Source organism: Pseudoalteromonas ostreae (assembly GCF_018069805.1).
Taxonomy (GTDB): Bacteria; Pseudomonadota; Gammaproteobacteria; order Enterobacterales; family Alteromonadaceae; genus Pseudoalteromonas; species Pseudoalteromonas ostreae.
Window position 1 is genome coordinate 1 of record NZ_JAGPYN010000004.1, and the last position, 57671, is coordinate 57671.

A 57671-nucleotide genomic window follows, 5' to 3' on the forward strand; every position below is an offset into this window, starting at 1 on the left:
CACATTACCCCGTAAGGGGCTTTGGGATTAAAATAGAAAATAGAGTTTTTATTTAATTCGCCTTATACAAATCATGAAGACCTATTTTATCCGGGTCGTTTAAAACTTTCTCTTGCTGTTTTTTATGAGTCAAAATCAGCTTACCTTTGTTTTCCCCATCTTCGATAGCTCTAGCACCATCAATTACAGAAAGGAGGCCAAATAGAGCTTCATCTACTGCATCTGCAATAATACTCTCTACATTTATTCTAGAATCAGAAGATAAACTATTAAACCAGTCAGAACGATGCCTCTCATTTTCTGAAACTCGCCTCCCAGGAGGATCTTCTAAGTTTTCGATAGTATCTTCAATTGCGCTTTCTCTAACTACTTTTTTTATAATTGAGATAAACTGTTCACTATTCATATTACTTACCTTTTATAAATGCACTAGGGTAACTTTCTTTATTCAAACGAATCAAATTTTGTAATGCACTATTGGGTGCATTTGTATGTTGTCGTAAATCTTTAATATCCTTAGCCAGTAACCCTCTTGCATTTCCTTCATAGCCGCCTTTTATAGTAGGTATACGTCTATGCTCCCGGGCAGGAACAGCGATTGACGGTGCAGTTTTAGGGTCATACCCATCAATAACTTGACTTGCTGGGTGCTTTTGAGCGGCATGATGTATATCCAGTTTGTCGCCAACAGCTGATCGTTTACTTAAATCATTAAAAGCACCAACCTCATACTTTGAGACAGCTTCAGCACCTTGCCTTGAAGCACTAATTGCCATTCCGGCACCACCCGGTACAATTGGAAGAGCAAGCGCTACACCATCAGCAGCAACCCCTAGTGCGTCAATGCCTGCGGCTCCGAAATTACCATTCCATAAGTTATTTCCTAATGAATATAAACCAACACTTAAACTTGCAGCATCCCACGCAGACTCAACGTACTGGCCAGTAGGATCAACATATTTATAAGGATTATTATTAGCGTAAGCATAGCGATTAAAGCTGTGAACATCACGGAATCCTATCGGATCATTCGAATAAAACCGCCCAATAACTGGATCATAATATCGTGCCTGCATATAACTCAACCCTAAGTCAGTGTCGAATTTATGTCCTGTGTACCCTACATCATCTTTGGGAGCTTCTATTGTTTCACCAAATGGGCGACTGTGTTGACGACTTTTATCTACACTTTGCGGTGTAACGTTACCGTACTTGGCAATCAGTTTTTTACCTAAGTAAATATAGTTAGTACCGTTGCCTGTTATGGTGCTTCCTTTTTCTCTATATAGCAGCATACCATCTTGGCTATACATTGAATAACTGGTGCCACTGGCATCAGTTTGTTTTACTCGGCGGTTATGGCCATCGTAGAGATAACTATTGCCTTTTGCAGTGGTAAGTTGGTTGGCCGCATTAAAATCTAAACTGTATACACCATTATATTCTATATTTCCGCGGCCATCATACCGAATAGAGCCATAACGACCACTTACGCCTGTTACTTTAGATAAACGGTTTTTAGCGTAGTCATACGTATAGTTAAGTGTTTTCCCCTTATTTTTATAATAAGTGATATTGCCAAAACCGTCATAACGTAAGCTACTTGAACCAATTCCTGAGCCTCCTGTGGTACTGGTTAAACGGTCTAGGCCATCATACTGTAAATCCGTTAAACTATATGCGCTGTTTTGCCCATCATTAATTGAAGTTACATTTGCATTATTATCGTAATCATAAGTCAATGACATAACTGTACTAGGTAGGTTACTGCCACTTGGGCCTGTATCTTTTAGCTGCTTAGGTAGTAAGCTATCGCTATGTATTGTTGTTTCATGTTTTACGCCGTTACCATATGTAAATGAGTTCAACAAACCATTTGCATAATATGTAGCACTTTTGGCAAAGCTTAATGCAACGATTGTACCGTTATAAGTTTGGGCTTCTGTTGGTTCACCGAAACTATTAGGTTTGAAATTTACGACCGTGCCATCAGGGTAGCTAATCATGCTACGTTGCTGTAGGTCATTATAGGTATACTTCAACGTTAATGGTAATTGAGTGTCAATGTATAGCTGCTCTTCTTCCAACAGGTTCTGGTTATTATACTCGTAGCGATGAATTACATTACCCGCAGTTAGCGTTTTAACATTACCATTATTGTCTCGCTCATAAGTCACATCGCCTGAATTATCTGGATAGTTAATTGTTTGAAGTTCGCCTAAATTATCGTAGCTAAAAGAGGTGCTCAAAGCTGGTTGAGTTGCGCTACATTTGGTGTTTGTGACACCTGCTTTGCTCCAAACTAGCTTACCTAAAGCATTATGCTTATAAAGTGTATTACCCACATCTGGACGGGTTGTTAAACATAATTGCTTGTAGTCATCGTAATAGCGATTTTCTGTGATTGTTTTAAATGCCCCAGCTTTAGTTAACCCTTGTTGCGCAATCGAGTGAGTTAAGCCAAATACATCAATCTCAATTGTTGTAGTTACACTCTCGGGAGATTTAATGTCAATTGCACGTTCATAACTTGGTGAACCAAATGCTTGATATTTTGTGGTGGTAGTATTATGTTCAGCGTCAGTAAGCTGTATTTTATTACCTGCTAGATATTTATAATTAACAGTCCCCAGCCCACTTGTTGATATTGTTGTAAGTCGATTGATAAAATCAAACGTTTTATTGATTCCTTTTGTTTGACTGTTACAACTGCTTAAACTGTCACTCCAATAAGATGAACAAATTTGTTGATTATTTTTATCATAGCCATAGCTTTGGTAATACGTATTAGCACCATCTGATTTAGATAAACTGGTTAAACGTAGAAGGCCATCATAAGTTTCAGTCTGTGTGAATCTCACATCACCTGCGCAAGTTTCACCGTCATCGCTGAGTTCACACGACTGTACAGTGCGAGTTAGAGTGCCATTAGCGTTAGTAGCCCAAGTATAAAGTGTATCTGCCCAGCTTTTCGTGTCTCCTGTATCGTTTTCTAAATCAATCGATTTAATATTACCCTGAGCATCGTATAGATAATGAGTAGTAACATCGTTATAGTCTGTACTACTTTTTATCCAGCCGTTATTATCTACAGCCTGACTCATGCTTATTGTAGTACCTTTATAACGAGATGGAACTGTAATTAATTGAGGTTGCCCACGGTTATAATCTTTATACTCGATGAAGCGGTTTCCAACGCCTGCAGTTTTTAGAGAGTTAAATTCTACTCTCTCTAATTCTCCGTGATCGGTATATTTCGTAAAGCGTTTTTTCCAAACACCAAAGCTCTTCTGCTCATAAGGAAGGCCTAAGTTATTGTATAGACCAGCTGATGTATAAGCGTTGTGGTAACTAATCTCAGAAACTACTTGATATTTTTCATCTACATCTGTCTCTGACACAGAAGTGATTTTAGGTAATCCTATTAGCCAGTTAGATAAATTGTTATAATAACTTAATTTTGTAAACTTAGTTTTCCCTGCAAATACTTCTTTTATTTTTTTGGGCTTTCCATAAATATCATGCTCTAAATAATCTGTTGTGTAAGTATTTCCATCTTGAATGATCTCCTTTTTAACCAATTTTACTTTTGTTGTTAAAGAATCAGGTATATCTTTCGGATAATCCAGAAATGTGAATTCACCGATCTCTGCTAATTTCTCATAAGTATAATTAATTTTTTTCGAGTCAGTATTACGTTTAAATTCTTGACTAATTAACTGCCCATGTTGAAATGATTTATCATTTTTATAAATATGAGACTCTGAATCCAAGCCCTTTGTAACGGTAACTTTAACAGTATTATTTGAATGATTCTGATAATTAAATACCCAATTATCAACTGTTTTTACGGCATTTTTAGTTAGACGGGTATGAAGGCGAATATTTGTGTCGTAAGGATCATTTTTAAGCTTATTAAACACTTTATACGCATAATCAATTGTCCCTCCCGAAGGAAGTTTTACTTGAGTTAATAAGTTAGGGCCTTCAAATTGAGGAACAATACCTGGGTCTTCATCTCTATATGATTTTTCACCTTCATATTTATATTTCCAAGTAGTGCCATCAGGATTAATAACTTCCTCTAGATAATGTTCTAGCTTTCCAACATGGTCATCCAATTTATACTTATAATTCCACTCCCGACCATTGATACTAATAGTATCAATTGAACCTCCAAAACCAGCACTATCTTTATAATCAAAATTAACTATTTGTTCCCCAGCAGCATCATTACGAGTAATTTTAGTTAGTTTTGTCGAGTATACTGGTAGTTTATATTTCGTTCTTAAGTAACCATTTCTGTCCCTAATTTCATAAAAACCATTACCAGTTTCATAACTGTAAGTTATTTTATTGTTATGTAGGTCTTCAATTTTCGATGCAAATAACGTGTTATTTCCAGGTTCATTCCATTGATATAAAAGCCCTGTATAATTATAAAATGCACGCATTACATCCATTGTGTAAGTAATCCCTTGAGGTGACTTTACAATAAAACCTTCGCCATTAGAGGTACATGAAACTACCCAGTCAGAAGTTGTTACCCACTTTGTATTAGCTGGATATCGAGAACTAGTATCTGTATTTTTTAGTAAATTTTGAGCTGGTTGTCCTGGAATTTTCAATTGCATTCCAGCCCAATATTTTTTGGCTATTGGCATACCAGTATTTTTTTGCGAGGCCCGTCCATCTCCTGGATAAGGATCATTACAAATACCCGTGCGAGTAGTTCTAGTAACGTCAATGATATTATCAAACTCTTCTGGCTGCCAACCCGAAGTAATTCCCCACGGAGTGGTAGGAATAACAATGCGTGGAATTTCAAAATGCCAATTAACCATAGAACCTACAGTAGCTTGGTAACCTAAAACACGTTCATTTAAGTTGTGACTTCGAGAAATAATAATATCCATACCACGACTTCCTGGTATAACTGCATCAACCGTTTCATAACTTAACTTACCACTGAGATAATTAATTATTTCACCAGTTGACTGTTGCTGCACCGTTTTGGAGTAAATATCTTTTGAGCCTTGATAATCTTTCTCTGAAGCTATTGAGTATTGATTTATAAAAAGCAATGTAAACAAGATTAAATTACTTTTTCTAATGCAGTTCATAATGAGTTCCTTTACGATTTGCTGTAACTGAGTAGAGCCATTTTCCATTAAATTATTCTCCTTTTGTCTCAACAACTGGACTACCAAGCAAATCCGTGTGTATAAATATTATTTGTTTTTTCAAAGCCACGCTATTACTCCAAAGCCCACTGTTATTACAAGAGGTATAGCTACACGCCATAATCCTAATGCTCGAAATACCAACTGGTAGAGGCGAAAATGTGACTGAATTAGAATCAACTTCCCTTAGCAAAACCCAATTACCGTTACTATCTAATCCTTCAACACGATATTTACTTGCATGCTGAATATCATTCCAAGTTATGGTGACACCATTTGAAAGTTTCACTAGAGTCACATTACTCGGTTGGTTATATTTTTCACTAGGAATAAACGGAATTATGATAAAATTACCGCCATTACTAATCGGTATCCATGTAGTTCCTGCTTTTAATGTTCCTGTAAAAAGTAACATTAGCATTAATATTTTTTTCATAGTCCCTCACGGATAAATTTTGGGTGTTTCATAGTTAATCCTTAAAACATTATTCGCGTTATTTTTCTGTAAACATTTGGAGTGGCACCCCAAGCATCACAATTATCAACTTCACTGTATGCTATTGATGCTGGTACACCCGCCATTTTTGCAGCTAATAAAGTGCTATACATTCTATTACGAGACTCTTCTGTGTATGAGGCTGGTATTATAAAGTGTTCTTTATTACTACAGGCAGCTACAGGGGCTCCATTGTTACCTTTTAATTTCACTAAAATTTGGTTTTGGTTATACAAAGTCAGCGTTTCAATTTCGCCAGTTGAATTAAGCCATGCAGCTTTAACTGTACTTGGAAGTAAAAAAAGAAAACTTACTAGTAATAATTTACTTAAAATATTCATTATAAAAATCTCTTTATGATAATTTATTTAGGGCTATCAGTTTTAATACTGAAGGAGGTAATTGGTAAAAAATTTTTGTTACCGCACCAATTGCTTAGTGGATCACCAGGAAAAAATTGCGCTGTTTTACTACCTGTTGCCATTGAAAACATCGCCATAGATAAAAAATGATCCTGCTTCTTTTCACCCACGACCGATTTTAGTACTACATACCAATTTCCTGCATCTGTATGAATTGCAAAATCATCACCACAATAAAATATTTGGTCAACAGTTTGCCCTACTGTTGCTACAGCCTGAGTACTAAAAAAAGTGAGTGTCATCAAAATCGCAATTATGTTTTTTATCATTTATTCATCTACCTTATTATTAGTTAACTGACCTCCGGCAAAGCCGGAGGCTTATTTGATTACGCCCTCAAAGGGCTAAAGAAAACGCCCAAGGCGTACTACACTTGAAACTTTAATTGATCTCGGTGTTCATCATCCTTTTCTTGGTTTCGAATATAATCTATAACCATATTTTCATCTAAACCAACTGTCGATACAAAATAACCTCGAGCCCAAAAGTTTTCCCCATTGAAATTTCGTTGTCGCCCTCGGAAGTTTTTTGCTATCGAAATTGCGCTTTTTCCTTTCAAATAACCGACAACATTAGAAACTGCAAATTTTGGAGGTATACTCAAACACATATGAACGTGATCTTTCATTAAATGCCCTTCTTCAATTATTACCCCTTTCCTTTTAGCTAATTCATGAAACGTCTCACCTAAGTGCTTCCTAATCGCTCCGTAAATCAACTTTTGTCTCTTTTTGGGAATAAATACAATATGGTATTTACAATCCCAACGAGTATGAGGCAAACTCTTATAGTCTCGCATAGGTTATTTCCTCTTTACTTTTGGTCGAGCAAAGAAGATACCCCTACCGTTGTCACGGTCAAACCTATGCGAGTCACCCCAGCTGAGCTGGGGGTTTATCAATGTTTAATTAATCACCTAGCTTAAAATGATAGAGGCCATGGTTTTTATATAGATTGACCCAATCACCTTTACTACAACTTTTATCTGTGTCGATATCAAACCAAAAGGTTACGTTTTACTGTGTAGTTTGTGCTAAAGCAAGCTGCTATATAACGCTTTACAAAATTGAGATTAGAAGTGGCAAGATAATTCTAAATTTCATTCGATAATTTCCTTTTTAATTAATACTTTAATCATTTACCCATATACTGGTAATTCTTTTACTACTTTGATTTTGCCCTGAACAACCCGTAACATAAAAAGAAACACTTTTATTAGCAGCATACGCAAGCATTAACGTACTGGTAATAATTTCGTACCCTAGTTCAGATGGTGTTATAGCAACCCAACTAGAACTTGCACATTGTTCAGGGAAGTTATTACCATTAAGCATTGTTATATCAACTTCAGCCATAACCCAACTTCCATTCACATAAAGTTATTTTACTTGATGACGTTTCCCCTGCAGCTACAGTAAATGTAGCGAATATTAAAGTGATACAAATTAAAATTTTCATAAGTATCCTTTTAGTTTATATTTTTGATAAGTAATCATTGAGAGTAGAGATGATTAGCTCGTCAGTTACATGGTTTTTTGTTTTAAGGTTTTCTAAAGGTAGAGAGATGTTATTTTCAGTTTTTGTATTTTCAAATACGTGAATTTCACCGTTAATAAAAGTAATACTGCCATCAATTATGACTACTGTTGGGTCTTTTTCTCCAGAAACTGATTGAAACTTGAGTTTATTAATTTTCAATAATTGAATTTTTTTGTTTTGTAATTGAAGGGTATTATGCTGAATGATTAATGATGCAAACCGACTTTCAAGGTTTTGATAATTAATAGTTGATTGAATTTTTTTCCCAATACCAATATCGATAGCTACCCCAATAGCTAAACCTGAAGGTCCCATTGCAGACATAAGTGCGATTCCTGCACCAGCTCCTTTACCGGAAAAAGTAACTTCTTGCGATATATTTACCTCAATTGGTGTTGTGTTAAGGGTTTGACACCCTAAAAGCATTAGAAGAGATAAAATTATTATTTTTTTTAAAAAACTCACCTTTATTCGATCCGTGAACTATATTGGAAATCATGCCTATTGAAGGATGAGTCTAACAAAGCGACGGAATTATAAAGAAAGAAATACGATTTGTAAATATTCCAATTTACAATACAGCATTAAGCACTAGTTCATAGTCCGCTTTTTCGAACATCCTTTTATATTTAACACTTTCCCCAGCATAAAAATAATAAATTAAAGTATTAGAATAAAGGAGTCAGGTAGTTAGCCCACTCCTTTTTATTATCTGCTTCACAGATCCCGCTTTCGCCAGAGCAAATACACTGCGGGTAGCACTATCAAGGTTAACACAATCGCACTAAACATACCGCCGACCATCGGCGCGGCAATGCGGCTCATTACTTCACTGCCGGTGCCTGTGCCGTAAAGCACGGGGAGCAAACCGATAATAATAGTGGCGACTGTCATCATCACTGGGCGTACTCGCAGGCCTGCACCTTCGATTATGGCTTGTTTAAGCTCTGCAAAACTAAGCGTTGTACCTGCTAGCTTGGCTTGAGCACACTTTTCTTGGTAGGCTTGATTTAAGTACACCAGCATAATGACGCCAATTTCCACCGCGACCCCAGCAAGGGCAATAAAGCCCACTCCCACGGCAACTGAGAGGTTAAAGCCTTCTAAGTACATGAGCCAGATGCCGCCGATCATCGCCAGCGGTAAGGTTGCTATTATAATTGCCACTTCTACAAAGCTTCGAAAGTTGAGGTACAACAACACAATAATAATCGCTAACGTGAGTGGCAACACATAGGCGAGCTTGGCTTTCGCACGTTCCATGTATTCATATTGCCCTGTCCAGGTTATTGAATAACCTGCTGGTAGCACTAGTTTTTCGTCAAGCACTTTGCGCGCATTGTCGACATAACTACCAATATCAATGCCATCAATATCAATAAAGCTCCAGCCGTTTAAGCGGGCATTTTCGCTTTTTATGCCCGGCGGACCATCTTCAATAAATACGTCAGCCACATCGGCAAGAGCAATGCGTTGCCCTGCTGGGGTGACTATTGGCAATAGCATCAGTTCTTCGGGCGAATCCCGATAGTCTTGCGGATAACGTAAGTTTACCGGGTAACGCTCTTGACCTTCGACCGTTTCGGTTACATTCATGCCGCCAATTGCGGTGGCAACCACTTGCTGCACATCGGCAATATTTAAGCTGTAACGGGCGGCTTTTTCACGGTTGATATCGACCTTTATATAACGCCCACCCGCTACTCGCTCAGAGTAAACGGAAGCCGTGCCGGGTACATCTTTAAGTAACACTTCAATCTGCTGGCCAATTTTTTGAATCTCGCTCAAATTTGGTCCCGCAACTTTAATGCCCACAGGGGTTTTAATCCCAGTTGCCAGCATATCAATACGAGTTTTGATCGGCATCACCCATGCATTAGTCAGGCCTGGAAACTTCACTAAGCCGTCGAGTTGTTTTTTCAATTTGTCTAAGGTCATGCCTTCGCGCCACTGATCTTTTGGCTTGAGCTGAATAAAGGTTTCAATCATGGTCAGTGGCGCAGGATCGGTTGCTGTTTCTGCCCGGCCGACTTTACCAAATACGGTTAACACCTCTGGCACTGTGGCGATGAGTTTATCGGTTTGTTGTAAAATCTCTCGTGCTTTCCCAATCGATAAACCAGGATAAGTCGTCGGCATATACATTAAATCGCCTTCATCCAGCGGTGGAATAAACTCACTGCCAATTTTATTGACCGGATAAAAGCCTATCACCGCCACCACCACAGCCAGTGCTAAAGTCATTTTAGGGAACCGCAAAACCGTGTTCAGCAGCGGCTTGTAAGCATTCACTAGCAAGCGGTTTACTGGGTTGTTTTGCTCAGAAATAACTTTGCCGCGTATAAAGTAACCCATTAATACAGGTACTAAAGTGATAGCTAATCCTGCAGATGCGGCCATGGCATAGGTTTTAGTGTACGCTAACGGAGCAAACATCCGGCCTTCTTGGGCTTCTAAAATAAACACTGGCATAAAGCTCACGGTAATAATCAGCAAGCTAAAAAACAGCGCTGGGCCAACTTCACTGGCAGCATCGGTGACCACTTGCCAGCGGTTTTCATCGGTTAGTGGCGTTTTTTCCATGTGTTTATGCATGTTTTCGATCATTACAATCGCGCCGTCGGTCATCGCGCCAATGGCGATTGCAATACCACCCAGCGACATTATATTGGCGTTTATGCCTTGCCAATACATGATGATAAATGCCGTTAATATTCCCAGCGGTAAAGTGATAATTGCCACTAAGGATGAGCGCACATGAAACAAAAACACAATACAAATAAGCGCCACCACCACTAACTCTTCAAGCAGTTTGCTGGTGAGGTTATCCACGGCATTTTTGATCAAATTAGAGCGGTCATACACAGGCACAATTTCTACCCCATCGGGTAAGCCTTTGCTGAGTGATTCAAGTTTTGCTTTCACCAGCTCTATGGTTTTTTGTGCGTTTTCGCCATAGCGCATCACCACTACGCCACCAGCTACTTCGCCCTCGCCGTTTAGCTCAGCAATGCCACGGCGCATTTGTGGCCCAAGGCGAATATCGGCTACATCGCGTAATTGCAGCGGTGTGCCGTTGGCATTCACCCCAAGTGGAATTGCCTCTAAATCAGCGACGCTTTTTATATAACCGGTGCTGGTTACCATGTATTCGGCTTCGGCCATTTCCACCACCGAAGCGCCCATTTCTTGGTTACCTTGCTTAATTGCGGTTTGAATTAAACTCAGTGGTATGCCATAAGCACGCAGCTTATCTGGCTCTACATTGACTTGATATTGCTTAACCATGCCGCCCACAGAAGCAACCTCTGACACGCCAGGTACGGTTTGCAATTCAAACTTTAAAAACCAATCTTGCAAGCTGCGTAACTGGCTAATGTCGTGCTGGTTGGTTTTATCCACCAGCGCGTATAAATAAATCCAACCAACACCGGTGGCATCGGGGCCCAGCTCTGCGGTTGCGCTGTCGGGCAAGCGGCTTGCTACTTGACTTAAATACTCTTGCACTCGGCTTCGTGCCCAGTAAAGATCGGTGTTTTCATCAAAGATGACATATACGTAGGAATCACCAAAAAATGAAAAACCACGTACCGTTTGCGCCCCGGGTACTGAGAGCATCGCGGTGGTAAGTGGGAAAGTAACCTGATCTTGCACCACCTGTGGCGCTTGCCCTGGGTATGAGGTTTTTACAATCACCTGCACATCGGATAAATCAGGTAAGGCATCAACTGGGGTATTTTTTACCGCAAATAAACCACTGCCAATGAGTATTGCTGTTAGCAATAATACAAAAAAGCGATTGGTAACGGACCAACGAATAACTGCTGCTATCATAAAGCCTCCTAATGTCCGTTATGCGATGACATGGCGCTATTGTCACTAGTTCGCATGCTTGATTCAGTATCGATACGCTGGATCACGAACTCACCATCTTGCACACTAAAAGTAAATGTCAGCTGTTGCTTCGGCTCAAGGCTACTTAAATCAATATGTTCAGCAAACATAAAGTCCATAGTGGCCGGATCCCGGTGCCATTTTTCAATTGCCCCACGGCTAATATTGGCAGTGCGCTGGGCTTTATCAATGCTGTTGATAGTACCGGTTACGGTCGCCATATTTTGTGCTTCGCTCATCATATGGGTGGAATCCATAATATGAATACCGCTAATCATGTAACTGCTATCGGCTTTTTTAGTCAACTCAAAATGCAGTGTTTGCCCAGCTTGTAGCGCTTGAAAATCAACGCTATCGGCAACCGTAAAGTCCATTTTCATACTAGGCCAATCGAGCTCTTCAATTGGGTCATGGCTGATATTCACCATACGGTGACCTGTCATTACACTATTAACGACTCCTTTGCCCCACACACTAGTGATAGCTTCTGGTGTTTGCATGCGCTTAAAATCAGAGCTTTTGCTGGATTCTGAATCTAACAAGAATTGCGCTGACGTCACCACTTCATCATCGGCTTCAACGCCCGCTAAAATAACGGCGTTATGGCTATCACTGCGGCCCAGTTCGACTGCCACCGATTTAAAGCGTCCTTCGCCTAAAGCGATAACAACACGGTCTTGGGAACCGGTGCGGATCACCGCTTCTTTAGGTACTATAAGTTGTTGCTCAGCAGCTTTTGCATGAATGCTTACTTGCGCAAACATATTCGGTTTTAGTTGGTGATCTTGGTTATTAAAGCGTAAACGCACCCGTAAAGTACGGTTTTTGGCATCCAATGTTGGGTAAATATAATCGACCTTACCGCGCCAGCTTTGTCCGGCAATATAATCAAGGGTCATAGTAACCGGTAAACCCACTTCAATTAGTTGTGCTTGGCGTTCGAATACCTCGGCTTCTACCCAAACTTCATCAAGTTGAGCAATACTCATCATTGAGGTGCCTGGCTTGACATAAAAACCTTCGCGCACATTAAGTTCATCAACCACACCACTTTGGCGAGCATAGAAGGTAATATTTTGCATCACCTTTTTATTAACTTGTAGGCGCTCGACAAAACCATCCGACACATTCAATGCTTTTAAGCGCGCTTTGGCTGCACGAATAAGCACGGTGTTATTACGATCAACAGCCAGTACAAATTCTTCTTGAGCATTTACCAGTTGCGGAGAATATAAGGTATACAGCGGTTCCCCTTGTTTTACCTGATCGCCAGCGGCTTTAACGTACAGCGTTTCTATCCAGCCTTCTACACGCGGGTGAATATGCACTAACTGATCTTGATTGTATTGTACGTAGCCCACCGTTTTCACTTCACTTTGCAGTGCCTTGAGCTGTACTTTAGCCGTTCTAACCCCTAAATTATTAACAACAGCAGGGGAAATTGTCACTGCACCGGGACCATCTTGATTGTTGTCAGCTCCTTCACTATACACAGGTACTAAGTCCATCCCCATTGGTGAAAGCCCTGGTGCATCACGGCGATAATTACTATCCATAGGCGCAACCCAATATAATGGTTTTTTCTCTGCGCTGATCACCTCAGGCTCTGTACTATTACCGAAAAAATACAAGCCACTAGCAGATATTCCTGCACCTATAAGTACGGCGATAAGCAATTTTAAATTAGTGTTCACTGTGCTTTCCTGCTAATTGCTCAACCATCACAGCAGCATCTTTGCTACTAGCGTAATAATTCAGGCGAGCAATAATAATTTGTTGATCAATCTCTATGTTTAACGCATCAATTTTGGCATTCAGTTCGCTGATTCGGGCGCGCATTACTTCTGAAAAGTCACCGTCATCACGGGTATAAGCATTTAATGTGGCTTGTGCTTGCTCTGCCATTTGTGGCAATAATTTAGTTTGATAAAGTGCATCACGCTTTGCTAATTGGGGCAACTGACTAAACTCTTTAAAATACATCCCTTTTAGCTTTTGTAATGCAATTAGTTTTTGAGTTTTCACCGCCTCAGCCATAGCTATCGCCGCATTAACTTGTTGGTCTTGGCGGTTATCAGTAAATAGTGGTAAATCAACACTCACACCAACTGAAAACAGATCCGCTCGGGAATCCCCCATTGGCGTATCATCGCGATAACCATAGCCCACATTTACCCCAAACTGCGGTTTATAGCCTTGTTTTGCCACCTCAACTTCTGTTTGTTTAGCCGCTACGGTTTTATCAATCGCGACAATCGCTGGGTGCGCCATTAATAATGGCATCAACTGTGCAAATTCAAGCTGCGCAAAATCAACTAAAGGCGCTATATCATGACGTTTTGCGCTAACAGGCTGAGTTAACATGTTGATTGGTAACCATTGCGATAAACGCTTTTTCGCGCTTTCGAACTGCTGCTCTAACACCACTAATTTATCTTCAAGGCGGGTTAACTCTAGCTGTGCTCGAATAATATCTTGTTGGCGGGTGTTACCTACTGAGCTGGCATAACTCGATTCAGTAATATCAATAAGTTGCGAGAACAATGCTTTATCTTGCTCAATTAACGCAATACTTTGCTGGGCACGATATGCATTGAGCCAAGATTCAATAACAATGGTTTTTACTTGAGCGAGTCTGTCGGCTCGTAGCCAAGGATATTGCTGCGCCGACTGCGCTAACGCATGCTGCTTAAGCGCTAAGCTATCGCCACGGCTAAACATTTGGCTCACGCCAACTTTTAATTGGGTCATGCCTTCTTGGTCAAAAGCAAAACCGTCGGTGGGTAAATTCATTAAGCCCACCGTTAATACTGGATCCGGCAGTGTGCCTGCCGCTAAACTTTGTGCTTGTATAGCAGCTTGTTGATATTTGCTGGCGGTTAGCCATGGCTCATTATCAAGTGCATAGCTGAGCGCTTCGTCAAGGCTTAATTCATTACTGTGTGCTGGAATTGCAGTTGTTAGCATAAGCGCTAAAAAACTGCTTTTAAGTACTGCGAAGTGATTCATCACTTACTCCACTAAAATTAAAAGACAACTAAATTTAGGGGCAGAAAAGGTGATTTAGGTAAATTTTAGACGCACCTATCCTGCAATTAAGCAGGCATAGGAGGGCGATACAGTGAACTGGCTATACGATGTTGATTTTGCGGGATATAAAGTTGTACTTTTTCAGACGTTGTCAGTATAACGGTAACTAACACACTCATGTTTAACATTGAGTGAGTACTGCAGGCGCTCATTGGACAACCACACTCTTGATTAGCGCTTGCGTCATCGTCATCGTCACAACAATCCATGTTCATCATACCCGCAGACATGTCGTGATGCATATCACTACTATCAGCCATAGTTGCATGTGGTTGACTCATGTGTGGCATATCACAACTCATAGTTACAGACGCAACCGCTTGACCCACTAAAGTGAGCAATAAAACGACTGTGAATAAACTAATATAAATGCGTTGCAAAAAAGTGCCTTTTATAAATTAGGTTCTAGGTTCTATTCTAGCGGAGTTTATGATAACGATTTAGTTAACACAAACATTTAACTATTTTTTGGCGTAACTTTAATTAAGCTGCTGGCGGCGATGGCAAATAAGCAATAACCGGTAAAGTACCAAAAACCTGTACCAAATTCGGCATGCATGTTGATCAGTTCCCCCATCTGGCTATCGGCGTTACCAGCAAGGTAAGCCACAATCAAAGCAATCACAAATACATCTACCATGCTCCATTTACTCAAGCCTTGTATAACTTGACCGAGTATATGCTTAAATTTGTTCATCGGTATTAAACAATAAGCTAATTGCATCAACAGTTTTAAAGCTGGCACCACAATTGAAAACAATGCTACTAATGCTGCGACTAGGTAATTTTTATTATTGGCAAGTTCGTTAACCGTACCCCAAATGCTTCGTGTTTTTTTATAAGCACTAATTTCACCTTCGAGTTTATCAAGGCCCAACATGCTCGATGCCATCATTAACATATTGCGGGTATTACGGTCACCTTCATCAGCAATCATAGCAATGCCCGTTTTAGCGAGCTTTGATTTATCAATTTTCCCCTCAAGGGTTAGCACAGGCTGAGTAACACCAGGTAATAACAACGCCAGAGCAATTAAAATAGTCGTGATCGGCAGTAATAAACGCATCGTCGTCTTTTAAAGTATATTGATGATGATGCATCATACTCAAGGTATTAAACGTCTTCAATAATTGAGGCTAAAACCTCATCGCCGTATTGGCGTGCTACAAGCATGGCATTATAAACAATATCAATGGGAGAAGCTGGGCGTATGGTTTCTAACAATTTAGCCGCTAATGGCCAATTATCTTCTTCTACCGCGCGAGCTAACTGTAAAGTAGCACCTAACATACCGTTAAAATTAAGCAGTGCACTCGATAAATCATCGCCTAAACAAAACTCTTTTGCGATAACATCCAGTTCCATATTTAAAATAGCATCGAGCACTGACATCAAGCCAACTAAGTAACCACGCTGAGACATTTCCTTACCACCAGGCTCTAGCATTAACTGCATGAAATGCGCACGAGTTAACCCCAACTTAGTTAGTTCACTAGGTTTATCAACCCCTAGCTCACTAAGCGCCAACACTCTTACAAATTGACGAATTGCATCTTCACCTAAATAAATAACCGCTTGTGAAATAGAGGTGATCACTAAATTTTGGTTACCAGAGCGTGCATTCACTAATTTAAGAATACGGGCAGTCAAACCGACGTCTTTCGCTACCCGCTTGTGGACTTCATCAAAATCGAGATCTGGGCGCGACGTACAACGCAACAAATCAAAAACAGCAAATTTAGATGGTTCAACATTACGGTAGCTGAGCATTTCTGGACGCGCGAAAAAGAAGCCTTGAAAGTAATCGCAGCCGGCACTTTTTAGCAGCATAAATTGTTCGTGTGTTTCAATTCGTTCAACGATAATTTTTACATCAGGAAAACGGCGTTTAAGCTTTTTTAACAGCATATTGGTTTTAATGATGGGCTCTTCAACTTCAAGCTTTATATAGTCAACTAAATGTAATAATGGATCCCATTTTTCATCGCCATCATAATCATCAAGAGCAAAAGTATAGCCATCTTTTTTTAGAGCCGTTACACGATTGGTCACTTTATCAATGTTGTCGGCTCGTTCAACAATTTCTATAACTGCGCTATCGGGTTGCAATAATTTAGGAAAATCATCTAACAAGGCATCTGAAGAAAGATTTATAAAAGCGCGTTGGTTCGCAGTAAGTTTATTGATGCCAATCAGCATTAAAGCGTTAAAAAACAGCCGCCCAGTAGCCTGACCATCTGTTGTACCAACAGGAAACGCGTTATTTATCGAATCTCGATACAGTAATTCGTATGCATAAATGCCTGTTTCAGCATCAAAAATTGGCTGCCTGGCAATGTATTGTGTAACAAGTTTTGGCACCTTGGCGGTTATTTGCGTATCAAGCATATTATTTCCTGCTAATAACTATAGTGACTCATGCCAGCTAAATTGTTGTTATTTTATGTACTCAGTATAGTAAGGTTTTTGCGCCTTGCCTAAACTTAAGAATAAGCAATAATGCTCCTTTTACTGAATGTCTGCAAACGACCTGTAAAACCAAACTTTTCACTATACCCACACTAAAATAATGGATAAGTTCTAATTTGACTGATGATTGAGTATAATAACAGCTTACTTTTCTGTTAACCCCCAAAAGAGCCTTGATATGAGCATTGAACAAGCCTTAGTTGAACGCAGTAATAACCAATGTGAGTTATGTACTGCAACTGAAAACCTTTCTGTATACGAAGTGCCACCAGTCACTGAAGCTCATTCAGATAAATGTATTTATACCTGCCAAACGTGTAAAGAGCAAGTTGAAGCCACCACTGATATTATCCCTACTCATTGGCATTGCTTAAACGATAGCATGTGGAGCCAAACACCTGCGGTACAAGTGGTGGCGTATCGTATGCTAACCCGTTTAGCTGCTGATAATGGCTGGGCACAAGATGCGCTAGATATGATCTATCTTGAAGAAGATACACTAGCATGGGCTAAAAAAGTTCTTGCTGAAAATGATGATATTAAACATGTTGATAGCAACGGCGTAGTACTGCAAGCCGGTGATACAGTCACACTTATAAAAGATTTAGATGTTAAAGGCAGTAGCTTAACGGCTAAACGTGGTACTGCTGTGCGTAATATAGGTTTAACCAGCAACCCTGAACATATAGAAGGGCGTGTTGACGGTCAGCGCATTGTTATTTTGACCAAGTTTGTGAAGAAGTAAATATCTCTCAGCCTAAAAAAGGTGCATTTATGCGCCTTTTTTTGTTCCTAAATACAATTAAGCTATGATTAAGTAATCGCGCTGTAAACTACCCATAGATTAAAAATCAACCGCTCTATTTATTTCAAGGAATAAACCATGCTATCGAACAAACCTTATTCAGTTTTAAAATCGATTGCCAGCATTAGTTTATTGGCCAGCAGTGCAATGGTACTTAACGGGTGTGAGCGCCTAGCAGCTCCACAGACTAAACAAACTAATAAAGATACAGCTATGGCCACTTTAACAATTCAAGTTAGCTACCTTGATCGCAGCATGTTACCTCCTAGCTCACAACTTACTGTGACTTTAGCTGATGTGTCAAAGATGGATACTGAAGCGGAAATAATTAGTCAACAAACTGTTGATATCAATAGCGCTCCGCCTTATACGGTAGAACTTAGCTACGACGCGAGCAAAATGCAGCAACGTCATCGCTATAGTGTGATGGCACGGATCACCAATCAAGACCAACTATTATATGTAAGCACTACACATAACAATCCATTTGAGCAATCACAACAAGCACCTTATGAAGTCGTAGTGTCTAAAGTTGCAGCACCAAAACCAAATGTCGATTTGGTGAATACCTATTTCAAAGCAGTCACTTTAAATGGCGTGCAAGTCACTGTTGAAACAAAAGAACCCTTTATTCAATTTAGTAAAGATAACAAAAGCCATGGCTTTTTAGGCTGCAATAATTTTGCTGGTAGTTATCAAGCAGATCAACAGACACTGACATTCAGCCCGCAAGCTAGCACTAGAAAAATGTGCTCTCAGGGGATGGAACAAGAAGCTGCAATGTCTGGCGTACTAGAAAATACTGCGACGTGGGATATTAATGGTGAATCACTCACCTTAAAAGATAAGCAAGGTAAAGTATTGGCAACTTTTAAAGCCGTGTACTTTAATTAACTCTGTAATTAAACGCCCAGTGACCTGGGCGTTTCAATGTTTATTCGGCAACTAATTGCTCGCTGCGATAAAAACCTGATGAATCGCTTAATAAGTTAACTAGCTCAGGTAACACCTTATCCATAGTTTGTTTTAACTTCCACGGTGGATTAATCACTATCATCCCCGATGCAGTCATGCCATGCACCTCAGTATCACCTTCAGTCGCCAATTCAAATAACTGAATGTTACGCATACCTGAAGCAATCAACCCCTCTTCCATACGCTCAATCCGCTCTCTGTCGACCACAGGATACCAAATCATGTAAGTGCCAGTAGCAAAGCGTTGATAAGCCTTCGTTAATGTTTTTACCACAGTGTCGTAATCGTCTTTAATTTCATAAGGTGGATCAATGAGTACACATGCTCTGCGCGAAGCGGGTGGTAATAACCCCACGAGGCCCGTAAAGCCATCCTCGCCGCGAACACGGATAGAGCGCTTACCGCTCATGTTTTCTTGTAGTAATGCTAAATCTCGCGGATGTAGCTCAAAAAACCAACCTTTATCTTGGCGACGCAAGAAGTGCTCTGCGATTTTCGGCGAACCCGGATAAAAAGCTAATTGTTCTGTGTCATTAAATGATTTAATTAAATCAATATAATCATTTAGTTCCTGATGCTCACTGCGATGTTGATAAAGCTTAGCAATGCCATTTAGGTATTCTTGCGTTTTTTGTGCATCAGCACTGGCTAATTCAAAAAAGCCAGCTCCTGAGTGAGTATCGATATAGTCCAATGGCTTATCTTTGAGCGTCTGGTAACTTAATACCTGAGCTAATACCAAATGTTTAACGACATCGGCTGGGTTTCCAGCATGAAATGAGTGTCTGTAACTGAGCATAATATAATTTCGCTTAAATAAACTCATTGAAGTTAGTTATATTCTACAACATAAAACGCCAAGGGTCATAAATTGCTGGCCATTAAGTGAACCACTTATGAACAAATTAGTCGCTAGCCTGAACAGCTTATTAACATTAAATAAAAATCAGCCAAAACACACGTAAATGCTGGCATATAAAGCAACTTTGCTTTACATTTGCATGACAATAATCACAGTTTTATGAGCGCCTTTATGAATAACGATACCCTTTCTCAACTAGAACAATTGATCGACCAATTAATTAGCCAAAATTCACAGCTACAAACTCAGGTTAGCGAGCTTAAAGATAAAAATAGTAAGCTAATCGATGAAAATGAAATTCTTCAACTTGAAGTACTTGAAAGTGAAGAAAAACAAAAAGACACCAGCACAACTTTAACGGGTTTACTTGAGAAGCTACAAAGCGCCCAACAGGCTAACTAATGTCTGAGCTGCAAAACCAGCGAGTCACAGTTGAGTTGCTTGGTAAAGAGCAGCAATTTGCTTGCCCAGCTGGGCAAGAGGATGCACTCATTGCATCAGCCAAATACTTAAATGATTTGGTTGATCAAATGAAGCAGCGCTCAACAGTGCGCAATGATCAAAAAGCCTTATTAATGGCAGCCTTGAATATTAGCCATGAGTTACTCGAAGCAAAAACACAGCAAAGCGTTACCCAACAGCAGCAGGATCAACTCATCGATAAGCTCAGTGCTTACTTAGGGCAATCGTCAGCCGAATAAAAAAAAGCGCACTCGCGCTTTTTTTATTATCTCGTGGATTCCAGTATCAATTAAAAACAAAATCAGCTAACTTGCCTATTTTATTTTCTCTATTTTGGCAATACTGTTATGACTCACCCTTTTTATATCCCCACTCAGTTAACTGCACTTTTATTGCTAAGCTTTAGTCTTGTTGCACCCCGCTCTGCTGTTGCAGCAACACAGTGGCAAACAATCTCCCCTAACGTACAATTTTTAGAGCAGCAACGAGCCCTACGCTTTTATGACTCAAACCAAGTGCTCATTGAAGGTGATAAATGCGCGCTAATGTTTGATGCCAGTGGCGACTTTGCCGCTGTTGAAGCAACCGTTAAGCAACTAAAAAGCACCTTAAAAACCCCCTTGTGTTACTTAGTTGCTAGTCACTTCCACGACGACCATTTACTGGGCATGGCTATTTTGCAGCATCATTTCCCCGATGCTCAATTAATTGTCCATCAACAGCTTGCTACTGAATTTAGTCAACTCCAACAAACCTATACTAATAAACTTGATAGTTATGAAAAAAGTATCGAATTGAGTTTACAGCGTTTAGCCCAGCAGCCCGAAGCGCAACAACAGCACTGGCAAAACAAACTCAACTTAGCTAAGCAGCGATTATTACGATGGCGCCAATATCAACTACAACCACCACAAACTTACGTTGTTGATAGCTTAACCATTGAACTTGGCAACTACCCAGTCACGATTAACGCACACCAAGCCCATACTAATGTTGATTTAACTCTCAGCGCCGAAAATCATCGCATTTTAGTCGGTGCTGATGTGGTTGATTGGCTACCTTATCCCGGCCATGGTAATTTTAATAACTGGTTGCAAATACTCACACAACTTCACTCAGATCAGCGCATCAAGATAATCCTGCCTGGCCACGGAAGCGTACTAAAACGAGACGATTTACAGCAACCATTAAACTTTTTGCACGCGATACAACAGCATGTAACAAACTATCCAGAGCAAGATTTAGTGCAATTACAGCAAAGCTTTAATCAGCAGTTTGCGAAAGACTACCAAGTTGATGAGATAGCACGAAAAGCTTACCCGCTGTTTCTAGAGGCTGGACTTAAACGAGTTAAACAGTCAAAATAGCGCTCGCACGTGGATGTGCTAGACTTTTAAAAGGATATTAATTTAGTGATGTTTATGCGCAGTTACCTCTTAGCCCTGTTTGTGACTTTAATTTTACTATCCGGTTGCCAAACAACTGAGCCACATTCAGCGCCAAGTGATACTGTGCAAGCTCCGGTTATTTTTAATCACGTTAAACCGTCATCAAATAGCTCAGCACAGCCCACAGATACCAAGCATAAAAAACAAAAAATAACATTAACAGCTCCAGCGCAACAAGCCGCTACATCACCTCAAGCGCACACTCGCAATAAAGATTTATGGCGACATATAGCCGACAACTTAACCATTCAAATTTACCTAAACAAAGCACTAAATAAACGGATTACCTGGTATACCAAGCAACCAAAATACTTACAGGTTGTCAGTGCCCGGGCTGCGCCTTATCTTTATCATATTGTTAGTAAAATAGAGCAACGTAAGTTACCCATGGAATTAGCTTTATTGCCTTTTGTAGAAAGTGACTTTCGCCCGACTATTAGCTCCTCAGAACAAGCTGTTGGGGTATGGCAATTAGTCGGTGCGACGGCTCATCACTTCGGCATAAAATCAGATCAATGGTATGACGGGCGCAAAGATGTTCCCGCTTCAACAGATGCCGCTTTGGCCTATTTAGAGTATTTACATAAGCGCTTTGATGGCGACTGGCTACATGCATTAGCGGCTTATAATAGTGGCGAAGGACGTGTAAAGCGCGCCATCGCAGAAAATAAAAAGCGCGGCAAAAGCACTGATTACTGGTCGTTGAAATTACCCAAAGAAACCTCTGAATACGTGCCAAAGCTAATGGCATTAAGCTACTTAATACAAAACCCTCAGCGCGGATTATACCGCCCTAAACTTGCCAACAAAGCCCTTACAACTGAGCTTAACGTTGGCCAGCAATTTGATTTTTCGGTGATCGCCAATTTATCTGGTATTGGTCGCAGCCAACTACACAAACTCAATCCTGGCTATTTAAAAAACCAAAGCTCACCTAATGGTCCTCATACTTTATTACTACCACTGCAACAGCAAAGCTTATTAAGCAGCCAGTTCTTTAAAAATAATTTCACTGGCGAATATACAGTGAAAAAAAATGATACTTTGTACTCGATTGCCCGTCGTTTTGGATTATCAGTTAACAAACTAAAAGCGATGAATAACAAAACCTCTAATTTAATCGGTATTGGTGAAGCACTGATAGTTGGCCAACCTCGCACCATGCCAGACTCGTTAACTATCAATTATAAAATCAGTCCTTACCTTGAACAAACTGAAATAGCGATCCCCACTATCGCAATCCAGTACCAGGTAAAGCCTGGTGATACTATCTGGGGAATTAGCCAATTGTATGACGTGCCGCACAGTGATTTAGCCCAGTGGAATAAACTTAATGCGTCGAGTATTTTAACGCCAGGCACGCAGCTGGTGCTACATTTGCCGCAAGCAACAAAGGCCGTATCACAATTGCATGACGAAGGTTTACTTTCAGAGCTTGCTAGAACCTTAAAGCAACCACACTAACCGAACCAGTAGTTTATAATCGTGCTTATTTAGCGTAAAATTAGCTTTTCATTCCAGTAAAATTAAAGAGATCGGCATGCAAATTAGCAAAAACTCGGCAGTTGAATTTCACTACACATTAAGTGAAGCGGGCGAGCAACTAGAAACAAGTACTGGCAGTGAGCCGCTAACCTATATTCATGGTTTGGAAGGTATGCTTCCAGGTCTTGAAACAGCTCTTGAAGGCAAGGCTGCTGGCGATAGCTTCAGCGTGACACTTACACCGAGTGAATCTTACGGTGAACGTGTTGATGATCTTATTCAACGCATTCCTCTTAAACACCTGCAAGGTGACACTAAAGTATGGAAGCCAGGTATGACAGCAATGGTTAGCTCTAATCAAGGCCGTCATCAAGTAACGATCGTGAAAGTAGGTCGTTTCAATGCTGATTGTGATTTAAACCACCCATTTGCAGGCAAAACTCTCACGTTTGATGTACAAGTACTTAGCGTACGTGAAGCAACCAGCGAAGAAGTATCACACGGCCATGTCCATAGCGAAGGCGGTTGTGGTCACAACCACTAAGGAAATACCATGTCAAAGGTTGCTATCGTTACAGGCGGCAGTAAAGGTATAGGCCGTGCTGTTGTTAAGCGTTTTCTAAATAATGGTTTCCAAGTACACAACCTTGATCTAGAACCTGCAGATTTAGGCACTTGGCACCACTGCGATGTTAGTGATGTCAGCGCAGTAAAAACAGTTATTGCAAAGATTGCCAGTAATGGCAAATGTATAGATGTGTTGGTATCGAATGCCGGCCGTCATCTAAGCGCGACAATTGAAGACACTGACGAAGCAACCTTCGATAGCTTGTTTGCACTTAATGTTAAAGGTGCCTACGCGGCAATTCAAAGCGTATTACCAAGCATGAAAGCACAACGCAATGGGGCGATTATTTTAATTGCCTCAGATCAGGCCATCATAGCTAAAAACAACTCGTTTGCGTATAACCTGACCAAACATGCGTTAGCCTCAATGGCAAAAACCACTGCACTGGATTACGCCCAGTTTAATATTCGCGCCAATGCAGTGTGCCCAGGCACCATAGAAACACCACTTTTTCATAATGCAATCGACGCATATTGTGCTCGTAGTGGCGCCGATAAAGCCACTATAGTTGCCGAAGAAGGCGCATTACAGCCACTTGGTCGATTAGGCCAAGCTGATGAAGTCGCTGCATTAGTTACGTTTTTAGCCAGTGATGATGCCAGCTTTATTACTGGCAGTTTGCAAAGTATTGACGGTGGTTACACCGCGCAATGAGTGAACGTATTATTGACCCTCACGTACACTTTTTTAATTTAGTCCAAGGGCGATATGATTGGCTACAAGGTAACAATCCTGTGCCTTGGCCAAATTTAGATACGATTAAAGCGCCCATAAGTGTTAACCAATTACAGCATACAAGTCAGTTTGAAATTGCAGGCCTAGTACACATTGAAGCAGGCTTTGATAACCAGCACCCCATCAATGAACTGCACTGGCTAGCTGAGCACTTAAGTGGCCACAATTATAAAGCTATCAGCTTTGCCAATATTAACAGTCGTCCCGATGATTTTAATAATGCAATTATTGCTTTATCACACCCAAGCTTAGTGGGCATTAGAGATATCACCGAAGGCGCTGATGCCATGCGTTTAAGCCATGCTACATGCCTGGATAACTTAGCGCTATTAGCCAGTAAGCAGCTGATATTTGAAGCTCAATTTGAAGTTGAAAAGCTTACGATTACCCAACAGCTAATCAACTACTGCCAACAACTTCCGCATTTACAATTAATAATAAACCATGCGGGTTTACCCAATAATCTGTCAATTTGGCAACAGGGGATCAGCCAATTAGCGCAACTACCTAACTGTTGGATTAAATTTTCAGGCTTTGAGCTGCTCACCGCACAGCTGCAAACTCAGCAACAGCAGTGTTTTAACTTTATCCTGCAACACTTTGGTCAGCACCGCGTTATGTTTGCTAGTAATTTCCCTGTATGTCAAATCAACGCGAGTTATCAACAGCGTTGGTCAAACCATTTTGAGCTGTGTAATACTCATAGCGTATGGCAACAACTTAGCTACAAAAATGCGCAGCACTGCTACCAAGTTTAATTAAAAACCGCTATATTGAGTTTATATTGTATAAAAAATAGATCATCACTATGGCTGTTTCCTCTATTCAAAAGCTCACTATTGGGCTTTTCAATGTTTCTTTTCTAGCGCTTCTTTCTGGCTGTGGTGGCGGTAGTACAATGACCGACAATGACAATAACAGCAATGGTGATGGCGACACTAGTAACAAAATCAATTGGACACAAGGTGTATTTCAACCCTCTAGTAATTTTTATCAACAATGCCAAGCATTAAACGAAAAGCACTGGCTGCGCTCATGGAGCAATGAAACCTACCTTTGGTATGACGAAATTATCGATCGTGATCCAGCGCTTACCCCTGCTGTAAGTGAATATTTTAAATTGCTAAAAACAGAGAAAATTACCGAGTCAGGCGCAAATAAAGATAACTTTCACTCTAGCCTGCCGACTGCACAATGGAAAGCCCAAAGCCAATCAGGGGTAACCTTCGGCTATGGTTTTAACGTTAAATTAATAAGCTCTACGGCACCGCGCCAAGGTGTGATCAGCTATACAGAGCCCAATTCACCTGCAAATGCGCAAAATATTGCCCGCGGCTTTGAGATTTTAGAAATCGATGGTGTTGATTTTATCAATGCCAGCACGCAAGCAGAGGTCGATATCCTCAACGCGGGTTTATATCCAACTCAAACCGGTAAAAGTACTACCTTCGTATTCAAAGATATAAATACCGATGAAACCCGCGAAGTTATTTTAAACTCGCAAACGATTACTTCTAAGCCAGTCACAAACGTGAAGACCTTAGCTGATGGCACTGTTGGTTACTTTCAATTTAATAGCCACAATGCAATTGCTGAAAAACCGCTTTATGATGCCTTTAATAATCTCAAAGCAAGTAATGTCACTGATCTGATTATTGATATTCGTTATAATGGCGGTGGTTTTTTACAAATGGCCAGTCAAGTTGCTTATATGATCGCAGGCCCCGCTAACACCAACGGTAAAATTTTCGAAAAAACCATTTTTAACGATCAACACCCTATTTTTAATCCAATTGATGGGAAGCGCTTAGAGCCCGTTATGTTCACCGATGAATTTGTTGGCTTTGCTGATGATCCAGCTCTAGTTGCTGGCACTCCATTACCGAGCCTTAACTTAAAACGTGTTTATTTACTAACCACTAGTAGCACTTGCTCTGCCAGTGAGGCAATTATAAATGGCTTACGCGGTGCAGATATTGAGGTAATTCAAATTGGCTCTGGTACTTGTGGAAAGCCATACGGTTTTTATCCCACCGATAACTGCGATACAACTTACTTTAGTATTCAATTTACCGGTGAAAACAATAAAGGTTTTGGTGAATATTCAGATGGTTTTGCGCCACAAAACACCACTGACAATGCCCGCTTACCAGTGCGCATAGCCGGTTGCGCCGTTGCTGATGACTTTAGCCACCAGTTAGGCGATCCTGAAGAAGCGGTGCTCAAAGCCGCGTTGGGTTATCGTGATAATGGTAGTTGTCCAGCAGCCAGTTCAATAGCCAGTAAGCAAGGTTTTGCACCGGCACGCTTTGGTGACACACCAGCCGTACAGGACAGCCGTGCAGCAACTTTGGCTGAACAAAACAAAATATTACCAAGGCAATAAGCTATTAAGGCCACTACAATGCTAAACAAAAAAGTATCATTCATAATAGCGGCATTACTGCTATATGGCTGTACAACAGCAGAAACCGCAACGCCCAAATTACAACATGCACTACTAACCAAACCACAAAGTGAACTCATCGCACAGGGTATTGCTCGCCTGATGCGTACTGAGAATATTGCAGTCGCTGATGATGTATTTATGCAGCGTAGTTTAATGGTAGTAGATAACGTTACTAAAACCGATGAACTTGGCAACCCAATTATGGGCAAACAACTCAATATGCCTGACCGTTATGAGCTGCTGATCAAAAATGAGCTTTGTTTTGTTAGGCATTTAGATAGTAAGGCCACAGAGCCATTGCCGAATGTACAATGTAAGGTGAATGATATCTAGGTGCTAGGAAAATTTTAACGCTTTGAATTAGTAAGAAATAGCTTTAAATTTGCAAAGGTCAAAATAGATAAACTTAATGAATAGCGAGCTGGATTTAGCTCGCTACTCATAGCTCGTAACTTATGATTTTATTTGATCTCAACGCGTTGTGAACGCATCACGATTTCGTCGTTAAGTTCAATACCAATACCCGGCTCTTCAGACACTTCAAAGAAACCATTTTTAGGCTGTGGATCTTGCAAGCATAACTCACGGTTCCACTTTTTAATTGCATAAGTGTGATGCTCATGAATTAAGAAATTTGGAATAGCCGTTTCTAAATGTAATGATGCTGCGGTTGCAACTGGCCCACCACAGACGTGAGCCTGAATACGCACATCAAAAATATCAGCGTAATCACACACTTTTTTAGTTTCAGTAAAACCACCGCATAAACCGATATCTGGCTGTAATACATTAATACTTTGATCTTCTAAATAAGGGCGCACACCCCAACGATTATATAAACGCTCGCCACCGGCAATTGGCACTGATACTTTATCTGCCACTTTGGCATGTAACGAATGATTTAAGTAGTTAACTGGTTCTTCATAAAACATACAGTCAAATTCTTTAGCGATTTCACCGATTTGAATAGCAGAGGTAACACCCGGTAAACTGTGGCATTCAAAAATGATATCGACTTCATCACCAACAGCTTCACGAATTGCCTGCATACGGGCGCGATATAGCTTCATTTCAGCACGTGAAATAATGTTAGTGCGGTCGTAATAGGTATTGCCGTCTTTATCATATTGGATCGGATCAACTTTAACGGCATCGTAGCCTTCAGCCACTGCTTTTAACGCCGCTTCTGCGTATTCTTTTGGATGTACCAGAGCTTTAAAATCAGCATCCCAATCAAACTGTAATTGCGAAGCATAAGTACGCAGCTTGTCGTTAACTTTACCGCCTAGCAACTGATACACAGGTAAGCCTAATGCTTTGCCCTTAATGTCCCATAAAGCGGTGTCTATGGCACTCATTGCGGCATAAACTACAGGCCCCCCACCTAACCCCCAAAAGCTTTCACGCAACATACGCGACCACAACTTTTCGGTTTGAAATGGGTCGTGACCAATTAAGAAAGCATCAGCCATTTCTTTGATCATAGCAGCAGCAGCACTGTGCCCTAAATCATAAGCAAGGCCTGCTTCGCCAACCCCGCTAATACCTTCATCAGTATGAATACGGACAAATACTGGAGTCCAAGCAGGTCTGTCTGGACAGTGGATATCAAACACTTCAACGCGATTAACTTTCATGACAATTCCTTATTAACCAAGGCTTAGGTTATTTTGCAAAACTAGGGTCAAGACGATGAGCCTTACGTAACATCGCAGGCCAAGCTAATTGCCCACCGGTACTACCGCTGTGCACTACATTCGCTTGATTATAAATATTATCGATTATGGCTTGCGGTACTGGTGTAACTGCTTGACCACTGGCTTGTAAAGCCAGCTGTATTTCACAAGCACGCTGCAAATCATAAAAACGCATAAACGCATCACCCACTGTTGGCCCTACAGTTAAACCGCCATGGTTTACTAGCAACATATGATTTGTATTAGCGAGATCGTCTTGTAAACGTTTCTTCTCATCGCTATTAACTGCTAAGCCTTCATAGCCGTGATAAGACAATGACGGCAGTGAAAACATTGAATACTGACTCAGTGGCAGCAGGCCATTTTGTTGCGTGGCAACGGCGATGGTTTCTTTTGTATGTAAATGAATGACACAATGGGCATCTTCGCGCACTTCATGAATCGCGCTATGAATCGTAAAACCAGCAGGATTGATTGCAAATGGCGTGTCATCCAAAATATTTCCAGCCAAGTCCACTTTGACTAAGTTAGAAGCTGTTACCTCATCAAATGTGAGGCCAAACGCATTCACTAAATAATGATCAGTGCCCGGCAAACGCGCCGATAAATGCGTGTAAATCAAATCACCCCAACGAAAATGCTCAACCAACCGATAACAGGCGGCTAAATCAACTCGTAACTGCCATTCTTGTGCCGAAACTTTATTTTTTAAATTAAGTTGTGGTAATTCAAACATTATGAGGCCTTATTTAAACGCGTTAAAAGCAAAACACGAAATAGATGGATAGAAGTCTAAAGTAGTGTGCGTGGATGATCAATATTTAAAACAAAAAAGCCACACCAAATTGGTGTGGCTGTTTTCTGTGAGCCCAGTGATAACTCACACTCAGCAAAATTACTTTACGTTTGCTAAGTAATCGGCAATTGCAACCATTTCTTCTTCAGATACATTCGCAACCATCGCTTTCATCGCTGCGGTCATGCCATTGTTACGCGCACCTGATTTTATGTCTTTCATTTGCGCCACTAAATAGTCTTTGTTCTGACCGTTTAATTTTGGGTACATTGCCATGATCGGTGCTTTACCTTCAGGACCGTGACAAGTCTGGCATAGTTTTGCAGTGTAAAGCGCTGCACCATCGGCAGCCATGCTGTTAAATGACATGCTAGCAACCATAGTGAGACTTGCACTTAAGAGTAATTTTGTTATCTTGCTCATTGTATTTTCTCTTCTTTTTGACGGTTTATAAAAGTTATTAGCTTAATTGTAGACCATAATAACGGATCTTTGCACATTACACACGTACGTAATTTATACGCCAAGTAGAGCACCAAACTCGCTGTTTAAGTCATCTCTTAGGCTACCAGACTAAATCATCTGGTACTTCAAAATCAGCATAAGGGTCATCAGCATCTTTGCCTTTGTCTTCAGGCTCCACATGAAACACGATGTACTTTTCATCAACTTCTGCCACTTTACGGGCTGGCTCATCTTCTAGTACAAAAAACTGCCCTTCCAATACACAAATTGCCAGTCGGCCACCTGACAAGGCTTTTTGCGTTTGTTCATTTACGTCGAGCTCTTTGACTTTATTTTCGTAAGTAAAATTGAAAGTCCGCTCACCGCGAATCGAATCTTGGTTATGATGTTCTAATATTTGCTTCACGCGGGCAACTTGCTCACGTTGTTTTAACTCACCTTGGCGAGCTTGATTTAATTCTTCTGCTTTTTTCTGCTGTTCTAACTTTGTTTGTTGAATATGCTTTTGCAAATCACTAGGGTTACTAGTCGCCCCTTTCTTTGGCTTTTTTTGTTGCTTACGTTTTTCACTTTTAGCAACTTTAGCTTTATGTGATGTAGTTAGTCCTGCTTGTAGCAATTGGTCTTGTAATGAACCCATGGCTTTGTTCCATTAAAAACTGATATTAAGATTATTTTAATCGTCAATGCAGAGAAATCATAGTGCTGTGGCTATTAATATAACAAAGTGTTGTGATTGGAAACTTGATTTGGCGCAATAAATACTTATTTTTAGAATAAAAGTAATCACTTAAAGAACGCATTGAGGTTGAATTTAATGTCAATCAGGTTAAGCTGTGGTTTTTGTAGTAGGGCCAATAAAATGCGGTTCGGTCATTTATTAATTTGCTCACTGTTTATCTTTTTCGTGCTCTATGCACCGCAGCCATTATTAAGCTTATTTGCAGAGCAATTTTCAGTTAGTCCTGCAACCGCAGGTAGCTTGATGACTGCGACTATGCTCCCTTTAGCGATTGCCCCTTTGGTATACGGCTTATTCCTAGCTAAACGTAACCCTTTAACAATTCTTCGCTACGCGATGCTAGTACTAGCTGTTACCTGTGTTGCTTTTGCCTATGCCCCCAGTTTTGAGTTATTACTGTTACTACGATTTTTACAAGGTTTAACCTTGCCTGCCGCACTCACCGCAATGACCACTTACATAGGCAGCACTTATCAAGCTGATAGTTTGCAAAAAAATATGACCTTCTATATTGGCAGTACAATTGCTGGGGGCTACTTTGGCCGAGTGTTAGCGGCTATTTTTGCTGATTTATGGACTTGGCAAGGCTTCTATTTTGTTATTGCCGCAGGTTTACTTAGCTTTGCACTAAGTATTCCACGTAACCGAACAGCCATTGTTAACAGCACTCTTTCACCATTAAATTATTTAAAACAGCTCGCGAATGCTGCGGTATTAAAATTATATGGTGCGGTATTTTGTATGTTTTTTTGCTTTGCTGCGTTATTAAATTATTTACCGTTCATTTTACAAGACACTTTTTTAATTACTAATACCCGTGATATCGGCTTAGTTTATAGCGGTTACTTGATTGGTGCCCTCGCCTCTATTGCGACTCCTTGGTTATTAAAAAAGAGTATTTCACCGTGGCATTTATTGTCTGCTATATTTACTTTTTACAGCACTACACTAGTATTTTTGATGAGCTCACAATTAGTGATTTTTTTACTGGCATTCACTGGTTTTTGCGGCGCGATGTTTATTATTCATTCAACCGCAGCGCCGCTGGTTAATAAAATAAGCAGTGCACCACCGAGTGTCACTAATGGTGCTTATGTGTCGTTTTATTATAGTGGCGGGGCTTTAGGCTCTTTTGTACCAGGCTTGGTATATCAACAACTTGGCCATATCGCATTTATGGCCTCGTTATTACTAGTCAGTATATGCGGATTAATTTTAGTAAGTTCGGCTTATCTAGCGGGTAAAAAAACCACTTTAGGCTGATGCCCTGTGGTGGCAAAAAAAGCGTCTAAATCGGCTTTTTTTAATAACCATGTTTGGGTGTTATCAAATGGATGACAATGAAATAAATCACCAAACCATATGTCTTGGTCAAGCCATAAAGTGACATCATTTTGCTTATCATTCATCAGAGCAAGCATAGATACACATCCAGGTGCGACTTTTAAAAAGCGTGCTAAGCGCTCATCGGAGGCAAACCCTAAGCGTGACAAGCCTTGATATTTAGCCAGTGATTTTAAGTCTAACTGCTTGTCGTGTGCGGTGATCACCAAAAAATGCTTTTTACCTTCGTTATCACGTAAAAATAAGTTTTTTAATCGCGTTCCGGGCCGCTCCACCATTAATTCATCTGCAGCAAGACTACTATGTAATGCGGGGTGCTCTATAACGTCATAATTGATATTTAAATGCGCTAACAGCGCCGCTAATTTACTTTTATCCGCTAACATTTATAAACAACGCCCCATCAAGCGTACACTTAAATCTCGCCACAACACTTTATTTATCTCATATTTATCGTTGCGACAATACTTTTTGTCATGCAACTCTTGTTTTAATAAGTGCACAGCTTGATCTTCTAATTCTAATTTTAAGCTATTTGATTCTTCAAAATATTCTTGTTCAGCAAAGTTTTTAAACTCACTGCGAGTAAGTGGTCGATCTATGTTTAAACTTTTTCGGCTATTTGCTTTAACCGACACAACATAGGCAAAAATTTTATTACCTTGATCATCTAGCTTGGTATGTAACTGCTTGTTATTAATTTCAAAAGGCGGTTGCTCATTTTGACTTGCGCACCCGCAAAGCAAAATGAGCAGGATCAATGCGTATTTTTTCATTTTTAAAGTCTTTTTACTATCCAGTGACTGCTAGTCTATCAAAAATAGCTTACTTGCGTGAAAATTCGCAAAATATATAAAAAATGCTTGACCAAATTTAGAAATCTCATTAAAGTTCGTCCCGCTTGAAAGGGAATATCAAGTGAGTTACGAAATTCGTAACTTTAGGAATGTGGGGCTATAGCTCAGCTGGGAGAGCGCCTGCCTTGCACGCAGGAGGTCAGCAGTTCGATCCTGCTTAGCTCCACCACTTTCCTACTCTTCAGTTTCACCATTATGGCTCTCATGCCAAATTCTATTTTTAAATCCTTCTGATTATAATCAAAAAAATGTTAATATTACGCTTGTTATTTTTTTGCTGTGCGCTGCATTATGTTTACGATCAAAAATGCCGAGCATAACTCGGCATTTTAATTAGGTTATTCGGTTAGCAATTATTCGCGAATTTGACCTACACCATTGACGAGGTATTTCTCTGTCGTTAGTGACTCTAAACCCATTGGTCCATAAGCATGTAATTTTGATGTTGCGATACCAATCTCAGCGCCTAAGCCTAACTGCGAGCCGTCAGAGAAGCGTGATGAGGTATTAACCATCACTACTGAGGCATCGACACTGCGTTGGAACAACTGTGCTGCGGCGTCATTTTTAGTACAAATTACTTCGGTATGGTTTGAACCAAATTGTGCAATATGCTCAATCGCACCGGCAAAGTCTGGCACTACTCGAATGGCAATTTCTAAATCAAGGTACTCTTCACCAAACTGTTCAGGTGCTAGCACTGTTGCATTATCAAAATATTGCGCTGCTTGACTATCGGCGTTAATTTTTACACCTTCTTGGCGCAATACAACGGCACACAAGTTTAAAAACTCATCGGCAATATCTTGGTGCACGACTAAACCTTCTAGTGCATTACATACGCCAGTACGCTGGGTTTTACCATTGAGTAATAAGTTAATCGCCACCTCTAAGTCAGCGTCTTTATCAACGTATAAATGACACACACCTTTAAAATGCTGGATCACAGGAATTGTACTGTTATCAGTTACAAAGTTAATTAGCCCTTCGCCGCCGCGTGGAATGATTAAATCAATGCTGTCACGTTGCTGCATTAGCTCCATTAACAAAGTACGGTCAGGATCTGGGATCACTGAAATAAGCGCCGCAGGAAGATTATGCTGCTCTAATACTTGATGCATGACACTAGCAATTGCTTGCGAGCTTTTAAGCGCCTCTTTACCACCACGTAAAATAACCCCATTACCTGATTTGAAGCATAACGCTCCAGCATCAGCGGTTACATTTGGACGCGCTTCATAAATCATACATACCACACCAAGTGGTACGCGCATTTTACGAATTTTAATCCCGTTAGGACGTTCAGTAATATCGCGTAATTGACCCACTGGATCATCAAGGCTTACAATCACTTCAATGCCTTCTGCCATCGCTTCAATACGTTCATCATTGAGCGTTAAACGGTCAATCATAGCGGCTGCTAGATTGTTATCGCGGGCTGCGGCTAAATCACTTTCGTTTTCTTTAATAATAAATGCTTTTTGCTGGCGTAATGCTGCAGCCATATCCAGTAGCACCTGATTTTTGGTCTCGGTATCGAGTAAGGCTAACTGATGTGCCGCTTTTGCTGCCTGACGTGAAATATCTGTAATTAAACTCATGACTTCTCCAATAATGCGATATCTTTCTCTGAAATAACGGGACCAATCGAATCTTGCATCTTGTCGCTAAATTCGCTTTGTTCGTTATCAGCTATAAAATTCAATAAACAACTACTGTAATTTGCAGTTGCTTTGGCTAATCGAGTGCCGTCGCTGCTACGTACCAAAATGGTATCGCCAATTGCAAACTCACCATGCACTGCGACAATTTCATCGCCACGGATACAGCCAGTTTCACCTTCTAAAGATTCATCATATGAACCTGCGACAACGACTTCACCTTGCTCACTTGCAGTATGAGTCATCCAGTGAACAGCTTCTTGCATCGGTTTTTCGTATGGTAAAAAAATAGTACCTGGGTTCTCACCTTCCAGCAGTTTTGTAAACGTCTGTTCTTTAAATCCATTAATGATATAAGTAGTAATGCCATGTGAAGTCGCTTTTTCAGCCGCTTCTATTTTCGTTTTCATACCACCGGTGCCAACCGCACTTGTTGCACATCCTGCCATAGCATAGATTGATTCATCAATTGATTTAATTTCAGGCAGTAATATTGCATCGTCGTGCAGGTTAGGGTTTTTATCATAAAGCCCATCAACATCTGAAAAAATCATCAATGCATCTGCATCTGCAGCAGCAGCGACCATTGCCGATAAGTTATCATTATCACCGACTTTTAAATCATCAGTTGTCACCGTATCATTTTCATTCATGATTGGCAGCACACCATGATCCAACAAGGTGAAAACAGTTTCTCTAATACTCTCATAACGCTCACGGTCACGTAGGTCACCATGAGTTAATAAAATTTGTGCCGATGGGAAATCAAAAAAACGGTCCCACATAGCCATCATTTCTGTTTGCCCCGCTGCAGCCATAGCTTTTTTCATCGCCACGGTGCGCTCTTGTGTCGCTGGAAATAAATGTGCGCCAGCGGCAACAGAGCCTGACGAAACTAAAATCACTTCAATTCCTTGACTACGACAACGAACAATAAACTGAGCGATGGTTAACAAATAGCGTGAGCGACAACCATCTTGATCAGGTGCAATCAATGCGCTACCTACTTTTAATACAATACGTCGCCAATTTAACTTTTGCATAAGTGTTCAACTTTCCATTTTAACTGTGTCTTATCCAAATAGGATAAGTATGAAAACATTCTCCTAGTGCCTGCCTAGGTAACGAGTTAACAATTTATACTTACCATTACTCACTTTCTTTAGTAATCACTTTTTAACACTCAGCCAAAAACGCTCACTTAATTAACTAAGTGCATTAGATATAGCATAACTTTAGCTCAATCATTAAGACTGAACAGTTATAGAGTAAATAGAAAGTGTTGTTTATGCATCGCTGTAAAAGCTGTGTGAAGCTTTTTTATTAACAACATACATAGAGCCTCTAAAGTCTGGTACACCAACAGATAGGGTGATGACTCAAGGACCGAGATTTGCTCACCACGATGGGTGTCAAATATTGAGTAAATAATAGTTCAACTCAAACAATATCAATCACAATAGATGTAATTTATGTTCAAGCTAACTGATTATTAAAAATGAGTAAAATTGTACAAACTGTATTCAAAACAATTAAAAAATTGATTTTTAAGTATATAAATATAGTAACCTCTATTTAAACTGCTGGTATTTAAAGCAATTTAAAAATAACTATATGTATTTGCTTAGACCTAACAAGTAACTAATTAGATAACTAATTGTTTGAACACTAACTATATTACGCTATTCTCAGCCTAAAGATCAAGGCCATATTTTATACATTCGGCTTATTATAGCGGCCAATTAATTTTAAAAGCATTAATATTCAGTTAGTTAAATAGAGTTTAATTTGTTTCAAATATTTAAAAACCAATAAATTATCATTTCTTCTACAAATAAGTTCGTAAACAGCTAAAATTCTACTAGGAAAAATTAACATACATGTGTATACCCCTGTATTATAAGTATCGAAAGCTTTACTCCTAACTGTTGTAATAAATAAGGAACACTTCATCTATGTCAGCTATTTATATCGCAGGGATCGCTCTATGTTCGGTTCTCGCCCAATGGATAGCATGGGGTTTTCGTGTCCCAGCTATTTTATTTTTGTTACTTACAGGCCTATTACTTGGCCCTGCTACAGGTTTACTTGATCCAGATGCACTGCTTGGTGATTTACTCTTCCCAGTGGTCTCGCTCAGTGTTGCGGTGATCTTATTTGAAGGTTCTTTGACTCTGCACTTTCGAGAACTCAAAGGCATTGGCAAGGTAGTCCGTAACTTATGCTCAATTGGCATGGTTGCGACTTGCATCGTGATAAGTCTCAGTGCTTATTGGATTTTAGAGCTTAACTGGCGCGTAGCAGCGGTACTCGGTGCAGTATTGGTTGTTACCGGCCCAACAGTTATAGCACCGCTATTAAACTCAATGCGGCCAACCCAAGATATTGACCGTATACTACGTTGGGAAGGCATCGTTATTGACCCAATTGGGGCTTTATTCGCAGTTTTAGTATTTGAAGCGGTCATGCTGGTGGGTCAAGGTGAAGTATTTATTCATACCGTAATTGCCTTATTTAAAACCTTAGGAGTCGGTTTATCTATTGGTGTGGTCGCAGGTTGGCTTACAACGCTACTGATCCGCCGCGAATGGTTGCCATTTGAATTACATAAATTCGGCATCTTAGCGCTGGTACTTATTAGCTTTACAGTCTCAAATCATTTAAGCCATGAATCTGGTCTATTAGCGGTTACTGTATTTGGTATTTGGTTAGCAAACCAAGACGATTTAGAAATTGATTCTGTTTTGGAGTTTAAAGAAGATCTATCCATGATCTTAATTTCAACCTTATTTATTTTGCTGGCTGCGCGTTTAGAATTAGCTGATTTAATGATGCTTGATGCCGATGTGTTTATCTTTTTAGCTATCGTATTATTTATCGCTCGCCCATTGTGTATTGCGATCTCCACTTTCGGCACTGAGCTACCAATTAAATCTCGCTTAGTACTGGCTTGGATTGCTCCGCGCGGTATTGTCGCAGCAGCGGTAGGCTCTGTTTTTGCTATTAGTATGATGGAAGCGGGCGTTGCTGATGCCGAGAAAATGGTGCCACTGATTTTTACCGTTATCATTATCACTGTGGTACTGCAAAGTTTAACTGCGATCCCGATTGCGAAACTATTAGGTGTTCGTCAGCCTTCGCCGAATACTATTTTGATCATTGGTGCAAACCATGTCGCTCGTGCCATTGCTTGTGGGCTAAAGGAGCAAAATATTCCAGTACACTTATCAGATCCAGCCTGGGAAAACTGCCGCATGGCACGTATGGATGGACTGCCGTGTTATTATGGTAACCCGCAATCAGAGCATGCCGAACGTTACTTACCCCTGACCACTCTACGCAGCGTAATGGCGCTTTCGCCAAACCGCCATCATAACGCATTAGGTGTGCAGTACTTTTCACATTTATTGGATGAAAAGAACGTCTTTTCATTACGTTCTTCGACCTCTCACGCCAAAGCAAACAAAGACAGCGCGACATTTTTATCTCGGCAAATTTTGTTTGGTGACAGCGGCTCTTATGCACGTTTAAGTAGTCTAATTGCCAAAGGCGGTAAGGTAAGCGTGACGCGAATTTCTGAAGAGTTTAACTGGGGCAAATACCAAGAGATGAACAGCGATGCTATTCCGTTATTTATTCTCAATGGTGATAAAGACAGTGATGATGATAGCCTTATCAAACTGCGTCCATTTACCATTAATATGGAAAAACCACCGCAAGAAGGTGAACGTGTTGTCGCGATGCTGCCACCAAAAATGTCGGTATTGAAAGATCCTAACAATGGTAAAAACAAAGAACCGAAAGAAATAAAAGAATAAAACGAAAAGGGCTAGGTATCGCACCTAGCCCTTTTACTTTCAACTCGCTAACTAATCAACTCAAACCTACAATGGCAATCGTGCACGTGCTACTACACTATCGGGCATTTTTTGCGCCAATTGAGCTAGTGAGCGTTCTATTTTTTTATGGGTTGCTTTATCAGCTACCATGGCGTGAAATAGCCAACGGTAAGCATCTTCATAATCACGAGGACTACCAAAACCTTGGTTAAATAGATTAACTAAACGTAATTGTGCTTTTAAGTTACCTTGTGATGAGGCTTCACGCAGATAGGTTACAGCCAGTGCTTTATCTTTTTGCACTAAACGCCCAGTATCATAGTATCGCCCGAGTTGCTCTAATGCTGCCGCTAAGCCTTGCTGAGCGGCTTGGCGCATATAATACACACCAAGTTCTACATTACGCTCAACACACACCGCATAAGCAAGCATATCACCATATAGAAATTGATATGAAGGCAGCGCCATTTTATTGGCTCGTGCTTCAATATCTTGTACTAACTGACAGTCATCTGCTTTTACTCGCGCAAGGTGTGTATTACTATTGATCAAAGCGAGCAACTCAGTTTCTGTATATAGTGGCACGGCAGCTATGGTTTCTTCAGACTTGGCGTGGCTTGCCAGTAAAAACGATAACGGCACTAATGATAAACAAGTTAACAAACGCATTTAGGTCACTTTAAATTAAAAACCATCTTGCTAAAGTTTATACAAAGATCGTTCCATAATGAAATTTATAAACGCTTATTTATTATAAACACTATCCCCAGACACAAAAAAAGCTGCACTAGGCAGCTTTTTAGCACTATTGGTGATTATGCAAACGGGTTGCGTAATACCATAGTTTCTACACGATCAGGGCCGGTAGAAATAATATCAACAGGTACACCGGTGATTTCTTCAATGCGCTTAATATAATCTAAAGCTGCTTGTGGTAACTGTTCAACAGAGGTCGCACCTACTGTATTCTCAGACCAACCTGGCATTTCTTCATATACTGGGGTTACTTTCTCATAACCTTCAGCGGCAAGTGGTGTTACGTTAGTAACTGTGCCATCTTCAAGCTGGTAACCAGTACAAATTTTAAGTGTTTCCAAACCATCTAAAACATCTAGTTTAGTTAAGCAAAAACCTGTGATTGAGTTAATTTGCACTGCACGGCGCATTGCCACAGCATCTAACCAACCAGTACGGCGTAGACGACCTGTTGTTGCACCAAATTCATGGCCAACTGTACCTAAGTGCTTACCTATTTCATCTTGCTTATCAACACCATCGTAAAGCTCTGTAGGGAAAGGACCAGAACCTACACGCGTGGTGTACGCTTTGATAATACCTAACACGTAATCAAGGTTTAATGGACCAAAACCTGCACCTGTCGCAACACCACCGGCAGTGGTGTTTGAAGATGTTACATACGGGTAAGTGCCGTGATCAATATCAAGTAATGTACCTTGCGCACCTTCAAACAAAATGTTGTCGCCAGCAAGACGAGTTTGATCAAGTAATTCAGTAACATCAACAACCATTGCTTTAAGGATGTCGGCAACAGCCATTGCATCATCAAAAGTCTGTTGGAAATCAACTGCATCTACTTTGTAGTAGTTAACTAACGTGAAGTTATGGTATTCCAATACTTCTTTAAGTTTTGCAGCAAATAGTTCAGGGTTAAATAAGTCACCGATACGCAGACCGCGACGAGCTACTTTATCTTCATACGCTGGACCAATACCACGACCTGTAGTACCAATCGCTTTATTGCCGCGTGCTTTTTCACGAGCTACATCTAATGCGATGTGGAAAGGCAAAATTAGCGGGCATGCTTCGCTTATTAATAAACGCTCGCGTACTGGTACGCCGCGTTCTTCAAGCATGCCAATTTCTTTCATTAGCGCTTCAGGTGAGACTACAACACCATTACCAATCACACACTTAACATTGTCACGTAATACACCCGATGGAATAAGGTGTAAAACCGTCTTTTCACCGCCGATAACTAAAGTGTGACCTGCGTTATGGCCACCTTGGTAACGAACTACTAAAGATGCTTTGTCTGTAAGGAGGTCAACTACCTTACCCTTCCCTTCGTCACCCCATTGGGTGCCTAATACAACAACGTTTTTACCCATTGTAAATTCACTTAGAAAAAATTAGGACGAGATTTTACCAGATAATGAGGGAAAAGATCACCCCCGTTTAGGTTATTTTTTCTGCGCAGTAGCACAACGCCCTTTGCAATAAAAATTAACTGGTTGAATAACTTTAAGTTATTCACAATAATCTGTCTTACTAAAAGAAAAACCCTGCATACACAGGGTTTGGATTTGTGTTAGATATAGGAAAAGATTACTGCGCAGCAGCACCTTTCATATACCTAAAGAAGTCACTGTCTGGTGATAATACCATCACGTCTTGCTTATCTTTAAAGGTCTTTTTATAAGCCTCTAATGAACGCACAAAACCAAAGAATTCAGCATCTTTATTATACGCATTAGCATAAATAGCTGCCGCTTTTGCATCGCCTTCACCACGAACGGTACGGGCATTACGCTCAGCATCAGCAAGCATTACCGTGACACGACGATCAATGTCTGCGCGGATTGTTTCGGCTTTCTCTTGACCTTCAGAGCGATGCTCTTTAGCAACAGCAGTACGCTCTGCACGCATACGTTGGTAAATCGAATTACTCACTTCTGACGGTAAATTGATTTGCTTAACTCGTACATCAAGTACTTCAATACCTAGCTCTTGAGCACTTTCAGACGCTTGAACTAATGCTTCTTCCATTAACTCGCTACGTTCACCCGAAACAATCTCACGGATAGTACGTGAACCAAAGTTAGTACGTAGACCATTATTTACTTTTTGCTTAAGTAGCGCTTCAGCATATTGCTTATCACCACGGGCACGTAAGTAAAAAGCACTAAAATCACTAACACGCCATTTAACGTAAGAATCAACGATTAAGTCTTTTTTCTCGCTAGTAACAAAACGATCAGGCGTACCATCTAAAGTTTGAATACGCGCATCAATACGGCGTACTTGGCTAAAGAAAGGCACTTTGAATTGCAAGCCAGGGCCATAAACAATTGCTTTATCATCACTGTCTTTTTGCACTTTACTGAATAGCATAACAATTGCTTTTTGCCCTTCAGGTACTACAAATACTGACGAAAACGACAACACAACGGCCGCTAATAATATAACTAAACTAAAGTTTTTCATTGCGCTTATCTCCCGTCGTTAAAGCGATCAGCGCCAAAGCGGTCTGAACTTGAGTTCACAGTGCTATTGCGCGATGTATTAACTTTATTGCGTAAGTCGTTAATATCACTTGAGCTAGGCAATGCAACACGGGTTGCGTTCCCTTGCTTATCCATGATTTTATCAAGTGGTAAATACATCATGTTATTACCGCCTTTAACATCAACTAACACTTTTGAGCTATTACCGAGTACTTCTTCCATGGCATCGATATATAAACGTTCACGGGTTACTTTTTTAGCAGCTTGATATTCAGGTAATAGCTTTTCAAAACGCGCCACCTCACCTTGTGCTTCTAAAATAATACGCTCGCCATAACCTTCTGCTTCTTGCGTCATACGGGTAACTTGACCACGAGCACGCGGTTCAATTTCACGCGCGTATGCTTCAGCTTCACGAATAAAACGCTGTTCATCTTCCTGTGCAGCAATGGCATCATCAAACGCGTCTTTAACTTCAGCCGGTGGGCGTGAATCTTTAAAGTTAACGTCAGTTACGATCAAACCTAAGTTATACGGTTCGACGATTTTATTCAGTTCATCCCACGTATTTTGACGCACAACCTCACGGCCATTCGTTAATACTTGGTCCATTTTTGAATGACCAACAACATAACGCAGTGCACTCTCTAGCGCTTCTTCTAAGCTAGAATCAGCATTAGTTACACTAAATTTGTATAGAAAAGGGTCAATTACACGGTATTGCACCTGAAACTCAACGCTTACCACGTTTTCATCTTCTGTGAGCATAAAACCAGATGTCGATAATGAACGAACTGCTTCAATATCCACTGGGATTACCGTTTCAATAAACGTCATTTTCCAACGCAGACCTGGATCTGCAATGCGGTCAAATTGACCAAAATGTAAAACGATGCCGCGCTCTGCTTCTTTCACTGTATAAATACCGCTCAATGCCCATACAATTGCTGCAATGATCAATACAAATGAAAGACCAGCTCCACCAAGTCCGCCGCCATTGCCGGATTTATTACCGCCAAATAAGCCGCCAAACTTGCCGCTGAACTTGCGAAACACCTCGTCTAAATCAGGTGGGCCTTGATCACGTCCGCCTTTTTTGTTCCACGGATCTTTGTCATTGCCATTATTACCCGGTTCATTCCAGGCCATAGCTATACTCCATTGTTATCTAAATAATTTAGGTAATTACGTTAAATCTAACAAAAATACCGCTGTTCTCATACTAAAAATGACATTCTGCGATAGTTTTTTCGGATTACGAAATAAAAGCGTCGATTTCAGAACCAAACTCTTTTCTTAAACGGTTCCACTCTACCATAGGCAGTCGAGTAGCAAGTAACCAATGACCCTGTTCATCAAAGTCTTCTTGATGCACAGCACTTAAATTGAACAACGCGGCACGTAAACGGCCAAACTGCGGCGCTAATTTAAGCGTGTGAACAAACATTTTCTTTGCTAACAGCTCACTGATAGCCTGTGATAATAATTCGCACCCTGCACCGCTGTGGGCCGACAACCAAACTCGGATCGGCATGCCCTCATCGTCACGGTCAATACGCGGCTCAATATCTTCTAGCGCATCAATTTTGTTGTATACCAACAATTGCGGAACTTCATCCGCTTCAATTTCTTTAAGAACCGATTGTACCTGTTCTATATTCTCTTTGCGACGATGATCAGCTACATCAACCACATGAAGCTGCAAATCAGCTTCTCGGGTTTCTGTTAAGGTTGCTTTAAATGCAGCCACTAAATCATGAGGCAAATGACGAATAAAGCCTACTGTATCGGCTAAAATAATCGCGCCAACATCTTCAATCTCGAGTTTACGTAAAGTGGGATCTAAGGTCGCAAATAACTGATCGGCAGCATAAACATTAGAGTTGGTAATGCGATTAAATAACGTCGATTTTCCCGCGTTTGTATAACCAACAAGCGAAACGGTTGGAATTTCATTGCGGTTACGTGCACGACGACCCTGCTCGCGCTGCACTGCCACTTTTTCTAAACGCGCGCGAATACTTTGAATACGAACTCGCAATAAACGTCGATCTGTTTCTAGCTGAGTTTCACCTGGCCCGCGCAAACCAATACCGCCTTTTTGGCGCTCAAGATGCGTCCACCCGCGGATCAAGCGAGTTGACATATGACGCAGTTGCGCTAGTTCAACCTGCAATTTACCTTCATGGGTACGTGCACGTTGCGCAAAAATATCAAGGATCAGCGTCGTTCTATCAAGTACACGACATTGGCAAACGCGCTCTAAATTACGTTCTTGTGACGGTCTGAGTTGATGATTAAAAATGACGACATCTGCGTTGTGGATTTTGACAATCTCAGCGATTTCTTCAGCCTTTCCGGTACCGACGAATAGTTTCGGATGTGGTGCTTGACGGCTGCCTTGCACAACCGCCAAACTGCTAACACCAGCAGAAGATACCAACATTTCTAATTCATGAAGATCTTCACGATCCCCTTCTTTTGGAAAGTCGATATGAACTAAGACTGCCTGTTCGCCGGCTTCATAACGGTCAAACAAACATTATGCTCCTAATTTAAAAATTTCCAGCTTCAGGCTCTTCACCATCTTCGCTTCCTTGAATACCTTGGAAGTTAACAGCGCGAGCAGGAACTACAGTAGAAATCGCATGTTTATACACCATTTGATTTACGGTGTTTTCGAGTAAAATAACAAATTGGTCAAATGACTGGATCTTACCTTGTAGTTTGATGCCATTAACCAAAAAGATTGATACTGGAATACGCTCACGACGTAACGCATTCAAAAATGGGTCTTGTAACGATTGGCCTTTTGCCATGTTATTTTCCTTCGTTCTAGGTGTTATTATAATTAAGTGGCTGAACTCATTTAACAAAGCTAAAAAATTTCAACTACTACTAGCTTAGCGAACTTACAACACGTTGCAAGTTTTCTTCATCACCCGTTGTTAACCACGTTACATCGGGCCAACCTCTTAGCCACGTCAATTGACGCTTAGCAAGCTGTCGTGTTGCTGCAATACCGCGAAAGACCATTTCATCGTAATCAATCTCGCCAGCAATGTAATCCCACATCTGTCTATAACCCACGCAACGAATGGAAGGTAAGTTAGGGTGTAAATCCTTACGTTGATATAGGGATGAAACTTCATTTTCAAACCCCTGCTCAAGCATTATTTTAAATCTTTGTGCTATACGTTCATGCAAATCAGCGCGATCATTCGGTGCTATAGCAAATTGATGGAACGTATAAGGTAAACTTGGTTGCTTACTTTTTTGCAGCTCAGTCATCGTTTTACCCGTTAACCGGTAAACTTCTAACGCACGATTGATGCGTTGCGAGTCATTTTCGCTCATTTTCAGTGCTGCTTGCGGATCAATGGTTGCAAGTTCTCTATAAAGTGCAGGCCAACCATGCAAGTTAGCTTGCTGCTCAAGCTCAGCCCTAATAATTGAACAAGCTTCAGGTAATGGCGATAACCCATCAATTAATGCCTTAAAGTACATCATTGTACCACCAACTAATATTGGCACTTTACCTTGTTGGTGAAATTGGTCAATCTTTTCAATCGCATCACGACGAAAATCCGCCACAGAGTAACTTTCGCTGGGGTCAATTAGGTCAATTAAGTGATGTGGCGCAAGTGCAAGCTCTGCTGCATCCGGTTTTGCTGTGCCGATATTCATATCTTTATACACTAAAGCTGAATCGACGCTGATTATTTCAGTTTTTAAATGCTGACATAAATCAATAGCTAACGCTGTTTTCCCGGCAGCGGTTGGACCCATTAAAAAAATGACAGGTAAATTATTCAACTCAAAGACCTTAATCTAATTGTGCTAAAAAATGCTTTAAATCTATTTTAACTGCTTTTTCAGCTAAACGCTGAATTGTTTGCGGATTATTTTTCATCCGCGCGACATCTTCAGCAAATGCTTGGCTGGCAAAAAAGCGTTCGGGCACTTGGCTAAGCTGCCAGTTTAGCCATTGCTCCACACTATTAAGCTCAGCCTGAGTGGCTTTTAATAGCGCATCTACGGCTTGGCTCACATCAAGCAGATACAAACTCTGTGGCAACTTTTTAACCATCACAAATTGCTTTTCAATCAATAACTCAAAGCCCAGCAAGGTAAACCATGATTGTTGCTGTGTTAAGCTTTGGCTGTCTTCTTTACTGATATTAACTCGCACAGGCAATAGTAAGGCTTTTCCTTCTAAACTGCCTTGCTCAGCAATAACCTCAAGCCAATCATTGACTAATAAATATTTAAAGTGTGAACAATAGAATTGCTGTTGCAAGCTAAATACACAACCGCCATCACTTTGTATCAGCAACGGCTGCGCGCTTTGTGTCTGTAACAATGGTGCTACTTCTTGAGTAACGCCAATAGATTGATCAAAATGGCTGGCGTGTTGCTCATTGACCCCTTGATAAAACGCACTCACATCTTGATGATTTGTCCGGCTCGCTTGCTTGCTACGCTCGCTTGAACCTGCATATCCACCACCACTAGGCGCAGGATTAGCACCGTAGCGAGCTTGCTCCGCTGGTTGTAAGTGAGACTTAGGATAATCAAACAAACTGCCTGCTGTATTGCTGGAGTGAGCGGGTGTTGCTGTATGCGCTGCTTTAGCATCGCTGTGTTGCGAATCAACATGCTGATTAACACCAGCAAACTCATCTTGAAGCGGCACCACGACTTGTTTAATTGCCTGCAAAATAAAGTCATGCACTAAGCGACCTTGATGAAAACGTACCTCGTGTTTTGCAGGGTGCACATTTACATCAACTTGGCGTGGGTCAATATCAATATAAATCACAAAACCCGGTAGCTCTTCTTGCCCTGCAACTTCTTCAAACGCTTGGCGAATTGCATGTAAAATAAGCTTATCGCGCATCATGCGATTATTTACATAAGTATATTGTGTGGTATTTGCCGAGCCCACAGGTAATACCCAGCCGTGTAATTGCAAACCTGGCTCGCCTGACTCAATGTACAAACCTTGTTCCGCAAAGGCTTTTCCTGCGACTTGCGCAACCCGAGTAATTGCCTGTGCAGGATCTATTTTTGCCCGATACTGACGCACCACTTTACTATTATGAGTGAGGGTAATCGACACATCAAAACGGCTCAGCGCAATGCGCTTGATCAATTCATCTATATGCGTAAATTCAGTTTTTTCAGTACGTAAAAACTTGCGCCTAGCCGGAGTATTAAAAAATAAGTCTTTAACTTCAATGGTGGTGCCGTCAGGGTGAGCAGTGGGTTTAATCTGCACAGCCATATCTCGCCCCTGCGCAAATGCTTGCCAAGCCGCCTCTTGTTGTTTGGTTTTTGAGCTAAGCGTCAAACGCGATACCGAACTAATAGACGCCAATGCTTCGCCGCGAAAGCCCAAAGAACAAATATTTTCTAAATCATCAAGGGACTTTAATTTACTAGTAGCATGACGAGAAAGCGCCAATGTAAGCTCATCTTTATCAATACCTGAGCCGTTATCACGAATGCGGATCAGCTTATGGCCACCGCGCTCAATATCAACTTGTATACGTGTTGCGCCTGCATCTAAGCTGTTTTCTACGAGTTCTTTGACCACAGATGCGGGTCTCTCAACCACTTCGCCCGCAGCAATTTGGTTAGCTAATCGCGCGGGTAATATTTCAATGCTCATACTGATCCTAACGATTTTAACTTTGCGGAATATCTAACTCTTGACCAATAAACAAGGTATTAGATTTTAATTGATTAACTTGCTTAAGCTTACCCACCGATACCCCGTAGCGACTAGCCAATAAACTTAACGACTCACCTGGGCGAACTTTATGTTTAGTGGGATATTGCGATTTTAACGACGCAAACAGCGAATCATCCGGAGGATTTTTCAGATAATAACTTTTGATAGAAGTAAATATTGCTTTCGCTAAGCGCTCTTGGTGATTAGCACTTTTTAATAGTCTTTCTTCGCGTGGGTTCGAAATAAACCCAGTTTCGACCAAAATAGATGGAATATCGGGTGACTTTAATACCGCCAGACTAGCCGCTTGCGGCTCTTTTTTATGTAACTTAGCGACCTTTTTAAGCTCTTGAACCATGCCTTCAGCAACGCTGAAACCGGTTTTCATCGAATGATCCATCGACATATCCAACAACGCCTGCGCCAAGTACTTTTCACTGGCAGTATCTTTAATCACTCCAGCAGCACCACCGAGTAGCTCTGAGTGTTTTTCTTTATCTTCTATCCATTTACCAATTTCTGAATTAGCACGGCGTAGTGATAACACCCAAACAGAGGCCCCATTTGGCTGCGGGCTAGTAAAAGCATCCGCATGAATTGAAACAAAAAAATCAGCCTTTTTTTGTCTTGCTCGGTTCGTTCTGGTATTGAGTTTTACAAAATAATCGCCACTGCGCACCATTCGCGAAATCATCCCACGCTCAGCATCAATCATCCGTTCTAAGCGCTTAGCAATTTGTAGTGTGATATCTTTTTCATAAGTGCCAGAGGGGCCAATTGAGCCAGGATCTTCGCCACCATGCCCCGCATCAATGGCAATAATAATATCACGCTGCTGATTCAGCTCACGTTTTTTAATCGCAGTATTGCTACTGGCCGCTGCCGGTTCAGCTTGGTTTTTATCATATAAATCGACCACTAAACGATTTTTATAAGGCCCAGTAGGTGCTAAAGCAAAGATGACTGGTTTTACAGGTCCTGTGAGCTCAAATACAAACCTTACGCCTTTGCTGTTTTTTGCTTTTGAATAACGTAACTTACTAACAATTTGATGCTTATTTGGGATCGCTGGCAAATCTTTTATTTTATTGGTTGTTTCTAAATCAACCACTAAACGCAGTGGTTTTTTTAGCATAAAGTAACTAAAATCAGGCTTATCCGTTAGGTCGAATACTACACGCGTACTATCTGGCGATGGCCAAACTCGTACACTATTGATAGTATTTTGTGCATAGAGGCTAGCGCTGATTGCTAACAGCAAAAAACCGCACATCCACTTTATGACAACTCGACTCATCTGTATCATTACACCTTTTATTGTTTGTTTTTATTCAATCTGATTTGAGTTTATTCACAATACTATCGCCTCGCGGGCTGATACTTTTAATTTCAATTTCTCGAGCATCGCCGACATAACGTAAAGTAATGTCCAAATCAGGTGTTGGGATAAACTCGCCGCCTTTTTCAGGCCACTCCACCACACAAATAGCTGTTGGCGAAAAATAATCGCGAATACCCATGTATTCTAATTCTTCAGGATCGCCTAAACGATATAAATCAAAGTGATAAACATTGGCTGTTGCCAATTCATAGGGTTCCACAAGCGTATAAGTTGGACTCTTAACCTTACCTTGATGACCGAAGCCTTGGATCACACCACGGGTTAAAGTGGTTTTACCCGCACCTAAATCACCATGTAAATAAATAACTGCACCTTGCTCCATTAGCCCTGCGAGTTGATTGCCCATTTTAACCGTTGCAGCTTCATCAGCGAGTTGAAAACCAACACTGTGCGTCATTCTGACCTCATGGATAGTATTAAAAACGATAACCTATTAATCATACCAGATTATTTTGCTAAGGCGAGTCAGCGATCATCAGACACAAAAAAACCGACAAAGTTGCCGGTTTTTTACATATAAACAGTTATAGCACGTTTATAGACCTAGCTTCTTCTCAAGATAATGGATGTTAGTACCACCATTTTGGAAGTTTTCATCCGCTAAAATACGCTTATGTAATGGCGTATTAGTTTTGATGCCGTCAATTACAAGCTCATTCAATGCGTTACGTGCTCTGGCAATTGCTACATCACGGTTTTCACCGTAAGTGATCAATTTACCAATCATTGAATCATAGTGTGGTGGTACTGTGTAGTCAGCATAAATATGGCTGTCCCAACGAATACCTAAACCACCTGCCGGGTGAAAACGCGTAATTTTACCCGGTGACGGGATAAACGTTTCAGGATCTTCAGCATTGATACGACATTCAATTGCATGACCACGAATAACGACATCGTCTTGCGTGAATGATAGTGGTTGGCCCGCTGCAATTTTTAACTGCTCTTTGATCAAATCAACACCGGTAACCATTTCTGTCACTGGGTGCTCAACCTGAATACGAGTGTTCATTTCAATGAAATAGAACTCACCATTTTCGTATAAGAACTCAAATGTACCCGCACCACGATAACCGATTTCGATACATGCGCGTGTACAACGCTCCCCAATGAACTTTCGTACTTCAGCTGTAATACCTGGTGCTGGCGCTTCTTCAACTACTTTTTGATGACGACGTTGCATAGAACAATCACGCTCACCTAGATGAACTGCATTACCTTGCCCGTCAGCCAATACTTGAACTTCGATATGACGAGGGTTTTCAAGGAACTTCTCCATGTAAACCATACTATTACCAAAGAACTGCTTTGCTTCTTGTTGCGTTAAAGCGATTGAGTCAATTAACTCAGCTTCACTGCGCACCACACGCATACCGCGACCACCACCACCACCGGCAGCTTTGATGATCACTGGGTAACCGATACGCTTAGCGATTTGCATATTACGGTCTTTATCATCTGATACTGGACCGTCTGAACCTGGTACACATGGCACACCGGCTTTACGCATCGCTTCGATTGCAGATACTTTGTCGCCCATTAAACGAATTGTATCACCTTTAGGGCCAATAAATACAAAGCCGCTTTGTTCAACTTGATCAGCAAAATCAGCGTTTTCGGCAAGGAAACCATAACCAGGGTGAATAGCAACAGCATCTGTTACTTCAGCAGCCGCGATAATACGCGGAATATCTAAGTAACTTTCAGTAGCTGAAGGTCTACCAATACAAATTGTTTCATCTGCAAGCAATACATGCTTAAGATCGCGATCCGCCGTTGAATGCACAGCAACCGTTTTGATCCCAAGCTCTTTGCAGGCGCGCAATATACGAAGTGCAATTTCACCTCGGTTTGCAATGACTACTTTATCTAACATAAGAGTTGGCCTTATTAGGTTACGCTATTATTCAATAATGAATAGCGGTTGATCAAATTCTACTGGCTCGCCATTTTCAACTAAAATAGCTTTTACTGTGCCTGCTTTATCTGACTCAATTTGATTCATCATTTTCATCGCTTCGATGATACAAAGCGTGTCACCAACTTTAACTTGTGAACCCACTTCTACATATGAAGGTGCTTCTGGAGAAGCTGCTGAATAGAAAGAACCAACCATAGGTGACAATACTTGATGACCAGTAGGGCCTGCAGGAGCTGCTGCTTCTGCACTTGCAACTGGTGCAGCAGGAGCCGCTGGCGCAGGGGCTGGTGCATATTGAGGTGCATACTGTGGAGCGTAAGCAGGACCTGCGCTCATGTTATTACGGTTGATACGTACTGATTCTTCACCTTCGGTGATTTCCAATTCAGCAATACCTGATTCTTCTACTAGTTCAATTAGTTTTTTGATCTTGCGAATATCCATGAACGACCCGCCTGTTTGTTAGTTAGTTAAAATTAATTTGCGTTTTGCAACCGATTTACGGCAGCTTCAAGTGCTGCACGATAACCCATTGCACCTAATCCACATATCACGCCCTGCGCCACATCAGAAAAATATGAATGATGGCGAAACGCTTCCCGCGTGTGCACATTAGTTAAGTGCACTTCAAAAAACGGGGTATCAACGGCCAGTAATGCATCACGTAAAGCCACGCTTGTATGCGTAAATGCTGCTGGGTTGATAATAATATAATCAATAGCTTGCCAAGCGCTGTGTATACGCTCAATTAAAGCTTGCTCACTATTACTTTGAAAATGCGTTAACTCCACGTCTAGACCATGCGCAAACTCAGTTAGTTCGCTCATAATCTCACTCAGTGTTTGTAAACCGTATTTTTCTGGTTCACGCTTACCCAGCATGTTTAAGTTAGGGCCATTTATAACTAAAAGTTTAAATTTTGCAGCCATAATACGCGATAATCCTATAAATAATGAGTTAAGCTGTTTTGATTAGAAATTCCCGCAAAATGTAGAGGGGAAAAACTAAAATAGCAAGTATTTCTCACGTTAACCACCTATTATAGCCATTTCGATGTAAATAGCAGCAAAATACTGGTCTAATCACTAGTAGCCACCACCAAAACAAAAACGCCACTCATATAAAGTGGCGTTTAAAATAGCGGTGAGAAAAATATTTATTTAGCGCTATTTACTACTTTATCTAAATGCTCAGCAAAGTCCTTGGCATTTAAAAAGCCCGTCACACGCTGTGCTGCAAGCTCTTCACCTTGTGTATCAAAAAACAAAATACTGGGTAAACCAAATACCGTAAACTCTTCCATTACAGCAATTGTTTTATCATCACTTTCGGTCAAATCAATTTTTAACAACTCAAAGTTTGCAAACTCACCTTGTACTTTAGCGTCAGGAAAAGTGTATTTCTCGAACTCTTTACACGCAACACACCAATCTGCATATAAATCGACCATCACTAAACGACCATCACTGTTTGCATCATTTATTGCTTGTTTGAGCTCAGCTAAGTCAGCAACTAATTTAAAGCCGCGCGCTTGTTGCTCGCTATTTGCGGCACTAACAACTTGCGCTGTGGGCCATATATAGTTTTTAGTTAAGCTCACACCGCTAACAACTAATAACGTTGCAACAAACCACAATGCAGTTTTTAACTTACCTTGTGTTTGAGCACTCTGCCAATGATGTAAATACAAGGCCGTTGCTAATGCTAATAAGCCCGCCATAAGTAATATGATGTCTGCATCGACAATACGTTCAAGCAAGATCAATGGCACTACCAGCATGATAAAACCAAACAGGGTTTTAACTTGTTCCATCCAACCGCCTGCTTTTGGCAATAATTTACCGCCAGAGGTGCCTAATAACAGCAGCGGAATACCCATCCCTAAACTCAGCACATACAAAGTTAAGCCGCCAACTAAATAATCGCCGCTTTGCGCAACAAACAATAACGCAGCTGATAACGGTGCAGTGGTACAAGGTGACGCAATTAAGCCCGATAAAACCCCCATTAAAAATACGCCTATGTAGTTGCCGCCTTTTTGATTATTACTTACTTGTGTGAGCTTATTCATCATGCCGCTAGGGAGCTTTATTTCGTACCAACCAAACATCGACATAGCGAGTAAAACGAATAATAAACTAAAACTAATCAATACATATGGGTGCTGTAAATAACCTTGCACTTGACCACCAAGTGATGCAACCACTAGGCCCAGCGCCGCATACGTAACGGCCATACCCTGCACATAAACAAAAGAAAGCGCAAACGCTTTTTTAGTGGAAAGATTTTTTTGTCCTGCAATTAGGCTCGACAAGATAGGAAACATCGGAAATACACATGGCGTAAATGCCAAGCCAATACCGACCAAAAAGAAAATCGCTAAGTTCGCTAACAAACCTTGCGAGGCCAGTTTTTCAGTAAAGTTTAATTCTTTTTCTAAGTCATCTTCTTGCGTTACAACATCTTCTGTAGCAGCCGCTGATTCAGTGCTAAGCGCAGCTAATGCATTGCCTGCTGTTGCATTATCAGTTGCAGGGGTTTCACCGGCAATCATACTCAATGGAATGGTGATGATCTCTGGCGGGTAACATAGCCCTGCTTCAGCACAGCCTTGATAACGTACTTTAATTACGCCATCTTCAGCTATATTACTTAGCTTGCTGATCACACTCAGTGAATCAAAAAACACTGCGGTTTTGCCAAAGAACTCATCTTCAATGATCACGCCTTTACCAAGATCAGGCACTTCAATATCAGCACCTTTACCAATAATTTCTAGCTTCTTTTTATATAGGTAATAACCCGGCGCAATATCCCAACCAACAAAAAGTGTGCTGCCTTGCTGATCAAAATCAAATGAAAATGCCTGATCAACAGGTAAAAATGTTTGCTCTGCGGGCTGCAGCAAATCACTTAATAAATTATTAGTTGCAGCCTGTGCTGGCATTAACGACAGCGCACAAAGCAATAAAAGAAAACAACGCATTAATTAAGTACCTCATCCATCCAATTAAAATAGGCTAAATTGCCAGTGGCCACATCAATAACCTGTATTTCAGGAATTTCATAACTATGTAATTGCTTGACTGTTTGAATCAATTCATTCATTTTTTCTGACTTCGTTTTAATTAATAATTTACACTCGGTTGCATAAGCAACCTCTCCTTGCCACATATAAACAGATTCCACATTTGGAAGAATGTTCACACACGCAGCTAATTTAAGCTTAACTAATTGCTCAGCCATGGAGCGTGCCTCACTTACATCTGCGCAAGTGGTAAAAATAAGTCGAAAATGAGTCGTCATATTGAACCTTTGATTGATTGCTCTGCCCAATGCCATAGTAGCTGATAGCTAAGGCAAAGTGTAGTTAACCTAAACTGTGGATAATAAATCGCTTAATCAGAGCTCAGGCTATTTAGCCAACACCGCTTTACCACTAGCCTTGAAAAAAGACCTGATAACCCATACTTATATTTCATCAACTCAACTGAGTGATCACTATTTAGAGAGCCTTATGTTTAGATTTTTGTTTTTATTATTTATTATCGTGCCAATTATTGAAATTGCGTTGTTAATTCAAGTAGCTAATGTAATTGGTGGATTCGCCACTATTGCACTGGTTATTGTAACCGCAATATTCGGCGCAAAATTAGTTAGAACACAAGGTATGGGCGCACTGCAAAATGTGCAAACACAAATGGCGCAAGGGCAAATGCCAGCCAAAGAATTATTTACCGGGTTATGTGTGATTATAGCCGGCATATTATTGCTAACTCCAGGCATCATGACCGACGTATTTGGCTTTTTATTATTAACCCCAGCTATTCGCAATAAACTAGCTGCAGGCCTTGCTAGTCAAGCCACAGTGCGTATGAGTGCAGGCATGCAACAAGGTCCAACAGCATTTAATCAGCACACTCATGCAGAGCCAGAACCACGCAAAATGAGCGAACCGACCACCATTGACGGTGAGTACGAGAGAAAAGATTAAAAATTTTAATTTTATCACTTGGGTTTTGAAGCAATACACCCCATTACTGAGTACAACTAAATCAATTGTTTTAAATCATTAGGTTTAAAGCAAACTGGTACATATAAAGCTTTTTTCTGTCCTGTTCAGAAACTGTTAGGAGAACTAAATAAAATGAACATTCGTCCTTTACATGATCGCGTGATCGTTGAGCGCCTAGAAGAAGAAACCAAATCTGCTGGCGGTATTGTATTAACTGGTTCTGCGGCTGAGAAATCAACCCGCGGTAAAGTTGTTGCAGTGGGTAATGGCCGTACTCTAGATAACGGTGATGTGAGAGCATTAGAAGTTAAAGTCGGTGACACTGTGTTATTCGGCTCATATGTTGAAAAAGCTGAAAAGATCGAAGGTCAAGAGTACCTGATCATGCGTGAAGACAATATTTTAGGCATTGTAGGCTAAAGCTACTTTTCGTTTAACATACATTTAGAATTTAAAGGAAATTAATCATGGCAGCAAAAGAAGTACTTTTTGCAGGTGACGCACGCGCTAAAATGCTAGCTGGCGTAAACATCTTAGCAAACGCAGTTCGCGTAACATTAGGTCCTAAAGGCCGTAACGTAATCCTAGACAAATCATTTGGCTCACCAGTGATCACTAAAGATGGTGTATCAGTGGCGAAAGAAATCGAACTTGAAGACAAGTTTGAAAATATGGGCGCACAAATGGTTAAAGAAGTTGCATCTAAAGCAAACGATGCAGCCGGTGACGGTACAACTACTGCAACAGTATTAGCACAGTCAATTGTCAACGAAGGCTTAAAAGCGGTTGCTGCGGGCATGAACCCAATGGACCTTAAGCGCGGTATTGATAAAGCAATCATCGCAGCTGTTGCTGAGCTAAAAGAACTTTCAGTACCATGTGCCGATGCAAAAGCAATCGCACAAGTAGGTACTATTTCAGCTAACTCTGATAAAGAAATTGGCGACATCATTGCAGAAGCAATGGAAAAAGTAGGCCGTAACAGTGGTGTAATCACTGTTGAAGAAGGTCAATCACTTGAAAACGAACTAGATGTTGTAGAAGGCATGCAGTTTGACCGTGGTTACCTATCTCCGTATTTCATCAACAACGCAGAAAAAGGCGCTGTTGAATTAGACAATCCGTTTATTCTACTTGTAGACAAAAAAGTATCTAACATCCGTGAGTTACTTCCTACATTAGAAGCGGTTGCTAAAGCAAGCAAACCACTACTAATCATTGCTGAAGACCTTGAAGGTGAAGCGCTAGCAACACTTGTTGTAAATAACATGCGCGGTATCGTTAAAGTATCAGCTGTTAAAGCACCTGGTTTTGGCGACCGTCGTAAAGCAATGCTACAAGATATCGCTGTGTTAACTGGCGGTACTGTAATTTCTGAAGAAATCGGTCTTGAGCTTGAAAAAGCAACGGTTGAAGACTTAGGTACAGCTAAACGCGTAGTAATCACTAAAGATGATACAACTATCATCGATGGTGCTGGCGAAGAAGCGGGTATCAGCGGTCGTGTTGCACAAATCAAAGCGCAAATCGAAGAAGCAACATCAGACTACGATAAAGAGAAACTACAAGAGCGCATGGCTAAACTTGCCGGCGGTGTTGCAGTAATCAAAGTAGGTGCTGCTACTGAAATCGAAATGAAAGAGAAAAAAGACCGCGTTGAAGATGCACTTCATGCAACTCGCGCTGCGGTTGAAGAAGGCGTAGTGCCTGGTGGTGGTGTTGCACTAGTTCGTGCAGCAAGCAAACTTGTTGATTTAGTTGGTGACAACGAAGATCAAAGCCACGGTATCAAAGTAGCACTACGTGCTATGGAAGCACCACTTCGTCAAATCGTTACCAACGCAGGTGACGAAGCGTCTGTTGTTATTAACGCAGTTAAAGGCGGCACAGGTAACTTTGGTTACAACGCAGCAACTGGCGAATACAACGACATGATTGAAATGGGTATCCTAGATCCAACAAAAGTAACGCGCTCTGCACTACAGTTTGCAGGCTCGATTGCTGGCCTTATGATCACCACTGAAGCAATGGTAGCTGAAATCCCAAAGGATGAAGCTGGCGGCGCTGATATGGGAGGCATGGGCGGCATGGGTGGTATGGGCGGCATGATGTAATTCATCTCCTAACCATCTAGCTAAAATAAACCCAGCTTCGGCTGGGTTTTTAGCTTTAAGAGCAACGATAAAGTAGCAAATAAAATGACTCCAGCGTATTGCAGTGCTTTTTAACTGTATGCCAAAACCATACTCAGAGTTAATTTTATTTATAAGACATAATTAAGGATAGTAAGATGAATAAAAAGCCTGAACTGATCATCTCGTCACTCGATGCTGATAGATTGTATGATTTAATGGAATCATTACCAGCAGGAAGCTTTGCTGGCGAAAAAGAGCTTGAAGCTGAACTCGGCCGTGCCACAATCGTTGAGCCAAAAGATATGCCTTCAACAGTGGTTACTATGAACTCAATCGTAAACTTTATTGTTGAATCAACTAAGGAAGAATTCACTAAAACCTTAGTGTATCCGAAAAATGCTGACGCAAGTGCTGATAAAATATCAATTTTAGCCCCTGTTGGTAGCGCCCTACTTGGCCTATCACAAGGTGATGAAATTGAATGGCCAAAACCCAGCGGCGGCCTTATAAAAGTAAAAATAAAAGCAATCACTTATCAGCCAGAACGAGCCGGTGAGTTACATCGATAATATTTATGTTATTAAAAACCCAGTGAAAGCTGGGTTTTGTTTTTAAAGATAATAAGTTTAAAACCTAGCGCCAGTCACTCGTAAGTCCAGATTTATCGGGAAAAGCTTTCTGACTAAAGTCAGATCTACTGATAAATCTAGCACCGCACTTAACGTACCAGTCTTTTGTCCTCGGGTTATATTTTCTTATATGCTAAAAAGCATCTTTAAGCACTGCATTATTTCAAGGTAGGACAATGACAAACATAAAACAGCATATAGGTAGCATGGCATTAGTTGTAGGAAATTATGATGATGCGATTGC

At 40.8% G+C, this 57671-nt stretch carries 56 protein-coding genes and 1 tRNA gene (1 of these 57 running past the window's edge); 19 read left to right on the forward strand and 38 right to left on the reverse strand.

All coding sequences use genetic code 11. From position 1 onward, the window contains the following. Positions 1-52 precede the first annotated feature (52 nt). The 14 genes from J7338_RS03905 to J7338_RS03970 form a co-directional block, all read right to left on the reverse strand. On the reverse strand, positions 53-406 hold the full coding sequence (locus tag J7338_RS03905; RefSeq protein WP_210795817.1) for a hypothetical protein: 354 nt from the start codon (positions 404-406) through the stop codon (positions 53-55). A gap of 1 nt (position 407) precedes the next feature. Next, on the reverse strand, positions 408-5171 hold the full coding sequence (locus J7338_RS20750; RefSeq protein ID WP_228732918.1) for an RHS repeat domain-containing protein: 4764 nt from the start codon (positions 5169-5171) through the stop codon (positions 408-410). Positions 5172-5175: 4 nt separating this feature from the next. Then, complete coding sequence (locus tag J7338_RS03915; RefSeq protein ID WP_210795819.1) at positions 5176-5619, reverse strand: hypothetical protein; 444 nt, start codon at positions 5617-5619, stop codon at positions 5176-5178. A 41-nt stretch (positions 5620-5660) separates the two neighbouring features. Next, positions 5661-6020 (reverse strand): hypothetical protein, encoded by a 360-nt coding sequence (locus tag J7338_RS03920; protein WP_210795821.1) that lies wholly within the window; start codon positions 6018-6020, stop codon positions 5661-5663. A 23-nt stretch (positions 6021-6043) separates the two neighbouring features. Next, positions 6044-6370, reverse strand: a complete 327-nt coding sequence (locus J7338_RS03925; RefSeq protein ID WP_210795822.1) for a hypothetical protein — start codon at positions 6368-6370, stop codon at positions 6044-6046. 98 nt (positions 6371-6468) lie between these two features. Continuing rightward, positions 6469-6900, reverse strand: a complete 432-nt coding sequence (tnpA, locus tag J7338_RS03930) for an IS200/IS605 family transposase (protein ID WP_210795824.1) — start codon at positions 6898-6900, stop codon at positions 6469-6471. Positions 6901-7231: 331 nt separating this feature from the next. Further along, positions 7232-7456, reverse strand: a complete 225-nt coding sequence (locus J7338_RS03935) for a hypothetical protein (RefSeq protein WP_210795826.1) — start codon at positions 7454-7456, stop codon at positions 7232-7234. A 118-nt stretch (positions 7457-7574) separates the two neighbouring features. Further along, positions 7575-8105, reverse strand: coding sequence for a hypothetical protein (locus J7338_RS03940; RefSeq protein ID WP_210795828.1), 531 nt, complete (start codon positions 8103-8105; stop codon positions 7575-7577). A gap of 252 nt (positions 8106-8357) precedes the next feature. Then, positions 8358-11474, reverse strand: coding sequence for an efflux RND transporter permease subunit (locus J7338_RS03945; RefSeq protein ID WP_210795830.1), 3117 nt, complete (start codon positions 11472-11474; stop codon positions 8358-8360). 8 nt (positions 11475-11482) lie between these two features. Further along, positions 11483-13228, reverse strand: a complete 1746-nt coding sequence (locus tag J7338_RS03950) for an efflux RND transporter periplasmic adaptor subunit (RefSeq protein ID WP_210795832.1) — start codon at positions 13226-13228, stop codon at positions 11483-11485. Next, complete coding sequence (locus tag J7338_RS03955) at positions 13218-14543, reverse strand: TolC family protein (protein WP_210795835.1); 1326 nt, start codon at positions 14541-14543, stop codon at positions 13218-13220. Before J7338_RS03955 ends, J7338_RS03950 begins: the two co-directional genes overlap by 11 nt. A gap of 86 nt (positions 14544-14629) precedes the next feature. After that, positions 14630-15004 carry a hypothetical protein gene (locus tag J7338_RS03960; protein ID WP_210795837.1) on the reverse strand — a complete coding sequence of 125 codons (375 nt, stop codon included), beginning with the start codon at positions 15002-15004 and terminating at the stop codon, positions 14630-14632. A 77-nt stretch (positions 15005-15081) separates the two neighbouring features. Continuing rightward, entirely contained in the window at positions 15082-15690 is a 609-nt protein-coding gene (locus J7338_RS03965; RefSeq protein ID WP_210795839.1) for a paraquat-inducible protein A, read from the reverse strand. A gap of 47 nt (positions 15691-15737) precedes the next feature. After that, the gene (locus J7338_RS03970) at positions 15738-17012 is read right to left on the reverse strand and encodes an EAL and HDOD domain-containing protein (protein ID WP_210795841.1); all 1275 of its coding nucleotides are present in this window, start codon (positions 17010-17012) and stop codon (positions 15738-15740) included. Positions 17013-17271: 259 nt separating this feature from the next. Here J7338_RS03970 and J7338_RS03975 point away from each other — a divergent pair, with 259 nt between their 5' ends. Continuing rightward, positions 17272-17838: a PhnA domain-containing protein gene (locus J7338_RS03975; RefSeq protein ID WP_210795843.1), complete on the forward strand. Its 567-nt coding sequence runs from the start codon at positions 17272-17274 to the stop codon at positions 17836-17838. A 138-nt stretch (positions 17839-17976) separates the two neighbouring features. Beyond that, on the forward strand, positions 17977-18792 hold the full coding sequence (locus J7338_RS03980; RefSeq protein ID WP_210795845.1) for an META domain-containing protein: 816 nt from the start codon (positions 17977-17979) through the stop codon (positions 18790-18792). Positions 18793-18832: 40 nt separating this feature from the next. Here the strand turns inward: J7338_RS03980 and J7338_RS03985 are convergent, their stop codons facing one another. After that, complete coding sequence (locus J7338_RS03985; RefSeq protein ID WP_210796058.1) at positions 18833-19672, reverse strand: 23S rRNA (adenine(2030)-N(6))-methyltransferase RlmJ; 840 nt, start codon at positions 19670-19672, stop codon at positions 18833-18835. Between the two features lie 234 nt (positions 19673-19906). Between J7338_RS03985 and zapB the strand changes: the two genes are divergently transcribed. From zapB to J7338_RS04030, 9 genes are all read left to right on the forward strand, one after another. Continuing rightward, complete coding sequence (gene zapB / locus J7338_RS03990; protein ID WP_145238165.1) at positions 19907-20137, forward strand: cell division protein ZapB; 231 nt, start codon at positions 19907-19909, stop codon at positions 20135-20137. After that, positions 20137-20436: a cell division protein ZapA gene (locus tag J7338_RS03995; RefSeq protein ID WP_149980511.1), complete on the forward strand. Its 300-nt coding sequence runs from the start codon at positions 20137-20139 to the stop codon at positions 20434-20436. Before zapB ends, J7338_RS03995 begins: the two co-directional genes overlap by 1 nt. A gap of 108 nt (positions 20437-20544) precedes the next feature. After that, positions 20545-21564, forward strand: a complete 1020-nt coding sequence (locus J7338_RS04000; protein ID WP_210795847.1) for an MBL fold metallo-hydrolase — start codon at positions 20545-20547, stop codon at positions 21562-21564. Between the two features lie 54 nt (positions 21565-21618). Further along, the gene (locus J7338_RS04005; protein WP_210795849.1) at positions 21619-23109 is read left to right on the forward strand and encodes a LysM peptidoglycan-binding domain-containing protein; all 1491 of its coding nucleotides are present in this window, start codon (positions 21619-21621) and stop codon (positions 23107-23109) included. 76 nt (positions 23110-23185) lie between these two features. Further along, on the forward strand, positions 23186-23674 hold the full coding sequence (locus J7338_RS04010; RefSeq protein ID WP_182732172.1) for an FKBP-type peptidyl-prolyl cis-trans isomerase: 489 nt from the start codon (positions 23186-23188) through the stop codon (positions 23672-23674). 9 nt (positions 23675-23683) lie between these two features. Continuing rightward, positions 23684-24412 carry an SDR family NAD(P)-dependent oxidoreductase gene (locus J7338_RS04015; RefSeq protein WP_210795850.1) on the forward strand — a complete coding sequence of 243 codons (729 nt, stop codon included), beginning with the start codon at positions 23684-23686 and terminating at the stop codon, positions 24410-24412. Next, on the forward strand, positions 24409-25251 hold the full coding sequence (locus tag J7338_RS04020; protein ID WP_210795852.1) for an amidohydrolase family protein: 843 nt from the start codon (positions 24409-24411) through the stop codon (positions 25249-25251). Before J7338_RS04015 ends, J7338_RS04020 begins: the two co-directional genes overlap by 4 nt. 50 nt (positions 25252-25301) lie before the next feature. Beyond that, on the forward strand, positions 25302-26879 hold the full coding sequence (locus tag J7338_RS04025; protein ID WP_210795854.1) for a S41 family peptidase: 1578 nt from the start codon (positions 25302-25304) through the stop codon (positions 26877-26879). Between the two features lie 18 nt (positions 26880-26897). Beyond that, positions 26898-27275, forward strand: a complete 378-nt coding sequence (locus J7338_RS04030) for a hypothetical protein (protein WP_210795856.1) — start codon at positions 26898-26900, stop codon at positions 27273-27275. A 128-nt stretch (positions 27276-27403) separates the two neighbouring features. Here J7338_RS04030 and J7338_RS04035 read toward each other — a convergent pair whose 3' ends face one another. The 4 genes from J7338_RS04035 to J7338_RS04050 form a co-directional block, all read right to left on the reverse strand. Beyond that, complete coding sequence (locus J7338_RS04035; RefSeq protein ID WP_210795858.1) at positions 27404-28579, reverse strand: mandelate racemase/muconate lactonizing enzyme family protein; 1176 nt, start codon at positions 28577-28579, stop codon at positions 27404-27406. 28 nt (positions 28580-28607) lie between these two features. Beyond that, entirely contained in the window at positions 28608-29375 is a 768-nt protein-coding gene (locus J7338_RS04040; protein WP_210795860.1) for a class II aldolase/adducin family protein, read from the reverse strand. A gap of 159 nt (positions 29376-29534) precedes the next feature. Then, positions 29535-29858, reverse strand: coding sequence for a c-type cytochrome (locus J7338_RS04045; RefSeq protein WP_210795862.1), 324 nt, complete (start codon positions 29856-29858; stop codon positions 29535-29537). A 142-nt stretch (positions 29859-30000) separates the two neighbouring features. Further along, positions 30001-30540, reverse strand: coding sequence for a DUF2058 domain-containing protein (locus J7338_RS04050; protein ID WP_149980503.1), 540 nt, complete (start codon positions 30538-30540; stop codon positions 30001-30003). Between the two features lie 222 nt (positions 30541-30762). On the opposite strand from J7338_RS04050, the gene J7338_RS04055 reads away from it, so the two are divergent. Further along, a complete protein-coding gene (locus J7338_RS04055; RefSeq protein ID WP_210795864.1) occupies positions 30763-31905 on the forward strand; it encodes an MFS transporter in 1143 nt (380 codons plus the stop codon). On the opposite strand, the gene J7338_RS04060 is transcribed toward J7338_RS04055, so the two are convergent. Further along, positions 31872-32372: a prolyl-tRNA synthetase associated domain-containing protein gene (locus tag J7338_RS04060; RefSeq protein ID WP_210795866.1), complete on the reverse strand. Its 501-nt coding sequence runs from the start codon at positions 32370-32372 to the stop codon at positions 31872-31874. The genes J7338_RS04055 and J7338_RS04060 overlap by 34 nt on opposite strands. Then, entirely contained in the window at positions 32373-32762 is a 390-nt protein-coding gene (locus J7338_RS04065) for a hypothetical protein (RefSeq protein ID WP_210795868.1), read from the reverse strand. Positions 32763-32936: 174 nt separating this feature from the next. On the opposite strand from J7338_RS04065, the gene J7338_RS04070 reads away from it, so the two are divergent. After that, positions 32937-33012 (forward strand) — tRNA-Ala (locus J7338_RS04070). A gap of 184 nt (positions 33013-33196) precedes the next feature. Here the strand turns inward: J7338_RS04070 and J7338_RS04075 are convergent. Together J7338_RS04075 and proB are read right to left on the reverse strand one after the other, a co-directional pair. Beyond that, positions 33197-34444 carry a glutamate-5-semialdehyde dehydrogenase gene (locus J7338_RS04075; RefSeq protein ID WP_210795870.1) on the reverse strand — a complete coding sequence of 416 codons (1248 nt, stop codon included), beginning with the start codon at positions 34442-34444 and terminating at the stop codon, positions 33197-33199. After that, a complete protein-coding gene (proB, locus tag J7338_RS04080; RefSeq protein WP_210795872.1) occupies positions 34441-35547 on the reverse strand; it encodes a glutamate 5-kinase in 1107 nt (368 codons plus the stop codon). Before proB ends, J7338_RS04075 begins: the two co-directional genes overlap by 4 nt. 912 nt (positions 35548-36459) lie before the next feature. On the opposite strand from proB, the gene J7338_RS04085 reads away from it, so the two are divergent. Continuing rightward, the gene (locus J7338_RS04085; protein WP_210795874.1) at positions 36460-38322 is read left to right on the forward strand and encodes a cation:proton antiporter; all 1863 of its coding nucleotides are present in this window, start codon (positions 36460-36462) and stop codon (positions 38320-38322) included. A gap of 66 nt (positions 38323-38388) precedes the next feature. Here the strand turns inward: J7338_RS04085 and J7338_RS04090 are convergent, their stop codons facing one another. From J7338_RS04090 to cutA, 15 genes are all read right to left on the reverse strand, one after another. Beyond that, entirely contained in the window at positions 38389-39012 is a 624-nt protein-coding gene (locus J7338_RS04090; RefSeq protein WP_210795876.1) for a tetratricopeptide repeat protein, read from the reverse strand. A 146-nt stretch (positions 39013-39158) separates the two neighbouring features. After that, positions 39159-40472, reverse strand: a complete 1314-nt coding sequence (locus J7338_RS04095) for an adenylosuccinate synthase (RefSeq protein WP_210795877.1) — start codon at positions 40470-40472, stop codon at positions 39159-39161. Between the two features lie 217 nt (positions 40473-40689). Next, entirely contained in the window at positions 40690-41568 is an 879-nt protein-coding gene (gene hflC / locus J7338_RS04100) for a protease modulator HflC (RefSeq protein ID WP_149980500.1), read from the reverse strand. A 5-nt stretch (positions 41569-41573) separates the two neighbouring features. Continuing rightward, a complete protein-coding gene (gene hflK, locus J7338_RS04105; protein WP_210795878.1) occupies positions 41574-42737 on the reverse strand; it encodes an FtsH protease activity modulator HflK in 1164 nt (387 codons plus the stop codon). A 106-nt stretch (positions 42738-42843) separates the two neighbouring features. Continuing rightward, on the reverse strand, positions 42844-44127 hold the full coding sequence (gene hflX, locus J7338_RS04110; protein ID WP_210795879.1) for a ribosome rescue GTPase HflX: 1284 nt from the start codon (positions 44125-44127) through the stop codon (positions 42844-42846). 16 nt (positions 44128-44143) lie between these two features. Next, a complete protein-coding gene (hfq, locus tag J7338_RS04115; protein ID WP_064668197.1) occupies positions 44144-44407 on the reverse strand; it encodes an RNA chaperone Hfq in 264 nt (87 codons plus the stop codon). 79 nt (positions 44408-44486) lie between these two features. Then, a complete protein-coding gene (gene miaA, locus J7338_RS04120; RefSeq protein WP_210795880.1) occupies positions 44487-45404 on the reverse strand; it encodes a tRNA (adenosine(37)-N6)-dimethylallyltransferase MiaA in 918 nt (305 codons plus the stop codon). Between the two features lie 10 nt (positions 45405-45414). Further along, positions 45415-47262 (reverse strand): DNA mismatch repair endonuclease MutL, encoded by a 1848-nt coding sequence (gene mutL, locus J7338_RS04125; protein WP_210795881.1) that lies wholly within the window; start codon positions 47260-47262, stop codon positions 45415-45417. Positions 47263-47278: 16 nt separating this feature from the next. Further along, positions 47279-48622 carry an N-acetylmuramoyl-L-alanine amidase gene (locus J7338_RS04130; protein ID WP_210795882.1) on the reverse strand — a complete coding sequence of 448 codons (1344 nt, stop codon included), beginning with the start codon at positions 48620-48622 and terminating at the stop codon, positions 47279-47281. A 34-nt stretch (positions 48623-48656) separates the two neighbouring features. Then, a complete protein-coding gene (gene tsaE, locus J7338_RS04135) occupies positions 48657-49124 on the reverse strand; it encodes a tRNA (adenosine(37)-N6)-threonylcarbamoyltransferase complex ATPase subunit type 1 TsaE (protein WP_210795883.1) in 468 nt (155 codons plus the stop codon). Between the two features lie 138 nt (positions 49125-49262). Continuing rightward, a complete protein-coding gene (gene accC, locus J7338_RS04140) occupies positions 49263-50603 on the reverse strand; it encodes an acetyl-CoA carboxylase biotin carboxylase subunit (RefSeq protein WP_210795884.1) in 1341 nt (446 codons plus the stop codon). Positions 50604-50630: 27 nt separating this feature from the next. After that, positions 50631-51092 (reverse strand): acetyl-CoA carboxylase biotin carboxyl carrier protein, encoded by a 462-nt coding sequence (gene accB, locus J7338_RS04145; RefSeq protein WP_210795885.1) that lies wholly within the window; start codon positions 51090-51092, stop codon positions 50631-50633. Positions 51093-51124: 32 nt separating this feature from the next. Then, positions 51125-51577 (reverse strand): type II 3-dehydroquinate dehydratase, encoded by a 453-nt coding sequence (gene aroQ / locus J7338_RS04150; protein WP_210795886.1) that lies wholly within the window; start codon positions 51575-51577, stop codon positions 51125-51127. 227 nt (positions 51578-51804) lie between these two features. Next, a complete protein-coding gene (locus tag J7338_RS04155) occupies positions 51805-53634 on the reverse strand; it encodes a protein-disulfide reductase DsbD (RefSeq protein WP_210795887.1) in 1830 nt (609 codons plus the stop codon). Beyond that, entirely contained in the window at positions 53634-53954 is a 321-nt protein-coding gene (cutA, locus tag J7338_RS04160) for a divalent-cation tolerance protein CutA (protein ID WP_210795888.1), read from the reverse strand. Before cutA ends, J7338_RS04155 begins: the two co-directional genes overlap by 1 nt. A 211-nt stretch (positions 53955-54165) precedes the next feature. Here cutA and J7338_RS04165 point away from each other — a divergent pair, with 211 nt between their 5' ends. The 5 genes from J7338_RS04165 to J7338_RS04185 form a co-directional block, all read left to right on the forward strand. Further along, positions 54166-54642: an FxsA family protein gene (locus tag J7338_RS04165; protein ID WP_210795889.1), complete on the forward strand. Its 477-nt coding sequence runs from the start codon at positions 54166-54168 to the stop codon at positions 54640-54642. 153 nt (positions 54643-54795) lie between these two features. Continuing rightward, on the forward strand, positions 54796-55083 hold the full coding sequence (locus J7338_RS04170; protein WP_054204533.1) for a co-chaperone GroES: 288 nt from the start codon (positions 54796-54798) through the stop codon (positions 55081-55083). A gap of 47 nt (positions 55084-55130) precedes the next feature. Beyond that, a complete protein-coding gene (groL, locus tag J7338_RS04175; protein ID WP_064668205.1) occupies positions 55131-56777 on the forward strand; it encodes a chaperonin GroEL in 1647 nt (548 codons plus the stop codon). A 176-nt stretch (positions 56778-56953) separates the two neighbouring features. Further along, positions 56954-57367, forward strand: coding sequence for a nucleoside diphosphate kinase regulator (rnk, locus tag J7338_RS04180; RefSeq protein WP_210795890.1), 414 nt, complete (start codon positions 56954-56956; stop codon positions 57365-57367). Positions 57368-57603: 236 nt separating this feature from the next. Further along, on the forward strand, positions 57604-57671 hold the 5' portion of the coding sequence (locus J7338_RS04185; protein ID WP_149980488.1) for a VOC family protein. Its footprint extends 331 nt past the window's final position; the window shows 68 of its 399 coding nt (coding positions 1-68); the start codon lies at positions 57604-57606; its stop codon lies beyond the right edge, outside the window.

Coding starts and splice junctions, on each gene's coding strand:
- J7338_RS03905 (WP_210795817.1), bottom strand. CDS start 406: ATGAATAGTGAACAGTTTATCTCAATTATAAAAAAAGTAGTTAGAGAA.
- J7338_RS20750 (WP_228732918.1), bottom strand. CDS start 5,171: ATGGAAAATGGCTCTACTCAGTTACAGCAAATCGTAAAGGAACTCATT.
- J7338_RS03915 (WP_210795819.1), bottom strand. CDS start 5,619: ATGAAAAAAATATTAATGCTAATGTTACTTTTTACAGGAACATTAAAA.
- J7338_RS03920 (WP_210795821.1), bottom strand. CDS start 6,020: ATGAATATTTTAAGTAAATTATTACTAGTAAGTTTTCTTTTTTTACTT.
- J7338_RS03925 (WP_210795822.1), bottom strand. CDS start 6,370: ATGATAAAAAACATAATTGCGATTTTGATGACACTCACTTTTTTTAGT.
- tnpA (WP_210795824.1), bottom strand. CDS start 6,900: ATGCGAGACTATAAGAGTTTGCCTCATACTCGTTGGGATTGTAAATAC.
- J7338_RS03935 (WP_210795826.1), bottom strand. CDS start 7,456: ATGGCTGAAGTTGATATAACAATGCTTAATGGTAATAACTTCCCTGAA.
- J7338_RS03945 (WP_210795830.1), bottom strand. CDS start 11,474: ATGATAGCAGCAGTTATTCGTTGGTCCGTTACCAATCGCTTTTTTGTA.
- J7338_RS03955 (WP_210795835.1), bottom strand. CDS start 14,543: ATGAATCACTTCGCAGTACTTAAAAGCAGTTTTTTAGCGCTTATGCTA.
- J7338_RS03965 (WP_210795839.1), bottom strand. CDS start 15,690: ATGCGTTTATTACTGCCGATCACGACTATTTTAATTGCTCTGGCGTTG.
- J7338_RS03970 (WP_210795841.1), bottom strand. CDS start 17,012: ATGCTTGATACGCAAATAACCGCCAAGGTGCCAAAACTTGTTACACAA.
- J7338_RS03975 (WP_210795843.1), top strand. CDS start 17,272: ATGAGCATTGAACAAGCCTTAGTTGAACGCAGTAATAACCAATGTGAG.
- J7338_RS03980 (WP_210795845.1), top strand. CDS start 17,977: ATGCTATCGAACAAACCTTATTCAGTTTTAAAATCGATTGCCAGCATT.
- J7338_RS03985 (WP_210796058.1), bottom strand. CDS start 19,672: ATGCTCAGTTACAGACACTCATTTCATGCTGGAAACCCAGCCGATGTC.
- zapB (WP_145238165.1), top strand. CDS start 19,907: ATGAATAACGATACCCTTTCTCAACTAGAACAATTGATCGACCAATTA.
- J7338_RS03995 (WP_149980511.1), top strand. CDS start 20,137: ATGTCTGAGCTGCAAAACCAGCGAGTCACAGTTGAGTTGCTTGGTAAA.
- J7338_RS04000 (WP_210795847.1), top strand. CDS start 20,545: ATGACTCACCCTTTTTATATCCCCACTCAGTTAACTGCACTTTTATTG.
- J7338_RS04005 (WP_210795849.1), top strand. CDS start 21,619: ATGCGCAGTTACCTCTTAGCCCTGTTTGTGACTTTAATTTTACTATCC.
- J7338_RS04010 (WP_182732172.1), top strand. CDS start 23,186: ATGCAAATTAGCAAAAACTCGGCAGTTGAATTTCACTACACATTAAGT.
- J7338_RS04015 (WP_210795850.1), top strand. CDS start 23,684: ATGTCAAAGGTTGCTATCGTTACAGGCGGCAGTAAAGGTATAGGCCGT.
- J7338_RS04020 (WP_210795852.1), top strand. CDS start 24,409: ATGAGTGAACGTATTATTGACCCTCACGTACACTTTTTTAATTTAGTC.
- J7338_RS04025 (WP_210795854.1), top strand. CDS start 25,302: ATGGCTGTTTCCTCTATTCAAAAGCTCACTATTGGGCTTTTCAATGTT.
- J7338_RS04030 (WP_210795856.1), top strand. CDS start 26,898: ATGCTAAACAAAAAAGTATCATTCATAATAGCGGCATTACTGCTATAT.
- J7338_RS04035 (WP_210795858.1), bottom strand. CDS start 28,579: ATGAAAGTTAATCGCGTTGAAGTGTTTGATATCCACTGTCCAGACAGA.
- J7338_RS04040 (WP_210795860.1), bottom strand. CDS start 29,375: ATGTTTGAATTACCACAACTTAATTTAAAAAATAAAGTTTCGGCACAA.
- J7338_RS04045 (WP_210795862.1), bottom strand. CDS start 29,858: ATGAGCAAGATAACAAAATTACTCTTAAGTGCAAGTCTCACTATGGTT.
- J7338_RS04050 (WP_149980503.1), bottom strand. CDS start 30,540: ATGGGTTCATTACAAGACCAATTGCTACAAGCAGGACTAACTACATCA.
- J7338_RS04055 (WP_210795864.1), top strand. CDS start 30,763: ATGCGGTTCGGTCATTTATTAATTTGCTCACTGTTTATCTTTTTCGTG.
- J7338_RS04060 (WP_210795866.1), bottom strand. CDS start 32,372: ATGTTAGCGGATAAAAGTAAATTAGCGGCGCTGTTAGCGCATTTAAAT.
- J7338_RS04065 (WP_210795868.1), bottom strand. CDS start 32,762: ATGAAAAAATACGCATTGATCCTGCTCATTTTGCTTTGCGGGTGCGCA.
- J7338_RS04075 (WP_210795870.1), bottom strand. CDS start 34,444: ATGAGTTTAATTACAGATATTTCACGTCAGGCAGCAAAAGCGGCACAT.
- proB (WP_210795872.1), bottom strand. CDS start 35,547: ATGCAAAAGTTAAATTGGCGACGTATTGTATTAAAAGTAGGTAGCGCA.
- J7338_RS04085 (WP_210795874.1), top strand. CDS start 36,460: ATGTCAGCTATTTATATCGCAGGGATCGCTCTATGTTCGGTTCTCGCC.
- J7338_RS04090 (WP_210795876.1), bottom strand. CDS start 39,012: ATGCGTTTGTTAACTTGTTTATCATTAGTGCCGTTATCGTTTTTACTG.
- J7338_RS04095 (WP_210795877.1), bottom strand. CDS start 40,472: ATGGGTAAAAACGTTGTTGTATTAGGCACCCAATGGGGTGACGAAGGG.
- hflC (WP_149980500.1), bottom strand. CDS start 41,568: ATGAAAAACTTTAGTTTAGTTATATTATTAGCGGCCGTTGTGTTGTCG.
- hflK (WP_210795878.1), bottom strand. CDS start 42,737: ATGGCCTGGAATGAACCGGGTAATAATGGCAATGACAAAGATCCGTGG.
- hfq (WP_064668197.1), bottom strand. CDS start 44,407: ATGGCAAAAGGCCAATCGTTACAAGACCCATTTTTGAATGCGTTACGT.
- mutL (WP_210795881.1), bottom strand. CDS start 47,262: ATGAGCATTGAAATATTACCCGCGCGATTAGCTAACCAAATTGCTGCG.
- J7338_RS04130 (WP_210795882.1), bottom strand. CDS start 48,622: ATGAGTCGAGTTGTCATAAAGTGGATGTGCGGTTTTTTGCTGTTAGCA.
- tsaE (WP_210795883.1), bottom strand. CDS start 49,124: ATGACGCACAGTGTTGGTTTTCAACTCGCTGATGAAGCTGCAACGGTT.
- accC (WP_210795884.1), bottom strand. CDS start 50,603: ATGTTAGATAAAGTAGTCATTGCAAACCGAGGTGAAATTGCACTTCGT.
- accB (WP_210795885.1), bottom strand. CDS start 51,092: ATGGATATTCGCAAGATCAAAAAACTAATTGAACTAGTAGAAGAATCA.
- aroQ (WP_210795886.1), bottom strand. CDS start 51,577: ATGGCTGCAAAATTTAAACTTTTAGTTATAAATGGCCCTAACTTAAAC.
- J7338_RS04155 (WP_210795887.1), bottom strand. CDS start 53,634: ATGCGTTGTTTTCTTTTATTGCTTTGTGCGCTGTCGTTAATGCCAGCA.
- cutA (WP_210795888.1), bottom strand. CDS start 53,954: ATGACGACTCATTTTCGACTTATTTTTACCACTTGCGCAGATGTAAGT.
- J7338_RS04165 (WP_210795889.1), top strand. CDS start 54,166: ATGTTTAGATTTTTGTTTTTATTATTTATTATCGTGCCAATTATTGAA.
- J7338_RS04170 (WP_054204533.1), top strand. CDS start 54,796: ATGAACATTCGTCCTTTACATGATCGCGTGATCGTTGAGCGCCTAGAA.
- groL (WP_064668205.1), top strand. CDS start 55,131: ATGGCAGCAAAAGAAGTACTTTTTGCAGGTGACGCACGCGCTAAAATG.
- rnk (WP_210795890.1), top strand. CDS start 56,954: ATGAATAAAAAGCCTGAACTGATCATCTCGTCACTCGATGCTGATAGA.